We start from the raw sequence: 57175 nt of genomic DNA on the forward strand, positions 1-57175 counted from the left end.
ATTGAGGCCGCGCGTATAGATCGGCCGCACCTTTTCGCCGCGATAGCAGGAGATCATCTCGTCGTAGCTGGAAAAGGTGAAAAGCGATGTCTGGAAAATCGGCGGCACGACGGCTTCGGCAAAATTGCCTTCGTCATGGGCCGTAATCAGAGAAGCGAGTTCGAACGGCTCTTGCCCGTCAGTCATTTGGACATTTCCTTGATGTCTTCCTCGACGACGTCGAGAATTTTCAGTGTTTCGGCGCGTGCCGCCTCGGGATCCTGGGCGACGATCGCGTTGAACAGGGTGCGGTGAAAGGGGAAGGACCGGCGGGCAAAATCCTGCCGGTCGAATGGGTGCGTCCAGAACCTCTCGAAGGTTCCGCGCATCTGCTCGAGAAGCTGCTTGAACAGCGGGTTGTGGGTGGCGTCATAGACGGCCAGATGAAACGCAAGATCCTCCGGACCGGAGGTGCCCTTGGCGATATGGACGCGCTCCATCTCGTTGAGCTTCTCTTCGATGATCGCGATGTCGCTTGTTGTTCGCTTCCTGGCGGCGACCATTCCGGCCTCGCATTCGATACCGCGGCGAACCTCAAGGGTCTGTAGCAGCACGTCGCGCAGATGCGTCGTGTCGAGCGACAAGGGCATATGGATTGTCGCCTTGGAAACCGGTTTTAGTAGATAGGTGCCGCTGCCCTTGCGGGTTTCTACCACGCCCAGGGCCTGGAAATGGGTGAGCACCTCCCGGATCGTCGAACGTCCCACCGACAGGGCGGCCATCAATTCGCGCTCGGTCGGTAGCTGCTGGCCCGCCTGGAGCTCCGACGACTCGATGAAATCGGACAGCGCGTCGATCACTTGCTGCATCCGATCGATCGAGGGGAGTGGGGTGAGCATCGCCTTGGTCATCATGAAGGGCAAATTGGTCTGACATCTGCTATCAGGTCAATCTTTATTTCCGCCCATCACCCCATTTTTTAGGGGGGCGTCGATCAACGCTATGGTGCCAGCGGTCTTCAAGAGCGAGAAAAGCCCTGATAGAAGGAGCCTGATTGAGTCCCGGATTGGAAAAGAATGGCTGCGCGCGATCGATATTCACGAAAGCTGGAATGCTCGAAGTGCGGCCATGCCGGCTTCGCGGAAGTCTCCGAAAGCGACGATCGTTCAGGATCTAGCCGGGATTTCAAAATCGACGAGATGCCGCGGGGCTTTTCCACGGAACGGCCATCGGTCGATCCGCGCAAGCATATGATTCGCTGCAGCTGCGGAACCGTCTTCCGTTTCGAGCAGAAAACCGTCTATGCGCCTGGCGGCGAACCCCGGCGATAAGCACGGAATGAGCCGTGTCTCGGCCACGTAATCTTCACTAAAGAAAAAAAGGCCCCGCGAAAGCGAGGCCAAGCTTATGCTGCTCCGGGGAAATCGGAAGCAGCGCGGCGTGGTTTAGCTCCGGTGTTTCGTCGCGACTAGGTCATATTACGTCATATCGGTACGGTTGGCAGAAAAAGCGTGCCGAGGAGGCGGTTTTCTCCAAACCGATACCTCTGCTTCTCGGCGACGATCCTCTTCAGCAGATAAAGAAAGCTGATCGCCTTGCCCTTTCCGACAAGGTTTAAGTGTGGCGGGTAGTATGTTATCTCTCTTATAAAGTGTATTCGTGTTCAGCTAGCGTTCATTTAGCGGAAGGCAAATAGGTAATTGCCGCAACGCCTTGCGGTTGGTTGAGGCTCGATTACTGATAAAGCTCACGAGGCCGGTGGTCGGGCCTCTCACGTTCCAAAAGAACATGGATGCTCGCATGCGACTGTTTCAAGCGCTGATTGACTGGGTACTGGGGCGACGCCGGGAGCGGTTGGATCACGAGGCAATTCAGTATTCTGCCGATGACCCCTGGGTTATCCAGCAGATCGAGGAATTCGAGCGGGAACTGAAAAAGTAAGGCGCCCCTCCACCGATCGCTTATGCGTCGAAAAGTCGATTCGCTTCCCAGGCTGAAGACAAGCTACTATGAAGCCGGGCCATTTCCATGGCGAAGAATCCGACCGAGGACGGTTCATGCTGACACGCCGATCGATGCTGGCCACTATGGGTGCCGTGGTGTTTTCTCGCAACGTGCTGGCCGCTCCTGCCGCTGCGTCGATTCCGCTTTGGCCGGCAGAGCCGCCCGGCGGCGGTGGCCCATCCGATCCGATGACGATCAATGCCTGGGGTGCGATCACCAACATCGCGATACCGTCGATTACCGCCTATACGCCGGCACATCCCAACGGGGATGCCGTGCTCGTAGCGGCGGGTGGCGGCTACAAACGGATCGAAGAGGGCCAGGAAGCGCTTCCCGCCGTTTCATGGCTGAATGATCGAAATATCACGGCTTTCGTCTTGCGCTATCGGCTTCCCGGCGAGGGATGGACCGATGGCCCGCTTGCTCCGCTGCAGGATGCCCAGCGTGCGATCCGCCTCATTCGAGGCAACGCGAAGAGCTTTCGCATTGATCCGAAACGGTTGGGTGTGCTCGGTTTCTCGGCAGGCGGTCACCTGTTCGGTCTTGCCTCGGCGCGATCGACCTTCGCCTCCTACCCTGCCACCGATAAGATCGATGCGCTTTCGGCACGCCCGGATTTCGCGGCACTGATCTATCCGGTGATCACGCTGGAGCCGCCTTACGATCACACCTCGACCCGGCGCATCTTTGTCGGCGACCATCCGAGCCCCGAGATGAGCGCCACATGGTCGGTCCAAACGTACGTCGGCAGCGATTGCCCGCCTATGTTTCTCGTTCAGGCGGAGAATGATCCCGTTTCCAATCCGGTCAACACGCTGATCATGCAGGCCGCCTGCGAACGGGCCGGGGTTCCTGTGGAGCTGCATCGCCTGGTAAGCGGCGGGCATGGGTTCGCCATGGGTAAGAAAGGCATGCCTTCCGGCGAATGGCCCGACTTCTTTGCGACCTGGCTGCAAAAGACTGTCCGAACCTAACGGGCGAACAGTTACCCCTCAGCCTGGTGGAGGAAGCAGGCATGCTCTTGGGCGGCTGAATGTCTGTCGGCCGCTCTTCCATCCGGCGATTGGAAGGCGGACTTCGCGAATGGCGGAAAGCGGATCGGCGGCATCGAGTATGACGACATCCGCCGGCGCTCCCAATTGGAGAGCGTATTCGCGCCGCATGAGCCGGGCGGCATTGCCGGTCACCATGTCGAATGCCGTGGCGATATCTTCATCGCGTGAAAGCTGCGCCGCATTGGCGAAGAGATTGGCGATACGGCCGAGCGAGGCATCGCCGTAAGGCGTAAACGGATTGAGCACGTTGTTGGTCGCGGCCGTCACCGTGACACCATGCGTGGCAAGGAGCAGTGCAGGGGCAATCCCGCGCGGTATGAGATGATCCCGATCACGGCCGAGCAGAAACATGTCGGTGGCCGGCAGCACCGTAACGGCGATACCGGCGTCGGCCAGGCGCATGGCGACCTCGACGACCTCTTGCTTCGGAATGGCGGAAAGCTTGGTGGCGTGACCAATGGAAACGCGACCGCCATAGCCACGCCGCTGCGTTTCAGCAATGACGGCGGGAATGGCCGAGTTCGCCGGGTTGAGATCGAAATCCAGATGGAAATCGACATCGACGCCATGGCGCTCGGCAAGATCGAAAATCCAGCGGATGTGAGCTTGCGGATCGGGATCGGTATAGGGGCAGCCGCCGATCAGATCGGCACCGTCGCCCAGCGCCTGATCGAGCATCGATGCCGTTTCCGGCTCGTTGGTCAGCCCCTCCTGCGCGAAGGCGCAGATCTGAATATCGATTGCCCAGCGATATTCATGCTTGATCTTCCGGATGGCCTCGAACGAGCGAAAGCCGGCGCGCGGGTCGATTTCCACGAATGTCCGCATCGCCGTCGTGCCATTGACGACGGCGCTCTCGATGACACGCGCGGCGCGCGCATAAACATCTTCAACCGTGAAGGCTGATTTCGCCTTGGCGGTCTCGCGCACAGCCTCTCCAAGCGTGCCTTCGCAGATAAGGCAACGGTCGAGAATGCATGCCTTGTCGAGATGGATATGGCTGTCGATGAAGCCGGCGAATGCAAAGCAACCGCACATATCCTGGCGCGGCGCGTCGGAAACAAGATTGGTTTCCAGCGCAGCGATCCTGCCATCCTTGATGCCGACGTCGAACGGCCCATCGCGATTGGCGATACGCACATTCGAAATCATCAGATCAAGCATTATGACACCTTTTCAATAGACTGTGAGCAAGTCTGAATGCCAAGTTTAAGGCATGTCACGCCCGAATGACGGCTCCGTTCCTGGCGACGAGCCGGCCGGATTTATAGACCGAGCGCTCCTTCGGAATGGCGACCACCGCTTCGGGCACATGCTCCGCCTTCAGCGTCACGAAATCCGCCTTGGCGCCGATCTTCAACCCGTAACCCTCGAGACGCAACGCCTTGGCGCCGCTATCGGTGACGACATCGAAGGCGGCTTTCAATTCATCGTCGGTATAGAAGCCCGAGCGATAGCCGATCATCATTGCGCGCCCGAGCATGTCGCCATCGCCATAAGGCCACCAGGAATCGCGGATATTGTCGCTGCCGCTGAAGACGGTAACGCCCGCTGCGCGAAGCAGCGCCACCGGCGGAAAGGCATGGTTGCCGGGCGCGTTGGTCATGATGGACACGCCGCTGGCCGCGATCATCTCGGCGGCGCGCTTGGCGGCATCACCCGCGAGATCACCGAGCCCATAGGCATGGCTGATGGCGACATGTCCGTTCATCGAAAGCGCGCGTGTGCGGGCACAGATCTGCTCGATAGTGAAGAGGCCAAGCGTGCCGCCGTCGTGAAGATGGATATCGACATCGACGCCGTGCTTCTCGGCAATGCCGAAGACAACGTTTAGATGTCCCTCTACATCGCGGTCGAAGCTGGCCGGGTCCAGTCCGCCGACGAGATCGGCGCCCATGGAAATGGCTTCATCCATTAATTGCGGCGTGCCGGCGCTTTTCAGGATGCCGCTCTGGGGGAAGGCGACGAGCTGGATATCGATATAGTCTCGATATTCCTCGCGAACGGCGAGAACGGTTTCCAGCGATTTCAGCCCGACCGATCCGTCCACCATGACATGGCTGCGCATCTGCGTGCTGCCATTGGCGATGCAGAGATCCAGCTGATTGCGCGCGCGCACGTCCATGGGAGCGGCCTGCGCCATGTTTTGCGCCTGGAACGCGACGCGTTCATGCACGTCGAAGCCGTTGGTGCAAGGCTTGTGCGATATCCAGGCATCGCCGAAAAAGCTGGTGTCGAGATGGATGTGACCTTCGACGAAGCCGGGCACGACGAGCGCGCCGCCGAGGTCGACGCTTTCGGCAAGCGGGGCTTCCGCACTTGACGGCTCGATCGACGTGATCCGTCCGCCGGATACGCCGATGTCCTTGAGGGAGCCATCGGTGAGCTTTGCTCGGGTGAAAAGGGTTTCAATCGGGCTCAAGTCTATCTCCATGGCATGTGGTGAGGAGGTGATCCCCGAGACGTATACCGTTTGGTCGGCTACTGCTCGAAGGCTTCCCTCAGGCCGACGCTCTTGCGCTCACGCAAATCGAGATCGGCTTCGATATGTGAAATATGGTGAAGCATAAGATGGCAGGCCGTCTCGATGTCCTTGCGCTCAATGGCGGCGATGACATCGCCGTGCTCCGCATGACCGCAACTCGACACGCTCGACTGGCCATAAAGCGCGATCACCAGGGATGAGCGCGCAACGAGTTCTTCCATGAAGCGCTGCATGATCAGATTGCCGGAGATCGAGGCGAGCATCAGATGAAAGTCGCCGGATGCCTTGATCTCGGCGCGCCGCGCGGTCTGACCGCGCTCCGCCATGAGCCGGCCTTCTTCCAGCAGAAGCTGCTTCAGGTGCTGAACTTGCGAGGGCGTAATCCTCGCCGCAGCTTCCTTGAGAATACCCGGCTCCACCAGACGACGGGCGGCGAAGATCTGCCGGGCCTCTTCCGGTGAAGGATAAGCAACGAATGCGCCGCGGTTCTTCTCGACGCTGACAAGCCCTTCATAGGACAGGGCCTGCAGGGCAGCGCGCGCCAGCGTGCGGCTGACATTGAACAGATTGCCGACATCGCTCTCGGAGAGCTTCGTGCCCGGGGAAAGCCTGCGCTCGACGATCGCCTCGCGAATGGCGTCGCGGATTTGCTGCGCGCCGGTTTCTGTGGAATCGCTGGTCGTCTGGAGCGCGTCGGCTGTGGAGTTCATGGGGCGGATACCTGATAATCGACGGAATGATATCCGCGTTCGCCGCAGAAGTTAAACGGAATTTGTCGCAAAAGGAAAGCATAATTGTATACGATCTAGTGCACATATTGCGGACGAAAGCCTATTTCATGTGCAAACACGCGTTTGCCTTATATAAGGCATTTCGTCGAATCTTCACCGAAACTCCATGATTCACAAAAGGTTAGTGCCACGCAACGGACTTGGCACGCCAGATGCATCGTCATTCCCAAACAGAGGGAGATACGATGTCGAAAGCGGCAGAGATCGATATAGCATCCGTTTCGAAGGTCTATGGCACCACGACTGCTGTCCATGCCATAAGCCTGAAGATACCGGCCGGCTCCTATTGCTGCTTTCTGGGGCCATCAGGCTGCGGCAAGACCTCAACGCTCCGCATGATCGCGGGTCACGAGAGCATTTCGTCGGGCGATATCCGGCTCGGGAACGTCGTCGTGACCGATTTTCCGCCGGCCAAGCGCGGCACGGCGATGATGTTCCAATCCTATGCGCTCTTTCCGCACCTCGACCTCATCGATAATGTCGCCTTCAGCCTGAAGATGAAGGGCGTGGACAAGGACGAGCGCCGCGCCAAGGCGCTCGAGATGCTGAAGCTCATGCAGATGGAGGCCTATGCCACGCGGCGTCCGGCACAGCTTTCAGGCGGCCAGCAGCAGCGCGTGGCGCTGGCCCGCGCCCTGATCACCGATCCCGAGGCCCTGTTGCTGGACGAGCCGCTGTCGGCGCTCGATCCGTTCCTGAAGATCCGCATGCGCGCTGAGCTGAAGAAGCTGCAAAAAACGCTCGGGATCACCTTCGTGCATGTCACGCACAGTCAGGAAGAGGCGATGGCTCTCGCCGATATCATGGTGATCATGAACGACGGCAAGATCGAGCAGGCGGCGTCACCACGCGAAGTCTTCGAGCGTCCGGCGACTGCCTTCGTCGCCCGCTTCATGGGCGATCATAACGTGCTCTCGGGCCGGGTCACATCCAGCGAGGACGGTGTGCTGACATTGACCGCGCCGGAAGGCCAGAGTTTTTCCGTGCGCGGCGCGGGCAGGGACGTGGGCGAAGCCATCGATATCGGCATCCGCACCGACCGCGTCCGGCTGGCTTCCGTCTCCGACAAGGGCGTTGGCCTGAACGGCGTCGTTTCAAATATCGAATATCGTGGCGCCTCGGTGAAGATCACCGTCATTGGCGCGGGCAGCGACGACTTCACGGTCATCGCGAGCGACGGCGATTATTTCTCCAAACCCGTATCGGTCGGCGATGCGGTGTCTTTGAGTTGGGCCTTGGAGGACGCGGTCCTCCTCGGTCGTGTTTCCGCATGAATCTTAAGCATCAAAAGAAGGGGAACTGACATGACGACTGAGAAGAAGACAACCAAGGCAGCAAAGGGCATCTCCCGCCGCTCGCTGCTGAAGACCGGCGCTGCCGCCGCCGGCGCCATCGCCGGCTCTGGCCTGATCACCGGCTTTCCGACCGTCTGGGCACAAACGAAAATCACGCTTCGCCAGTTCGGCACCGGCGTATCGAACATCAATGCGATCGCCGAGAAGTGCAAGGCTGATCTCGGCATTACGCTGGAGATGACGGCAACCGATTCCGACGCCGCCGCCCAGCGCGCCGTCACTCAGCCGAACAGCTACGACATCGCCGACATCGAATACTGGATTGCCAAGAAGGTGTTCCCGTCCGGCGTGCTTCAGCCGATGGACGTCAAGAAGCTGAAATATTACGACAAGATCGTGCCGCTGTTCATCAACGGCAAGCTGAAGCCGGAGAGCGTCATCGCCCAGGGCACGGCGCCGCACACCGTCGGCTTCGTCGAAGCGCAGGGTTCGAAGAAATTCGCCAAGGAGCCGACGCAGTGGATGACGATGGTTCCGACCATCTATAACGCCGACACGCTGGGCATCCGTCCCGATCTCACCGGTCGCCCGATCACCAGCTGGGCCGACATTCTCGATCCTGCCTTCAAGGGCAAGACCGCGATCCTCAACATCCCGTCGATCGGCATCATGGATGCTGCGATGATCATGGAAGCCTCCGGCAAGATCAAATATGCCGACAAGGGCAACATGACGAAGGCGGAAATCGACAAGACGATCGACTTCCTGATCAAGACCAAGGGCGAGGGCCAGTTCCGCGCCTTCTGGAAGTCCTTCGACGAAAGCGTCAACTTGATGGCGTCGGGCGAAGTCGTCATCCAGTCGATGTGGTCGCCGGCCGTTGCCGCCGTCCGCTCGAAGGGCATCGCCTGCACCTTCCAGCCGCTGAAGGAAGGCTATCGCGCCTGGGGCGGTGGCCTCGGCCTCGCCGCGCATCTCAAGGGCGCAGAGCTCGACGCTGCCTATGAGTACATCAACTGGTACACGTCCGGCTGGGTTGGCGGTTACCTCAACCGTCAGGGCTACTATTCCGCCTGCATGGAAACCGCCAAGGGCTTCATGTCGGCCGACGAATGGGGCTACTGGATCGAAGGCAAGCCGGCGCAGGGCGATATCCTGTCTCCGGAAGGCAAGGTCATGGAGAAGGCTGGCGCCGTTCGCGACGGTGGCTCCTTCGAAGCCCGCATGGGCGCCGTTGCTTGCTGGAACTCGGTGATGGACGAAGACCGCTACATGGTCCGCCGCTGGAACGAGTTCATCGCTGCCTAATCGGTATCGCCTCTGCCCATTATATCCTCTCCCCGCGCAGGTGGGGGGAGGAAGCCGCTAACGGAGAAACCGGACCATGGCGACGATCGCTTCATCAGAAACGGACCAGGCAACAGCAAAACCAAGGCGCAGCTTTCGCGTGCCCCTGGGGCTCGTTTCCTATCTTCAGGCGGCGCCGCTGTTTCTGATCCTCGGCTTCTTCTTCCTGCTGCCGATCGCGATGATCGGTATCGTCAGCTTCTGGGACTATGATTTCGCCAATCTCTATCCCGCTTTCCTGACCACGAACTATACCGATACGCTCGGTTCATGGGTTACTTGGAAAACCTATCTCAACACATTGAAATTCACGGCTATTGTCTGGTCGTTGACATTGTTCATCGGCTTCTGGGTCGCCTATTTCCTCGCTTTCCACATCCGCCGCACGTCGATGCAGATGATCCTTTTCCTCGTCTGCACCGTGCCGTTTATGACGTCGAACATCATCCGCATGATCTCCTGGATCCCGGTGCTCGGGCGCAACGGTCTCGTCAATTCGACGCTGATCGAGATGGGTCTCATTCCAAAGCCGATCGAATGGCTGCTCTATTCCGATTTCGCCGTCGTTCTGGCGATGGTGCATCTCTATACGCTGTTCATGGTAACGCCGATCTTCAACACGCTGATGCGCATCGACCGCTCGCTGTTTGAAGCTGCGCGCGATGCCGGCGCCAGCGGCTGGCAGGTACTCTGGAATGTGGTGATCCCGCTTGCCAAACCCGGCATCGCGATCGGCTCGATCTTCGTCGTCACCCTGGTCATGGCGGATTTTTCCACCGTGCAGGTCATGTCCGGCGGCCAGAGCGCCTCCATCGCATTGCTGATGAAAAACCAGATGTCGTTGCTGCAATATCCGGCGGCGGCCGCGAATGCCGTCGTGCTGCTGATTGTCGTCCTCATGATGGTCGCAGCCATCCTGCGGGTCGTCGATATCCGCAAGGAGCTTTGAGATGAACCACGAAAAGCGCGGCCTGGAATTCTACGTTCTGGCGATATTTTTCATTGTCTTCGTGCTGTTTCTCTACGGCCCACTTTCGGCAATCGTCATCCTTTCCTTCCAGGGGCCGGATGGCGGCCTGACCTTCCCGTTGAACGGCGTCTCGCTGCATTGGTTTGCCAACCTGTTCGAGAAGCAGGCGGTCGGCGACTTTGGTGCCTCGTTCCAGCGGTCCTTCATCCTTGGCCTGATGGTCATGATCGTCACGGTCGTCGTCTCGCTGCTGGCGGGCCTGGCCTTCCGCCGCCGCTTCCGCGGATCGTCGCTGCTGTTCTACGCGACCGTCGCCAGTCTCGTGGTGCCGTCGATTATCATCTCCCTCGGCATTGGCGTCGTCTTCCAGCAGGGCGGTCTTCCGCCGGCGTGGTATTCCTCGGCCTTCGGTGCGCATCTGACCTGGACGCTGCCTTTCGGCGTGCTGATCATGTTCGCTGTCTTCAACCGTTTTTCGCCGGCCTATGAGGAAGCCGCACGTGACCTGGGCGCGAGCTCGTGGCAGACCTTCCGCCATGTCGTGCTGCCGATGATCGCGCCGAGCCTGATCGGTGTCGGCCTGTTCGGCTTCACGCTGTCCTATGACGAATTCGCACGCACCCTGATGACATCGGGCACCTACAACACGCTTCCCTTGGAAATCTACGGGATGACCACAAACGTCACCACGCCAGTACTCTATGCGCTGGGAACGGTGACGACACTCTTCTCCTTCACCATCATTCTCTTGGCGCTCGGCATCATGACCATGCTCGGTCGCCGGCAGGCCAAGAAAAGCTGAGACCATGCGCTTATTGCTGATTAATCCAAACACCACCACGTCGATGACGGAAAAGGCGGCGGTTGCCGCACGCGCTGTGGCGGCCACCGGCACGGAGATCATCGCCGCGACATCGCGGATGGGGCCGCCTTCGATCGAGGGATATTATGACGGCGCCCTTGCAGTCCCCGGTCTGCTGAGTGAACTTAAGGAGCAGCGAGCGGCGGGCTATGATGCGGCAATCATCGCCTGTTTCGACGATACGGGTCTGGAGGCAGCACGGGCCTTTTCGGATGTCCCTGTTCTCGGACTTTGCGAATCCGCAGTCGTGACGGCCGGCTTCCTCGCCCAGTGCTTCACAGTCGTGACGACACTGGAACGCTCCCGCGTCCTGATCGACAATCTTGTCCAGCGCTACGGCATGGGCGGACGGGCGAAGGTGCGGGCTTCTGATATCGCCGTGCTGGAGCTTGAGAACGCCGCATCGGGCGCTATCGGCAAGCTGCGGGCGGAAATCGAGCGGGCGTTGGATGAAGACGGCGCAGAGGCGATCGTGCTCGGTTGCGCCGGCATGACCGACCTGGCGCGCGAGTTGCAGCAGATCTACGGTGTACCGGTGATCGACGGTGTCGCGGCGGCCGTCAAGCAGGCCGAGGCGTTGGTGTCGCTGGGTCTCACCACCAGCAAGCGCGGCTCCTATGCCGCACCGCTGCCCAAGTCCTTTATCGGCGCGATGAGTGATTTCTCACCAGCTTGAGCCTCAGCTGACCCGCCGCGTCCCGTAGTCTCGACAGGCAATCGCATGGGCCGCGTCACCGGCGGACAACACCGACTTTTGCAAGCACCTCGCTGGGTATCCCATAGCGTTGAATGACATCGCGACCATTTTTCATGCCGCAGATCTCACGCTGGATGAAGAAGGCCCAGACCATGTCAGAGGCCTTATGCACAAGGCTTTCGCGCTGTGGCGATCCGCATTCCATGCCTGTAGCTCCGCCAGCGCAGTTTCCACCTTCAACCCGTGATGTCCGAGAGAGCTCGCGCGCTCGGCCATGAGTTCGTATTCGAGGACGTTGAAGCCATTATCATTCGAGTGAAACTGTCTGAGGGATTGCGGCGGGCGAACGCTCATCGGATTTATCCTCAGCGTTAGCGGGCCGGCGAACCAACGATCTGAAAATATCCCCAGGCGGCGGCGAACACTGCCAGCACGACCATGACCACAAGCAGTTTACGTAGTCCGGGACGAGGTGCCTTGGGCGCCGGCTTCGGCTTTCGAAATTTGATGACGTTGTCGTTCATGGGTCCTCGGCTGTCGAATATCTTCCACTGTCTAGTTCACCCGAATCCTTTTGAGGATCAAGAGAGTTTCCCGCCAATCCAACATGTATCAAACATGCCGCTGAATGGCGACTTTTGATCAGGAATCTCACGCTCAGCGTGCATGCATGCTTTGCAACTTATTTCCTCACTTTGGCACACGAAGAGAAAGTCGTTTCTTATAATATAAGCAATCTACGTATTTTATAGACTATTGAAGCGGTGCTGCGGTACCGACGCAATAATCGGATGACCCCACATGTCCTATCTCTTGAGCCTTCTCGACAAAAGCCCCATCGAAGCCGGTAAGAATGCAACGGATGCGCTGCGGGCAACCGCCAAGCTGGCCATCCGCGCCGAGGAGCTTGGCTATCACCGTTTCTGGGTGGCCGAGCATCATAATATGGCGAACCTGGCGAGTTCCGCGCCCGAAGCACTGATCGCCTATCTGCTTGCCAAGACATCGAAAATCCGCGTCGGCTCCGGCGGAGTGATGCTGCAGCATTACAGCGCCTACAAGGTGGCGGAGACATTCAATCTCCTCTCGTCGCTGGCGCCCGGCCGTGTCGATCTCGGCGTCGGTAAGGCACCGGGCGGCTTTCCGCTGTCAACGCGGGCTTTGCAGATAGCGGTCGACCCGGCGCGCAAGCCAAGCTTTGCCGACCAGCTTGCCGACATCAACAGCTATCTTTCGACCGAACCCCAGGCGGATGCGGCTATCGCGACGCCGCTCCCCTCGATTGCGCCCGATCGCTTTCTGCTGGGCGCTTCCGTCGATAGCGCCGAGCTGGCGGCAGAGAAGGGCTGGGAGCTGGTCTTCGCCGGCCATCTGAACGGCGACCCTGAAAATCTACGCAAGACCTTCGAGGCCTATGAGAAGGCAAGCGGCGGCAAGAGCCCGATCCTGGCGCTAGCGGCCTTTGCCGCTGAGAGCGAGGAGCAGGCGCGCGAGCGTGTCGGCGATCTGCGCATCGTCAAGGTTTTCCTTCCAAACGGCCAGACCGTCAATGTCGGCAGCGAAGAACAGGCAGCCGAATTCGCCCGCCAGGCCGGCGTCAGCGACTACCGGACCGAAGAGAAGGTGCCGAGCGTGCTGCATGGCACGGCACAACAGATCCGCAAGGAACTTGACGAGCTGCACCGCCGCTACGGCGTCAAGGAATTCATTCTCGACACACCGGCGCTGCCGGCCGCCGAGCGTCTCGCCTCCATCGAGCTGCTTGCCAAAGAGCGGCTCTCGCTTGTCGCCTGACATTTGCTTTGAAAAGGACTGATCCCATGGCTCAGAAACACGTCAAGTTCGGCATCATGCTACAAGGCCCTGGCGGCCACATGAACGCCTGGAAACATCCGAGCGGCCCGGCCGACGCCAGCGTCAATTTCGGCTTTTTCGTAGATACGGCCCGCAAGGCGGAAGAGGCGGGCATTGCTTTCGCCTTCGTCGCTGACGGGCTCTATATCAACGCGCAGTCGATTCCGCATTTCCTCAATCGCTTCGAACCAATCACGATCCTGTCGGCGCTTGCCGCCTCGACCTCGAAGATCGGGCTGGTCGGCACGCTCTCGACCTCCTACAGCGATCCCTTCACCGTCGCCCGGCAATTCGCCTCGATCGACCTGATCAGCGGCGGCAGGGCCGGCTGGAATGCGGTGACGTCGCCGCTCGAAGGCTCCGGCCGCAACTATAGCCGCGAGCATCCCGAACACGAACTGCGCTATGAGATCGCGGAGGAATACATCGACGCGATCAAGGGGCTTTGGGACTCCTGGGATGACGATGCCTTTGTCCGCGACCGTGAGACCGGCGTCTATGCCGATAAGACCAAGATGCATCGCCTCGATCACAAGGGCAGCTTCTTCCGCATCGAAGGGCCGCTCAATATCGGCCGATCCAAGCAGGGCCAGCCGGTTGTCTTTCAGGCGGGGGCCTCGGATTCGGGCATCCGTCTTGCCGGCAAGCATGCCGATGCTGTCTTCACCAATGGCGGTCCGATCGAGGATGCACAGGTCTTCTACCGCCAGCTGAAGGACAGCGTGATCGCGCAGGGTCGCAGCGCTTCGGAAGTGGGCATCTATCCGGGTATCGGCCCCATCGTTGGCGCAACGAAGGAAGAGGCAGAAGAGAAGTATCAGGCGATCCGCAACCTCGTTACCATCGAGGAGGCGCTGCTCTATCTTGGCCGCTTCTTCGATCATCATGATTTTAGCGTCTATCCGCTGGACGAACCGTTCCCCGATCTTGGCGATGTCGGCCGCAACAATTTCCGCGCCACCACCGATCGCATCAAGAAGACCGCGCTGGAGAAGGGGCTGACGCTGCGCCAGGTCGCGCTCGATTCCGCAACACCACGCACCGCCTTCATCGGCACGGCGGAGCATATCGCCGACGAGATCATCCGTTGGGTGGATCAGGATGCCGCCGATGGCTTCATCCTCGGCTTCCCGGTGATCGCCGAAGGCTTCGATGACTTCGCCAAGTACGTCCTGCCGATCCTCACCGAACGCGGCTATTTCGACCCTGTGCTGAAGGGCTCGACGCTGCGTGACCACTTGGGGCTGCCCTATCGCGAAAGCCGCTATGCGGGCGCGAAGGACGAAGCCGAACAGGGAAGGGCGATCCGCGCCTGAGGCGCGGACGATCAAGCCATGAATGTCATTTCCCAACACCATCGACCGGCGGACGACATCGAAAAGGGCATCGCTTCCTTCATCGATGAAATCATCGAGCTTCGCCATGATCTGCATCGCTATCCAGAGCTCGCTTTCCAGGAACTGCGGACCAGCAAGATCGTCGCCTCTCTCCTTTCCTCCTGGGGTTACGAGGTGACGACAGGTGTCGGCGGCACCGGCGTCGTCGCTACCCTTCGGGGTGGCGACGGCGAAAAACGCATCGGTATCCGGGCGGATATGGACGCCCTGCCGATCGAGGAGGCGACGGATCTTCCCTATGCCAGCGACAATCCGGGTGTCATGCATGCCTGCGGCCATGATGGGCATACCTCGATCCTGCTGGCCGCGGCACGCTATCTCGCTGAGACCCGCCGTTTTTCGGGCGTACTCACCCTGATCTTCCAGCCGGCCGAAGAGATCGGCGCCGGTGCGCGCAAGATGATCGCCGACGGGCTTTTCGAACGCTTTCCGGTCGACGCCGTCTTCGGCCTGCACAATTGGCCGGGCGTGCCAACAGGCCAGTTCGGCTTCGTCGCCGGTGCTGCCATGGCCTCGGTCGATCAGGCCGTGATCCGCATTGTCGGCAAGGGCGGTCATGGGGCTGAGCCGCACAAATCCGTCGATCCGATCCTGGCGTCTGCTTCCTTCATCACAGCGTTGCAGAGCGTCGTGTCCCGCAATGTCGATCCCCAGGACATGGCGGTCGCCACCGTCGGTTCGATCCACGCCGGCTCGGCATCAAATGTGATCCCGGAAAGCGTCGAGCTGAAGCTGACCATGCGCGCCTTCAGCGAGGCGGTTCGCCAGCAATTGCAGGAGCGTATTCCAGCCCTTGCCCGCGCCCAGGCCGAAAGCTTCGGCGCTCAGGCAGATGTAAACTATCGCCTCGGCTTTCCGGCGCTGATCAACCATCGTGAGGAGACGGATTTTGGTCGCTCGGTCGCGCTGGAGACCTTCGGTGAGGCGCAGGTCGCCAAGGATTTCCGGCCGCGCACGGCGAGCGAAGATTTCGCCTTCATGCTGCTGGAGCAACCGGGCAGCTACCTCTTCGTCGGCAATGGCGACAGCGCCCCTCTGCACAGCGCTCACTACAATTTCGACGACACGATCATAGCGCCCGCCGCCCGTTACTGGGTGCGGCTGGTCGAGACCTTCCTTTCATAGTGACCACAACAGGACGGCTGATGAGATGAGTGACAGCTTTCTCTACACAACCCCTCTCGACCCACGCGCCAAGCCGCTGATCGATGAGCTGATCCATGAATATGACAGCCGCTACGGCAACTATTTCAGCGCCGAAGGCGCGGCAGCGGAGCTCAATCGCTATCCGCCGGAGTATTTTGCGCCGCCGAATGGTAATTTCCTGCTTCTGATCCGCGACGGCGAAACCATCGGCGGCGGCGCTTTCAAGCGCTACGATGAACGTACGGCCGAGTTCAAGCGCATCTGGACCCGTAACGATCTGCGCCGGCAGGGACTGGCGCGCAAGCTTCTGGTCGAGCTGGAATCGCAGGCGGCCCGCCAGGGCTATTCCCGGATCTATCTCACCACCGGCTTCCGGCAGCCGGAGGCCGTCGGTCTCTATCTCGGCTACGGCTATACCGCGTTGTTCGATCAGACAGTCGATCCGGAAATCCACAAGACGCTGCCCTTCGAGAAGGATGTCACCCATCTGGCCGAACCGGAACTGCGCGTGGCTGGCAGCAACAGGTGAAAGCGGCAACAGACCGATAATCCATTAAAGGGAAATATCATGGCACTGACGACAGATTTCGCCGGGATTGATTCTGGCAGCAGGGTCACCGATCAAAAGCAGGATCATTCCCGCTACCGGATCGTGCCGGCGCGCCATCCCGCCCGGCTGGCGGGCACCATTTTCGCCGCTGTCGTTATCGCCGCCGTGCTCTATTCCACCTTCACCAATCCGCGTTGGGGTTGGGGCGTCTTTGGCGAATGGTTCTTCGCCGAGCCCGTTCTCGTCGGCCTCGGCAGGACGCTGCTCTTGACGGTGCTGGCCGCGATTTCCGGCTCCATACTCGGCACGGCGCTGGCGCTGGCGCGCGTTTCCAAGTCGCCGCTGCTATCAGGCCTTTCCTGGGGCTATATCTGGCTGCTGCGCTCGATCCCGATGATCGTGCTACTGCTGGTGCTGAACAATCTCGGCTACCTCTACGAGACGATCAAGATCGGCGTTCCCTTCACCGATGTGGTCTTTCTCGACTATCCGACGGTGCAGTTGCTGACGCCATTTGCCGCCGCCTTCCTGGGGCTGACGCTCAACCAGTCAGCCTTTTTCGCCGAGATCGTGCGCGGTGGCATCCTTTCCGTCGATCAGGGGCAATTGGAGGCGGCCTCCGCCCTTGGCTTGTCGCGACGACGCCAAGCCTTTCGTATCGTTCTGCCGCAGGCCATGCGCTCCATTCTCCCGACCGGCTTCAACGAGCTCATCGGATTGGCGAAGAGCACTTCCATGGTCTACGTACTCGCGCTGCCGGAACTCTTTTACACTGTCCAGGTCATCTATCGCCGCAACCTCGAAGTCATCCCGCTGCTGATGGTTGCGACCGTCTGGTATCTGATCATCATGACGGTACTGTCGATCGCGCAGTATTATATCGAACGCTATTTCTCCAGGGGCGCGCTGCGCAATCCGACGCCGCTCCCCTTCCAGGCCTTCTTCGCCGGCTTTCGGCGTCCGCTGCCGGTGCTTGAGGCAACGACGGATGTTCTACGCAAAACCGGTTTCAGCGATGTGGCAAGCCTCCGGGCGTCTGGCGGCGCTGTGCGCATTCATGGCATTTCGAAGAGCTTCGGCGCCTTGAAGGTGCTCGACAATGTCGAACTCAATCTTCCGCCCGGCAGCGTCACCGCCATCCTCGGCCCCTCCGGCTCCGGCAAGTCGACGCTGCTGCGCGCCATCAACCATCTGGAGCGCGTCGATAGCGGCTTCATCTCCATCGACGGCGATTTTATCGGCTATAGCCGGAAGGGCGACACGCTCTATGAGCTGAAGGAGAAGGACATTCTCAAGAGCCGCGCCGATATCGGCATGGTCTTCCAGAGCTTCAATCTCTTCCCCCATTTGACCGTGCTGGAAAACCTCATCGAGGCACCGATCCAGGTGCGTGGCGTCAGCCGCGAGGAAGCCGTGCAGCTGGCGCAGGAGCTGCTCGCACGCGTCGGCCTCAGCGACAAGATCAACGCCTATCCGCGTCAGCTTTCCGGCGGTCAGCAGCAGCGTGTCGCGATCGCCCGCGCACTGGCGCTGCGCCCCAAGGTCCTGCTCTTCGACGAACCAACCTCGGCGCTCGATCCGGAACTGGTCGGCGAAGTGCTCGACGTCATCAAGGAACTTGCCCGCACCGGCACGACGCTCGTCATCGTCACCCACGAGGTCGGCTTTGCCCGCGAGGTCGCCGACACGGTGGTCTTCATCGAAGGTGGCCACATTCTTGAGGTCGGCCCACCGTCCAGAATCTTCAATGACGCCGAACATCCGCGCACCCGCGAGTTCCTGGCAAAAGTTCTTTAGCGAAAACCGGCCCCACTTCGCGAAAGGAAGAAAGTATGCGCAACCACAACCATAGAGTGAAAAGAAGGTAAGCTACATGACTGTCTTCAAGAAAACGACATCCCTGGTGGCCGGCGTGATTGCCGTGGCCGTTCTCGGGCTCGGCTCCGCCTATGCGGCGGAAAAATTCAATCTCAGCCCTGATACGTCAAATCGGATTCGTTCCGAAAAAGACGAGGCTGCGATCAAGGCGATCGCGCCGGGATTCAAATTCGTCAATCCGGGTAAGTTCACGGTGGCGATCAACCCCTGGGATCCGCCAGTCGCGACCTATGCCACCGACGCCAAGACCGTGGTTGGTACTGATCCAGAGATCGCGCAGCTGCTCGCGGATTCGCTTGGGCTTCAGCTGGACCTCGTATCGGTTGCCTGGGAGGATTGGCCGCTCGGCGTCTCCTCCGGTAAGTACGATGCTGTCATCAGCAATGTGACGGTCACCGAGCAACGCAAGGAGAAGTTCGATTTCTCCACTTATCGCAAGGACGTGCTCGGCTTCTACGTCAAGTCCGACAGCAAGATCACCGCGATCAAGGAGCCGAAGGATGTCGCCGGCCTGAAGGTCATCACCGGTGCCGGTACTAACCAGGAGAAGATCATCCTGGAGTGGGACCGCGAGAATGTCGCCGCCGGACTGAAGCCGGTCGAGGTGCAATATTACGACGATCGCGCCGCCGCCGACTTGGCGATCCAGTCCGGTCGGGCCGATGTCGAGTTCAACCCGAACGCCACGCTCGCATACAGCGCTTCCATCAAGGGCAGTACCAAGCTGGTCGGTATCGTCAGTGGCGGCTGGCCGCTGACTGCGGAGATCGCGGTGACGACGCGCAAGGGCGCAGGTCTTGCCGATGCGGTGACGATCGCGCTCAACGACCGGATCAAGGACGGCAAATACGGCGAGGTGCTGAAGCGCTGGAGCCTCACCTCCGAAGCCGTCGATAAGTCTCAGACCAATCCGCCCGGCTTGCCGAAGAGCGGGTCATAATCGGCTGCGATGCAACAGACCGCCGGTTCGGCGAAAGTGTGAGCCGGCGATTCACAAAGACGGGATATGGAGACTATCATGACAGGCATACCGGCCCTCCGGGCATGTTCGTTCCTACTGATGATGACGGCACTGACGTCTTTCAGCGCGGCTCGCGCCGATGATCTGAGTTTCGATCTGAGCCCGGAACAACCGGGCCGCATTCATATCGAGCGGGATGAAAAGGCGGTGGCTGCCATCCCCAAGGCTTTCAAGTTCGTCACACCGGGCACGCTCACGGTTGCCGTCGCGCCCGGCGGCCCGCCGCTTGCCACCTATGCGACGGACGCCAGGACCGTGGTTGGTGCCGATCCGGATATCGCCACCGCCATCGCTGACAGCCTCGGGCTGAAGCTGGAACTGGTGCCGGTCGCCTGGATCGATTGGCCGTTGGGCCTTACCTCAGGCAAATATGATGCTGTCATCTCCAATGTCGGCGTTACCGAGCAGCGCAAGGAGAAATTCGATTTCTCCACCTACCGCCAGGGTCTGCACGGCATCTACGTCAAGTTGGACAGCAAGGTCGGCTCGATCAAGGAACCGAAGGATGCGGCCGGTCTCCGCTTCATCGTCGGCGCCGGCACCAATCAGGAGCGCATCCTGCTCGAATGGAGCAAGGAGAATGTCGCTGCCGGTCTGAAGCCGCTGGAGCTGCAATATTATGACGACGATGCCGCAAGCCTGTTGGCGCTGGCGTCTGGCCGCGCCGATGTGATCGTCCAGCCGCATGCGCAACTCGTCTACATCGCCGCGCGCGACAAGAACATCAAGGGTGTCGGGACGCTGAGTGCCGGCTGGCCGGATCGCTCGGATGTTGCGGTGACCACGCGCAAGGGGAGTGGTCTTGCCGACGCCCTGACCGTCGCCACCAACGATCTGATTGCCAGTGGTACCTACGGCAAGATCCTCAACCAATGGCATCTGGCGGAGGAAGCCCTCCCGAAGTCGGAAACCAATCCACCCGGCCTGCCGAGATATTGATCGCAGAATGCGTAAACGGGAGTGATGACATGAGCGGCCGCAAGATCTCAATCAACCATATCGGCTTCCTGACGCCCGGCAATTACCCGGACGACGATCCGCTAGCGGGATTGGAGCAGACGCTGCAACAGCTGCGATATGGCGAGGAACTGGGCTTTGACAGTGCTTGGGTCCGTCAGCGGCATCTGGAGCCGGGTATTTCGTCGGGCAGCGCCTTCCTGGCGGCGGCAACCCAGCGCACCAGCCGTATCCAACTGGGAACGGCGGTGATCCCGATCGGCTACGAGAGCCCTTATCGATTGGCCGAGGATCTTGCCACCGTCGATGTCCTGTCGCGTGGGCGGCTGAACATCGGCGTCAGCGCCGGCCGGCCGCTGCATGCCGACCTGATCGCGCCGCTGGTCTTCGACGGCGATTGGGAGAGCAATGATTTCTCCCATGACCGCGTATTGCGCTTTGCCGACAATCTGCGCGGCACGCCTCTCGGCGACGAGCAGACCTTCATCAAGACGCCGTTCGGCCCGATCCGGCCGCGCCTGCAGCCCTATGCCAAGGGGCTAATCGATCGGATCTGGTATGGCGGCGGGTCGCAGCGTTCCGCCGAATGGGCCGGCCGCAACGGCTTTAACCTGCTGACCGGCAATGTGATAACCGGCGAGGGAACCGACGACTTCCTCGTCGCCCAGTCGCGGCTGATCGATACATATCGTGCCGCCGCCGGAACCCGAGGTCGTATCGCCCTTGGACGCGTTATCGTGCCGTTCGACAGTGCCGATGCCGCCACGCGTCGCCGGTATAAGGACTATGTCGCCGGCCGCCATGAGCGGACGCTAACGCCACAAGGCGAGCGGCGAACCCTATTTGCTCGTGATATCATCGGAACCTCGGAGGAAATCTTGGAGCAGCTTTTCGCCGATCCGGTCCTGCCCAAGGTCAGCGAGCTGCGGCTGGAACTGCCTTACGAGTTCGAGCACGAGCAATATCGCCAGATCCTCCATGACTTCGTCACGCGGATTGCGCCGGAGTTAGGCTGGCGAGGATCGGTCGATATCCGGGTCGCTTCCTGAAATGCCAGCGAAGCGACGACTGACGCCAATCCAACGACCGGAGTGCCGCAATGGCAAGAATATACGATAGCTTCTCGGATCTCATCGGGAATACGCCGCTGCTGGAGCTTCACAATTACCGTAGAAACCGGAACCTCCATGCCCGCATCCTCGCGAAGATTGAATATTTCAATCCCGCCGGAAGCGTGAAGGACCGTATCGCCTGGGGCATCATCAAGGAAGCCGAAGAGGCCGGAAAAATCCGTCGGGGCGACCTGCTGGTCGATGTGACAAGTGGCAATACGGGCATCGGCCTGGCGGCAGTTGCGGCAGCAAGAGGCTATCGCACGAAATTCTACCTCAGCGACAACATCAGCCAGGACAAGATCGAACTACTTCGTCTCTACGGAGCGGAGATCGTCAAGGTGAAGAATGAGTTCTTCCTCGATCCGGATGCGCTGGAAAAGATAACGGCCCGCGTCCAGCAGGAAAATCCTACGGCCTTCTTCACGGATCAGCTCGCCAATCCGGCTAATCCACGGACCCATTTCGAAACAACCGGGCCAGAAATCTGGCGCGACACGGATGGTGCGGTCGACATATTCGTCGGCGCGGTCGGAACGGGTGGAACCATATCGGGCGCCGGCAGGTTTTTGAAATCGCAGAAGCCAGGTTTGAAGGTGGTGATCGCCGAGCCATCCGCAGAATCCCTACCGACCGAGGAAAATCCCTATCCGAATCAGATTGACGGGGTTCATAAGGTGACCGAGGTCGCCGCCGAACAACTGCCGGGAAACTTTGATACGACAATTGCCGATCAGGTTATCGCCCTCAGTACCGCCGAGGCACGGAAGACGGCAGCGGCGCTGGTGGCGGAGGAGGGAATATTTGCCGGAACATCGTCGGGCGCGGTGCTCTGGGCTGCCACCCAGCTTGCCGCCCTATCGGAGAACGCCGGCAAAGTCATTGTCGCCGTTCTGCCGGACACCGGGGAGCGTTATCTAACGGCGTCAGCGGCCGCAGAGCCATCAACATGGCAACCGTCTCGGGGGGAAGGTCAGGCTCGAAAGAATACGGCGGCCGAGGCTTAATCTTGGCAATTCGGGGCCAGAGCCATTCAATAGCCACAAAGCTGCCGAGGCTAGCAACAGTACAGACGAAGTTCAGACTTCGTCTTCGCCACCCTTCGGGCAGCACGTCTGTGACAGCAGCTTCTCCACATCGAGGAGCTGTGCTTCCCGAGACGGGTTTTCCCAGGACCTGAATGAGAAGGTTCGCCGCGACCAAAGCAGAATTGCGAGGTTCAATGCGATGCACTCCATCCCAGACCGTGCTTCAGTTTCCATCATCATCTCGAACTATAATTACGCACGCTTCCTCCGCCGCGCTGTCGGCAGCGCGTTGGAGCAAGACTACGACAATGTGGAAGTCATCGTCGTCGACGATGCGTCCACCGATGACTCCGCCGATGTCATCGCCTCCTACGGATCACGCATCAAGGCGTGCCTGAAAGAAGCCAATGGCGGGCACGGTGCGGCGTTCAACACGGGTTTTGCCGCAAGCCGCGGCGAAATCATCCTCTTTCTCGACGCTGACGATTATCTCTATCCGAATGCGGTGTCCGAAATCGTCAATGGTTGGGAGGACGACACTGTCCAGGTGCAATTCCGATTGCACCTCGTCGACGAGGATCAGCAGGTAAAGGATGTCTTTCCGCCTTCGGAGTTGCCGTTCGATTCCGGCGACGTCACCTCGAAACTACTGCAGAGGGGGCGCTATCAGACCACCGTCACCAGCGGGCTGGCCTTCAGGCGCACCGTTTTGGAAACGGTGATGCCGGTCCCGGAAACGGATTTCCGGCAGGGTGCCGATGGTTATCTCGTCACCGTGGCGCCTCTCCATGGACAAGTAACCTCAATCGAGACTTGTCTCGGCGCCTATCGCATTCACGGCGCCAATCATTCCGTCTTCGCGGAGAAGCTCGGTCAACGCGCGCGCTGGCGCATGGAACATGATTTTCACCGAATGGATGCCTTGTCGGATCAGGCCGCCGAAGTCGGCCTGACCGTGCCGCAGGACGTCAATCTCCATGATCCCGTCCATCTGGAAGAGCGCCTGGCATCGCTCTGCATGGATAGTTCCAAGCATCCCATGACCAGCGATTCCAGATTTACCCTCGGCACCGCCGGTGCCGTGGCCAGTATGGAAATGAATGCATCCCTACGCCGCCGCGCGATGCTGGCGGCGTGGTTTCTATCCGTCGGCGTTCTGCCTCAACGCATGGCGAAAGCAGTCCTGTCGTGGAAGCTCGTCGCCTCGTCGAGGCCCGCCTTCCTGCTACGCATTTCGAAAACCATCCGCCACGCGGTTGGGTAGGCCAAGGGATAGCGGCGCGAGTGCGCCGCTATCCCGCCACGGCCCTGGCGATCCGCTCTTCATGCAAGTTCCGATAGCTGGCGCCCGGGTGCGGTGCCTGTAGTCGCGGGCCGTTGCCGCCGAGCTTTTCCCGTAAGGTTCCCTGGCGATACTCGGTCTTGTAGACGCCACGCTTCTGCAACTCCGGCACAAGCAGGTCGACGGCATCTTCGAAGCTTTCCGGCGTCACCGCATAGGCGAGATTGAAGCCGTCCACATCCGTATCCTCGACCCATTCCTGCAGGAGATCCGCGACCGTTTGCGGCGAGCCGACGAAGACTGGGCCGAAACCGCCGATGCCGACCCAATCCGCCATCTCGCGCACGGTCCAGACCTTGTCTGGATCGATGGTGGTGAAGGTTTCGACGGCCGATTGCACGGCGTTGGTATAGCGATGCCTGAGCGGTTCGTCGGGTGCAAACTGACCGAAATCGATGCCGGTCCAGCCGGAAATCAGCGCCTGCGCGCCTTCGTAGGAGACGTATTTACGGTATTCGTCGAACTTCTTTTTCGCCTCAGCATCGGTTTCGCCGAGGATCACGGTCTGCAGGTTGAAGGCGAGGATTTCGCGCGGATTGCGTCCGGCCCGCTCCGCTGCCTCGCGGACATTGGCGACGTAACGCTTTAGCACCGGCTTCGATGGTGCGGCGACAAAGATGCATTCGGCATGCGCGCCAGCGAAATCCTTGCCACGGCTTGAGGCGCCGGCCTGATAGAGCACCGGCGTGCGCTGCGGCGACGGTTCGCTCAGATGAATGCCCGGCACGGTGAATTGCTTGCCGGAATGATGGATCGGATGGACTTTTTCCGGATGGGTGAAGATGCCGGCCTCGCGGTCGCGCACCACTGCATCATCCTCCCAGCTGCCTTCCCAGAGCTTATAGCAGACCTCGAGATATTCCTCAGCGAGATCATAGCGATCGTCATGCTTCGTCTGTGCAGTCTGGCCGACATTCAGCGCGCCGCTGTTCAGATAGGAGGTGACGATATTCCAGCCGACGCGGCCTTTGGTCAGATGGTCGAGCGTCGAGATGCGGCGGGCGAAGGTATATGGGTGCTCGAAAGAGAGCGACGCGGTCAACCCGAAGCCGAGATGCTCTGTCACATAGGCCATGGTCGGAATGAGCTGCAGGGGATCGTTGACCGGCACCTGCGCCGAATGGCGAAGTGCTGCATCGACATTGCCGTTCAGCACGTCGTAGACCCCGAGCACATCGGCGATGAACAGACCATCGAACTTGCCGCGCTCCAGCGTCTTGGCGAGGTGGACCCAGTAGTCGAGATCCTTGTACTTCCATGATTGGTCGCGCGGATGCCGCCAGAGTCCGGGCGACTGGTGTCCGACGCAGTTCATGTCAAAGGCGTTCAGCCTGATTTCGCGGCTCATTTTTAGCTCCTTGTGGGATCGGAGGTAGGGGCGGGATGTCAGGAGTTGGTGCGGCCGAGGCCGTAGGTCAGGGCGAGCGCTCCGACGAGCACAGCACCCTTGACGAAATCCTGGGTGTAGTAGGGGGCGTTCAGCATGGTCAGCCCGTTGAGCAGCACGCCAACGAAGACGGCGCCGACAAGGGTGCCGAGCACGTTCGGGCGGCGCAGACCAAGCACCGCGAAGCCGATCAGTGAGGCGGCAACCGCATCCATCAGCAGCGAACCACCGGAGGAGACATCACCGCGTCCGACGCGCGCGGCAATGACGATACCGCCGAGCGAGGCGAGCGTGCCGGATATGACATAGGCCAGCGTCTTCAGCCGCGTCGTGGAGGCGCCGGCCAGCCGCGTCGCCACCTCGTTGCCGCCGGTGGCGAAAAGCAGCCGGCCGATGCGGGTCCGCTCGGTCAGCACGAAGAGCGCCAATGCGACCAGGATCATCAGAACGACGGAAACCGGCACAACGCCGAACAGGCTGTAGCGGCCGATCAGGAGGAATTGCGGATCGTAGCTGCCGGCGGCCTTGGAACCGTTGGGCAGGATCAACCCGGAAGAGATCGAGCGACCTGCGGTCGGGATCAACTGCAGGCCGGAGAGCAGGAACATCATCGAGAGTGTCGCCAGCAGGTCCGGCACTCTCAGTCGGACGATGATGAAGGCGTTGATCAGGCCGATCGCGGCGCCGAAGGCCAGCACCAGCGGTACGGTGGCATAGACATCAAGCTGCCAGACGATCATCGCGTAGCTCGCCGCCATGACGCTCGAGGCGGCGACCGCGCCGATCGACAGATCGAACCCGCCGACGGCCAGCGTCACGGTAACACCGGCGCCGAGGATGGCGACGACGGAGACCGCCTGCAGGATGCTCATGAGGTTGTTGATGTTGATGAATGCTGGCTGGGCGGCTGTGAAGCCGATGATGAGCGCAGCGAGCAGGATGAAGACCGCGCCGGAGCGCAGGACGGTACTGACCGCGGTGAGCCAGCCGACTATCGGATTGACGGCGGCAGCCGTCTCTGTCCGTTCCGCCGGCTGTGGGAAGCTTTCATTGTCAACGGATGTCATGCGGTGGTGTCCTCAAGGGCGTCTGGGGTCGTCGCGCTGGCGACGGGGCTCAGGCTATGCCGGTCGATCACGAGAATGCGGTCGGCTACTTCGTAGGCCTCCTCCGGGTCGGAGGTGGCAATTAGCGTGGCGCGATCGCTACGGCTGCGTATGGCCTGGATGATGTCATGCCGGGCGCCGACATCGACGCCCTGAAAGGGCTCGTCGAGCAGCAGCAACCGGCTTTGCTCCGCTTCCCAGCGCGCCAGCACCACCTTTTGCTGATTGCCGCCAGAGAGCGTCCAGACGGAGGCGAGGGGACCCGGAGCCTTGATCCGCAAGCGATCAATCGCCTTCTCCGCCTCCTGCCGTTCGCGGTTACCGAAGAGGAATCCGTTCGGATACCAGCGGCTGAGATGCGGCAGGCTGATAGTGGCGGCGACTGAGTTACCGGGCCAGGCGGCAGGCATCAGCGAAGAGCGGTGACGGTCCTCCGCTGCCATGGCGACACCAGCGGCGATCGCCTGCGCCGGAGTTCGTGGCCGATAGGCTTTGCCATCGAGAAGCATGTCGCCTTCGGCGAATGGGTTGAGGCCAAAGATCGCCGAAAGCAGGCGGCTCTTGCCCGCGCCGAGCACGCCGGTAATAGCGACGACCTCGCCTTCCCGAAGCGAGAGATCGAACGGGGTGGCGTTCGGCACCAGGCGCGCGTTGCGTATTTCGAAGACCGGCTTGCCGCCGATGTCGCGCGCACCCGGTCGCGCCGATTCCAGTTTGCGGCCGATCATGGTCTCGATGGCGGCCGGGAAATCGATCGGGCGCGTGAAGGATCCGACGACCCGCCCGCCGCGCATGACCAGCGCGCGATCCGCGATCGCATCCAGATCCGCCGTGCGATGGGAGATATAGAGGATCGCCAGCCCCTGGCTCTTCAACCGCAGAAGAATATCGAACAGCCGGCGGCTTTCCTGCCCTGAAAGGCTTGCCGTGGGTTCATCAAGGATCAGCAGGTCGGCCTGATCGGCCAATGCGCGTGCAACAGCCACCAATTGCCGGTCCGCCGCTGGCAGATCGCCGAAATCCCGGTCGAGTGGCAAGGAAAAGCCTGCGACGTCCAAAATGGCTTGCGCCCGGGCGCGGATGCCGGCGCGTGAGATGAAGAACGGCATCCGGCGATCGGCAAAACGCGGCAAGAGCAATGCATCCGCAACGGTCAGCCCGGGCGCGCCGACAAGGTCTGTCGACTGATGGACGGTGACAATGCCGGCTTTGGTCGCTTCAGCGGGGGTTGCCGGTGCGAAGCCATGTCCCTTGAATCGGATATTGCCGCCGTCAGCGGCCAGCGAGCCGGACAGGATTTTAACCAGTGTCGATTTTCCGGCGCCATTCGCACCCATCAAGGCGACGATCTCACCGCGCTCGACGGACAATGTCGCATCGGCAAGCGCACGCGTCGAACCGAAGTTGCGCGTCAGATTTTCGACTTGGAGCAGGGGCATGCAGTCTTTTCCAGTTTCGCCCGATAATGCCCTGGGCCACCGCCGAACTTCCAGGCACGCCATTTCCGGAACGAAGCCGAAGTTGGAACAAAGAATCTCCGGAAGCGGCAAAATTCAGATCATTTACTCTACTAAAAAGATAGAGATTATTTCTAATAGATTGACGCGTCGCCGGGAACCAGTTGCCCGTCAGACGACGCTCTCGATTGACTATAAGGAACACGACGATGAAATCTCTCGCACGGCTCGCTCTGTCTGCTGCCGTCATTCCATTCGTCTTCTTGCAGCCGGCCCACGCCGATGGCATTGCTGGCGCACCGGCTCCTTTCGACAAGGGCGGCGTCAAGCTGGCGCTGATCAGCTACATCTCCGCTGGCGATTTCTTCCAGGCCTATCAGGCAGGAGCGGAAGCGCAGGCCAAGGCGCTTGGCATCGATCTCCGCGTGTTCCCCGGTCGCCAGGACGCCGCCGAGCAGCGTGAGCAGATCCTCCAGGCCGTCAATCTCGGCGTCAGCGGCATCGTCATCGATCACGGCTTGCCGGAATCGCTGGGTGACGTCGTGCAACAGGCGCTCGACAAGGGCATCAAGGTCGTCGCCTTCGACGTCAATCTCAACAATCCGAAGATCCCGCAGGTCGAGCAGAGCGACCACGAACTGGCGCAGCAGGCGCTCGACCAGGTGGTGAAGGACAACGGCAAAAGCTTTGCCGCCGGTTATGTCTATGTCGCGGGCTTCGCGCCGCTCGACCGCCGCAACGAGGTCTGGGACAAGTTCAAGGCCGCCAATCCCGGCGTTGTTGAAAAGGCGCGCTTTGGCAATGTCAGCGATACGACCGCCACCAGCACCGCCGATCAGGCCAAGGCAGTCTTGACCGCCAATCCGGATATCAAGGTCGTGTTCGCGCCCTATGATGAGTTCGCTCGTGGCGTGAAACTCGCAGCCGGCGATCTTGGCATCTCCGACAAAATCAAGATCTATTCCGCCGACGTTTCGACGGCTGATATCCAGGAAATCGTCGAGCCGGGGAGCCCGTGGGTTGCGACGGCCGCCACCAATCCGGCCGTCGTCGGCGCTGTTTCCGTCCGTGCGGCTGCCCTGCAGATCGCCGGACAGGATGTTCCGCACCAGATCACCGTCAAGCCGACGCTTCTGACCCAGGAGAGCCTGCGCGCGGCTGGCGTCAAGACCATCGAGGATCTGGCCGCGAAGATCCCCGCCTTCAGCACCAGCGATGCGGTGACGGCGAGCTGGATTCCAGCCAAGCTGTTCTAAGCACGGCAACAGGACTTATGCGGCGGGCTATTTTCGGTCCCGCCGCATCATCACTTCAAGCGATCGATGGATCGGGAGTTCCCACATGAGCAAATCCAATGTCGTCTTCGCCGCCAGCCATGGCACCGGACGGGACGCACTATTTTCAGCCGCGACGGAGATTTCCGCCGATTTCGCGAAGCGAGCGGCCGAACTCGATCGAGAAGGGCTGCCGCCACTGAAGGAGATCATCCGGCTTAAGAACTCCGGTCTCTTCAATGCGCTTCATGCACCGCAGATCGGCGGCGGCGGGCTCAATTGGGTCGACGCATTGAAGCTGGTGCGCATCATCTCGCGCGGCGAGAGCTCGCTCGGCCAGCTTCTCGGCTATCACTTCGTCAATAGCCAATATATTTATTGGGCGCTCGATGATGCCGCTCGCGCCCATGCGCTCGGCGCCGAGACGGTGGCAAAGAACCACTATTGGGGTGCCGCCGTCAATCCGCGCGATCCGGGCCTTGAGCTTACCCGGCGTGGCAACGCCTACGTGCTCAACGGTCGGAAATCCTTCTCAACGGCCGCCCATATTTCCGATTACATCAACGCCAACGCCGCGTTAGACGGCCAAGTCGCCAGTTTCGCCGTGCCGACCAACCGGCCAGGCTATATCGCCAATGACGACTGGGACAATATCGGCCAGCGGCTCTCCGACAGCGGCACCGTCGAGTTCCGCGATTTTCCGGTCTACGAGGAAGATTTCATCGCGCCGCCCTCCGAACCGGATGCGCCTGCGCCGGTGCTTCCAACCTTCAATACCCCGCTGATCCAGCTCGTCTTCGTCAATTTCTACCTCGGCACAGCCGAAGGAGCACTAGAAGCCGCGCTCGACTATGTGCGCACGACAACACGGCCCTGGATTACGTCCGGTGTCGAGAAGGCATCGGATGATCCTTATATCCTTGAACGGGTAGGAGAGTTCACCGCAGCGCTGAAAGCCTCGGCAGCGCTCGCAGACAGCGCCGCCGAAGCCGTTCAGGCCGCCCTTTCGCGGGGCAGGGATGTCACCGCTCAGGAGCGTGGGGAAGCGGCGGCGGAAGCCTATGCGGCAAAGGTGCACGCCACCAATGTTTCGCTGGACATCACCTCGCGCGTCTTCGAACTGACCGGCGCTCGCTCCACTGCGTCGAGCTATCGGTTCGACCGCTTCTGGCGCAACGTTCGCACCCACACGCTGCACGATCCGGTGTTCTACAAGGCCAAGGAAGTCGGTGAATTCGTCTTGAACGGCAAGATACCAACCGTCAGCCTCTACAGCTAATCAGCATCCTCCCAAGATGCATGAAGAAAGGCCCGCTCCGGTTTCCGGAGTGGGCCTTTTCGTTGGGAGCTTAGAAGAAATTCCAGGAAAAGTGCGTAGCGGTTTTCCGTCCGGAATTGCGTAAAAACAAAGGCTAGAGCGCGCCGTTTTTCGGCGGCGTCACATCGTTCAGGTAATAATTGCCGACGACATGATACTTCCAGCGCACGGGATCGTGCAGCGTGTGGGTGCGCGCATTGCGCCAATGGCGGTCGAGATTGAGACCGACACGCACAGATGACGTGCCGGCGAGTTCGAACAGCGTGTTCGATGCCTCCAGCGCAATCTCCGTCGTCAACACCTTGGCGGTAGCAACGGCAAGTGTCGCCGCCACCACATTCGCTTCGCTCGGGTCGATCTGGGCGATATCAACCTTCCGGCCGGCGCGTTCGACGACAGCCGTGGCCGCTTCGAGACGAATGGCGATCTGCCCGACCTTCGCGATGGTCAATGGATCTTCGGAGGCGCGCTCGACGCCGCTATTCATCCACGGGCGGGCATTTGTCTTCACGAATTCGACCGTCTCCGCAAAGGCGGCACGGGCGATGCCGAGATCGACACCGGCATGGATGATCTGCCCGACGGAACCGATCGTTGTGGGGCGTTCGAAACCCTTTTGGTGGGAAACGACCGCATCCGCCCGTACGTAGACATTGCTAAGAACAGTTGTGCCGCTACCGGTGGTGCGCTGACCGAAGCCGTCCCAATCGTCGACGATCTCGATGCCTTCGGTGCCGCGCGGCACGAAGGACATGGTTAGCCGCTCCTCGTCGTCGAGCGCGAATACGGTGATCCAGTCGGCGAAGATGACGCCGGTCGAATAGTATTTACGGCCGTTGATCCGGTAGCCGAGCCCCTCGCGGACAATACGGGTATTGTAATGACCGACAGTCTTGGTGCCCTTTTCTGACAGTGCATTGCCGAACCGGTCTCCCGCCAATGCCCGCCCGAAGAAGAACCGCTTCTGCTCCTCGCTGCCGTCCACTCGCAACGCTTCGAGAATGTAGAAATGGTTCTGCGGTATCTGCCCGATCGAACCGTCGGCCTCGGCGAGAATGGCAGTCACCTCGGCCAGGACCGCGTTGGAGACATCCAGTCCACCATATTCGGAGGGAACGGTGATCGAGAGCAGGCCTGACTGCGAGAGTGCGTCCAGCTCGGCATGCGGGAGCAGCCGGTCGGTGTCGCGGCTGGAGGCGGATTCGGCGAATTGTTTCGCCAGCACCCGAGCCGTCGCGATTGCCTCTTCCTCGCTCGCCAGTCGGACTGCCACCGGCCGAATTCGATCCGTCTGTTGCACCGCTAGATCCATCTGAGCTCTCCTAGTTTCAGCGGCCTATGGGTGCAGGATGTCAGCGCCGAAGATAAGGGCGTAAATTCTATAGATATACTGCATTATGAAAAGTTTTTCGGCCGGCAGGGCCGGGAGTCGTCTGCACGCATTGACCGCGATGGATTGCTGAAAAATGGCTGGTAGCCGTGGCAGCTGGAGAGCAAACGACGTTTACTCTCCAGCTTCGATTCAAGGCAGCCGATAGGCGATGACATAGTCGCCGGGCTTGGTGCCGACCGAACCATGGCCGCCGGCTACCATCAGGACATATTGCTTGTCGCCAGCGGTATAGGTCATTGGCGTAGACTGGCCGCCAGCCGGCAGACGAGCTTCCCAGAGCTGACGCCCGCTCGTGACGTCATAGGCGCGCAGATAGTTGTCGACCGCGGCCCCCAGGAAGGCGACGCCGCCCTTGGTGACGATCGGCCCGCCGATGCCGGGCACGCCGACCTTGAAGGGCAGTGGCAGCGGCGTCATGTCATGCACCGTGCCGTTCTTGTGCTTGTATGCGATCTTGCCGGTCTTGAGATCGGCGCCGGCAACATAGCCCCATGGCGGTGCCTGGCAGGGAATGCCGAGCGGTCCGAGGAACGGACCCATAAACACCCCATATGGCGCGCCATCGTTCCGGTTCAGGCCCTGTTCGCTGCCTTTATCGTCCTGACCTCTCGGCGGGATATCCGCGCGGGGGACAAGCTTCGAGGTGAAGGCGAGGTAGGTCGGCATGCCGAACATGATCTGGCGCTCCGGATCGACGGCGACGCTGCCCCAGTTGAAGGTGCCGAAATTGCCGGGATAGATGATCGAACCCTCAAGCGACGGCGGCGTGTAGCGGCCCTCATATTTGTAGCGGTGGAAGGCGATGCGGCAGGCAAGCTGATCGAACAGCGAGACGCCCCACATGTCCTTTTCCTGCAGCGGCGGCGGCGAGAAGGTAAGGTCAGAGATCGGCTGCGTCGGTGACGCGTGGTCCTCGGGAATGGTGCCGCCCGGAGCCGGTATCTCCTTGAATGGAATGAGCGGCTCGCCGGTGCGCCTATCAAGCACATAGATATCGCCCTGCTTGGTCGAGGCGACGAGCGCGGGCGCCACGGAGCCATCAGCCTTGGTCATATCGAACAGCACGGGCTGGGCCGGCACGTCCATGTCCCAGAGATCGTGGTGCACGAATTGCTGTACCCATTTGAGCTGGCCGGTGTTGATATCCAGCGCCACCACGGAGGAGGAGAAGCGCTCGACATTTGCGCTGCGGCCCATGCCCAACTGATCGGGAACCTGATTGCCAAGCGGGATATAGATCAGACCCAGCGCCTCATCGACGCTCGATACCGACCAGCTGTTCGGCGAATTGGTGGTGTAGGTCTGCCCTGCCGGCAGGGGCGTGGTCTGATCCGGATTGCCGGAGTCCCAGTTCCACAGAAGCGCGCCGGTGTTGATATCGAAAGCGCGGATAACACCGGATTGCTCCTGGGTGGAGTAGTTATCGTTGACGGCCCCGCCGACGATGATCTTGCCCGCCACGGCGACAGGCGGCGAGGTCGAGTAGTAATAGCCGGCCGGATTGTACTTCATGCCGGTTTCGAGATGGAGCACACCTTGGTCGGCGAAGCTCGTGCAGACCTTGCCATCGGCCGCGTCCAGCGCGATCAGCCGCGCATCGGAGGTCGGCAGGTAGACGCGATCGGCGCAAGGCGCACCGGCTACTGCTGCCTGATCGTGATAATAGGTGACGCCGCGGCATGTCTGGTGCTGACGATCCGGGTTCATCCCGGGTTTGGAGTCGAAGCGCCATTTCTCCTTGCCGCTGACCGCATCGAGCGCGATCGCCAGATTATGCGGCGTGCACAGATAGAGCGTATCGCCCACCTTCAGCGGTGTTACCTGATAGGTCGTCTCGCCGATATCGTCGGGACGTTTCACGTCGCCGGTCTGATATCGCCAGACCTCCTGCAAATTGGCGACATTCTGGACGTTAATCTGGTCAAGCGGCGAATAGCGCTGGCCGTAAGGCGTGCGGCCATATTGATGCCACTCGCCATTCGGCACATCGCCGCCCATCGGCGCGCTGGCCGCAACAGTGTTCGGAAGATCGCCGGAAAGATCGTGCGGATCGGTGGTCATAGAGTAGCCGGCAACGATGATTGCCGCGAGCAACGGCAGGGCGAGCGGCCAGGGACTGGAAGCATATTGCACGCTGTCGAGGCTGCGGAAGCCGAGCGGACGCCGGATCCATGGAGTCAGCAGCCAAAGACCGATCAGAATGACAAGACCGCCGCGCGGGCCGAGCTGCCACCAATCGAAACCGACTTCCCATATCGCCCAGCCAAGCGCCGCCAGCACAAAGATCGCGTAGAGCCAAAGGGCCGCCGCCTTGCGTAGGAACAGCAATATCGCGGTCACAAAAAATGCGAGGCCAGCAAAGAGATAAAAGAAACTGCCGCCAAGCATGACGAGCCACAGGCCGCCGCCGCCGAGCGCCAGCCCGATAATCGCCAGAACGAACGATGTGATTCCGATGGCCATGATCTACTCCAGTCTATCCGCCGAATTGACAGTGATTGATCGAGGATAAGCGGCAACGATTGGCCATGATCCCTGCCGGGATCAGACGTCCAGCGAAGCCGAAGGTCGACAAAGGAATGAAAGTGACGATTCGAGTGTGAAGGCTCCCAGCGATTTCGAATCGATCCATCGAGTCCCCCCAAAAAACGAAATCGGAGTTTGAACGCCAAGATTGCGGAAATGTTCCGTTTCACCGGAGGTTTTAAGCTCGATCGCGAATGTTCCAATTCATTAATAGACGTAGTTAATTTTTTAACAATTTTCATAAATACTAATGCAAGTGCAGGCGGGATCAAGGGGTTCTGCGTCACCGCTGGAGGAAACATGATGAATTTCAAGGTCGTCACCGCTCAGTCGGAAGTGGAAACCGATGATACCGGAACCTATCCAGACGGTTTGGTGGAGCATAATCGAGTAGACTTGCCCGTGAGCCGTGAAAGACTGCATCGCAGATCCCGCGAGCGCGACTACGGCGCTAGCAAACGAATCGCACCACTTCTGGTCGGATTGGTATAAAGGCCACGTAAGGGACACCCGCGCAGATGAGCGCAGGCGAAGCGTCCTCGTCATAGATACAGTGGCATCATCCTGCGCCATGCGCCCGCTCGATGGGCCCGCCCGCCCCAGACATGCAGGCGATGATCAATTCGTTTGTCGGCCAGAAGCCGACTCAAAAGGCGATTGCTGTCGAGGAAAGGATCGGCGTCGCCGATGACCAGCACAATGTCGATCTGGCGTAGCTTTTGCAGTTGTGATTCGCAGGTCAGCCCTGGCAGAAAATGTGTCGGGGTGTGAAAATAGACGGTGTCGTCGTAATAGCCGTCGAACAGGTCGCCAAAGGATTCGACCTTCATCGTTAAATCGTAGCGGCCGGAAAAGGCGACGAGCTTGCGGAAGAGGTGAGGGTGGCGGAAGACCAGGCTTGCGGCCTGGAATGCGCCGAGACTGCAGCCGTGTACGATGGTGCAGTCATGGGGATTTTTCTCTGCCATCAGAGGCAGGACTTCGTTCAGGATATAATCCTCGAAGGCGACATGGCGGCGGATGCGCTCGGACGGATGGCGTTGCAACCCATAGAAGGTCTCGGTTGCCAGGCCTTCGATACAGTAGAGTTGCAGATCTCCGGCTTCCAATTTGTCGGCCAGGCTGGCGACGATGCCGAGCTGTTCATATTCCCAGAACCGTCCGTCACGCGTCGGAAACATCAGCACCTTGGCGCCGGCATGGCCGAACACCAGCAACTCCATGTCTCGATGCAGTCGCTGGCTGTACCAACGCAGATATTCGCGGTTCATGGCACCTCGAAAAATCGTCTGACCCTGTCGTTGAGTAGTATATTTTGTTCCATGCAACCAGGATAGTCGAAATGGCCGGCGTCGAGGATGAATATTTCATTAAATTTCGGCGACGCATTTGCCACGGCGAACTGGCACGGTGGCGCAACAGCCGGGTCGAAGAGGGCGGGAGCGACGAGCATCGGCACCTTGATGCGGGCAGCAGCGCTCGCCGCATCGAACAGGCGCAGGTTATCGAGCATGCTTCCATGTTCTTTTTGGTAAGTCTGGACAGAGTCGGCGCTGCCGATGGTCGGCAAAGTCAGCCATAACGACCGCTGCCCGAAGGTCGGCACGACCAGATGTCCACGATCGATCCGGTCGTCGAACGGGATCGCCAGCGCCCCGATCCCGCCGCCAAAGCTGATGCCGCTATAGCCAATATGCCCTTCGAGCCATGGATAAAGATCGATAAGCGTCGAGACGCCGATCCACAGATCATCAACACAGCCCCCAATGATGTAGCGATCGGGTTTGCCGATATCATAGAGGACATGCCCGGCCGCATCCGACGGTATAGGCGGGCGCGCACTGCGAGACAGGCCGCGAAAACATGGGAACAGCACCGCCGTCTCTTTCACCGGCAGATCAAAGTCGGGCAACTCCCTCCCGCCATAACCATGTCCAACGACGAGACCGCGCCGCACCTGTCCTTCACGAGGAAGGAGCAGCCAGCCGCCAATCTGAAATGAACTGGTCGACGAATAGGTGATGTCGAAGACATGCCAGTCGGGATGGTGCGTCTTGCTGCGGCGAAGCCTCGGCTGCGGGTCGACGGCGATCGCGCGATGATACCGCTCTTTCCAGAAGTCGTCGAAGCCCGGTGGCGCTTCGGGCGGCTTAATGGCGAGTAGCTGCTCTAGCTGCATGCCGTAGGTGGGATCAAAGGCGAAAGGGTGGGTGGTCGGAATGCTCATGTGGCGGTTGTCTCGCGAAAGGGCAGACGACGCAAGACCGCAGCAGCACCTGTCCAGCCCCTACGCAGCCGACGTCTTGGCCAGGGCATCAGCATTTCCCGTCGTACCGCCTGACGTCTCAAAGTCGAAGAACTTCTGCGTGACAAGGGCCGCCGCCCCCCGTGCCCAAGAGTTGTCCTCCCAGTCCGGAAGCAGAGGCGGTGACGCGCGAAAGGTGTGGGCGGCCAGGGTCGCCCTCAGTGGTTCCAAAAATGCCTCACCAAACGACACCGCTTCGCCGCCGACGACGATCACTTCGGGATCGGTGACATTGACGAGGTTTGCCAAGGCCTTGCCAATCCCGATACCCGCTTCTCTAAGAATGCCGCCAACGGCCACTTCACCCGCCTCAATTGCTTTAAGCATTTCCGGTAAGCCATCGCTATTGTTTCGATTTGTCGTTTCTCGCCATGTCCTCAGCATCGACGTTTGAGAATGATAGGCCATGAGACAGCCACGCTTGCCGCATTCGCAAAGGCGGCCATTTTCCTCATGCACCGTATGCCCGAATTTGCCGGCGGCGCCATTGGCCCCGCGATAGAGCTTGCCCTCAATGATCAGCGCACAGCTGATGCCGACGCCGATCGCAAGCACCGCCATATTGCGATGCTGCCGCCCGACGCCGAAGAGCTGCTGGGCAATGGCATAGGCGTTCGTGTCGTCTTCAAGCCAGACGGGCACCTTGACCTTCTGCGCCAATATCGAGGCGAGGGGAACGTTATCCCAGTTGAGGCGATGGCTTCGCACACAGGTGGCCTGGTCATTGCCGATGACGCCGGGCATTGAAATTCCGATGCCGGCAAGCTGCGCACTCGGCCGGGCAGCATATTGCACGAGCAAGGGAACCGCTGCGGCAAGCGTTCTGGCGACGTTTTCCGGATCGTGGTCCGCGAGCGTCAGCCGCATGGATGCCAGCGGGCTGGTCGCGAGGTCGGTAACAACGCACTCCACCGAGCCGACCATCAGTTTAAAGCCGATCGCTAACCCATTGGTATAGTTGATTTCAACGGGGATAGGGCGGCGACCCGAGAACCCGGCCACGGCCTTACCCTCGGTGACATGTCCTTCCTCGATCAAGTCCGCAATCACGAAGGTGACGGCTGCCGGGCTAAGGCCGGTAATCGTCGCGATCTCGGCGCGGCTCTTTGGCCCCTCCTGCCGCAGAAGGTTGAGAATGAGCCGCCGATTCATGGCGCGCGAGGTGCTCTGGTCGCCTTTCAGCTTCACGATTTCTCTTTCTTAATTTTGTAAATTAATTATTGCGTCTGTTTCAGACTTATGCATAACTTCACCCGTCGATCAACATCCGGCCGTGTGCAAGCACGAAGAAGTCAGAATAAACGGACTCATAGCTTCACGAACCCAGATATCCGGGCAGCGCATTCGCTGCCTCGGCGGGTTTGTTGCGGCCATGTGTTCAGACACAAACGGAAACGCTCGGAGGGCGTCCCGCTGGCTCATCGGTCGAGGGTGGAGACAGGCGTTAAACGGGAGGAGTTCAAATGACTTTCAATTTGTTTGGAAGGCCGTCGAGCAGGCGTACCTTTTTGATGGGGGCAGGAGCGGTTTCCGCCACCGCGCTCGCGGGCTTCCCTATGCCGGCGATTGCACAGGCACAGGACATCAATATCATTTCAGACGAGAACAACGCCGATGCGCTGGCGATCCTGCGTAAGATCGGTGACGACTTCGGCAAGCAGGCCGGCGTCAAGGTCGTGATCAACAATATGGACCACGAGGCCCATAAGACCGCGATCCGCAACTATCTGGTCGCCGGCGCACCGGATATCTGCTTCTGGTTTTCCGGAAACCGCATGCGCGCTTTCGTCAAGCGTGGCCTTTTCGACGACATCTCCGATCTCTTCGAGAAAGAGAAATACAAGGACGTGCTCGGCGCTTCGGCAGGCTCCGTCACCGTCGACGGCAAGCAATACGGCCTGCCGACCGGTGGAACGCTCTGGGGCATGTTCTATCGCAAGGATGTTTTCGCCCAACTCGGCGCAACGGCGCCGGCAAACTGGGATGATTTCCTGGCATACGGCGCCAAGTGCAAAAGCGCCAACCTGACGCCAATCGCCATAGGCACCAAGGAATTGTGGCCGGCAGCCGGCTGGTTCGACCAGATGAACCTGCGCATCAATGGCCTCGACAAGCATATGGCGCTGATGAACGGCGAGATGAGCTATCTCGATCCGTCTTTGAAGCCGGTCTTCGACCAGTGGGAAACACTGATCAAGCAGGGCTACTTCACGCCGGATAACACATCCTTCGGCTGGCAGGAGGCGGGCGCGCTCTTGGCGCAGAAGAAGGCGGGGATGATGAATCTTGGCGCTTTCGTCCGGTTTGCCTTCCCGAAAGAAGAGCTCGATCAGCTCGCTTTCGCACCATTCCCGACAATCGACCCGAAGGTCGGCCGTTTCGAGGAGTTTTCGCTGAATTCGGTTCATATTCCGGCGAACGCCAAGAACAAGCAGGGCGCCCGCGAGTTCCTGTCCTATTTCTACCGCCCGGAAAATATCGGCCCCTATCTGGAGCCCGGTGGCAACGTTCCGCCGCGCAACGATCTACCGCCGAGCAAGGATCCGCTGGTCAACGCCGCCGTCGACCTGTTGAAAACGGTACAGGGCACGTCGCAATATTACGACCGCGACAGTGATCCCGACATGGCGCAGGCCGGCCTTGTTGGCTTCCAGGAGTTTATGGCGAAGCCTGAACGGCGCGACGCGATCCTGCAGCGGCTCGAAGGTACGCGCAAGCGTATCTACAAGCTCTAGCTTTCCTCCCAGCGACCGAGAGGCGGGGCTGCGGCTCCGCCTCCCCATATCGATAGAGGATAAAATGATGACATTTTGGCGCCACCATCGCTGGTGGCTCACCCCAACTTTGCTGATTTTACCGGCCGCCATTCTCTTTTCCGTCGTGATCCTATTGTCGGCTCTCGAGAGCATCTGGATCAGCCTGCACGAATGGGACGGCTTCAGTCCGATGGTCTGGATCGGCCTCGGCAATTACGTCGAGCTGTTCAACGATCCGCAATTCTACGTCTCGCTGAAGAACAACGTCATCTGGCTTGTCATGTTCATGGCCGCGCCGCCGCTTGGGCTGGCGATCGCCTTGCTGGTCAACCAGAAGATCCGCGGTATGCGGCTGATGAAATCTCTGTTCTTCATCCCGCTGGTGCTGGCCTCTGTCGCCGTCGGCGTTGTCTTCACCTGGGTCTATACCCCGCAATTGGGGCTGCTCGCCCTGATCTTCGGCTTTTTCGGCGCGACGGCTCCAGCGCTGCTGTCCAATGAGCATCTCGTGACCTTTGCGATTGTCATCGCCGCCCTCTGGCCGCAGATCGCCTTCTGCATGGTTCTCTACCTCGCGGGGCTCAACAACCTCAGCGAAGAGCTGATCGGAGCGGGCAGGGTGGACGGAGCCCGAGGCTGGAACATGTTGCGCCATATCGTTCTGCCGCAGCTGACGCAGGTCACTTTCATCGCCATCGCGGTCACCGTCGTCGGCGCGCTCCGATCCTTCGACATGGTTTCGGTCATGACCCAGGGCGGGCCGTTCGGCTCCTCCGAAGTGCTTGCCTATCAGATGTTCGAGCAGTCGATCTTCTCCTACCGCTTCGGCTATGGCGCGGCGATCGCTTCGGTTTTGTTCGTGATCATGGCGGTGTTCATCGTCTGGTACCTCACGCGGATCATCCGCATTGAAGAAAGAGGGGCCTGATGTATCCGCGCCCGATTCCCGAAGATGCCATCTGGCAGCGCCGTTTCTATTTCACCGCCGTACTCGCCATCCTGATCCTCTGGCTATGCCCGCTCTTTGCCGTTATTCTCACCTCGTTCAGGTCTACGCAGGATGTGATGGGCGGCAACCTCTGGGGCTGGCCGACGCAGTTCGGCCTGATCGACAACTACACCTCCGTCTTCACCCAGACGCCGATGGCGCGGTATTTCCTCAACAGCTTGGTGATCACCATACCGTCGGTCATCGGCGTGCTGATCATGAGCACGCTCGCCGGCTTCGTGCTGGCGCGCTACCGCTTTCGCGGCAACATGCTGGTTTTCGCGCTTTTCGTCGGCGGTAATTTCCTGCCCTACCAGATCATGATGATACCGGTGCGCGACCTGATGGTGCGGATTGGCCTCTATGACACGCCGGCAGCGCTGATCATCTTCCACATCGCCTTCCAGACGGGCTTTGCGACACTGTTCATGCGCAACTTCATTGCGGCCCTGCCGGATGAGCTGTTCCAGGCGGCGAGGGCGGAGGGCGCATCACCGTTCCAGACGCTGGTCCATGTGGTGATCCCGCTGGTGCGCCCAGCACTGGCCGCGCTCGCGATCCTGATCTTCACCTTCGTCTGGAACGACTACTTCTGGGCCGTGGTGCTGACAATAAGCGATACGGTCAAGCCGGTGACCGCTGGGCTTGCCAATCTGCGTGGCGAATGGGTTTCGGCCTGGAACCTGATTTCCGCCGGCACGATCATCGTCGCCGTGCCGCCCGTCATCATGTTCTTCCTGATGCAGCGGCACTTCATCGCCGGGCTCACCATGGGGGCGGTGAAGGGATGATGACCTTATCCGACGCGATCGCCCATCCCGCCCTTTGTGCCAATCCTTCTTTTGTGAGCCTAGAAGCATGACCAGTCTCGAACTTCGACACGTCAACAAGAATTACGGCGCCTATCATGCACTGCGCGGTATCGATCTTTCCGTCGAGCAGGGCGAGTTCATCGTCATGGTCGGCCCGTCCGGCTGCGGCAAGTCCACACTGCTGAAATCAATCGCCGGCCTTGAAACGATCTCCTCCGGCCAGATCATGATCAACGGCCGCGATGTCACCACGGCCGAGCCGGGGGATCGCGGCATCGCCATGGTGTTCCAGTCCTACGCGCTCTATCCGCATATGACAGTCGGCGAAAACATGGGTTTCGGCCTGCGCATGGCCAAGCGGCCGAAGGCAGAGATCGACGCGGCCGTGGCGCGCGCCGCCAAGATTCTCAGGATCACCGACCAGCTCGACAAGCGACCGAAGCAGCTTTCCGGCGGCCAGCGCCAGCGCGTCGCCATCGGCCGTGCGATTACCCGCTCGCCTGAGGTCTTTCTGTTCGACGAGCCGCTGTCGAACCTTGATGCCGCGCTGCGCACACAGATGCGCGTCGAGTTAAGTGGCTTGCATGCCAAACTCGGCGCGACGATGGTCTATGTCACGCACGATCAGGTCGAGGCGATGACGATGGCGAGCCGCATCGTGGTGCTCAATCGCGGCATCATCGAACAGGTGGGCTCGCCGCTGGAGCTCTACCGCAACCCGGATAATCTCTTCGTGGCCGGCTTTCTCGGTGCACCGCGAATGAACTTCTTTCCGGTGACCGTCGATCAGGTCTCTGGAAACAGCGTCACCGTCTCCGCTCCGGGGCTTGCGCCCATCGCGGTGGAGCTGGCAACCGGTTCCTCCGTCCAAAAAGGGACGACGCTCACCCTCGGAATCCGGCCGGAAAGCATCGCTGTCTCGGACGGCGCATCCGCAGGTGCTGCGATCTCCGGCCAGGTCCGTCTCGTCGAGCATCTCGGACGAGAGACCATCCTCTATGTCGATGCCGGAGAGCTGCAATGCGTCAGCTCCGAAAGCGGCACCGGCAACATCACCATACAGGTCGGCCATGTCGCCGGTGTCGCCGCCGACGCGCCGATCAGCCTCCGCATCGATCCGCGCGAGGTCTACCTGTTTTCCGCCAATGACGAGCGGACCATCACCGTCCGCAAGCCAATTCTCGACAAATGATCCTTCAGGAGCCTGATACCGTGTCAGTCAATACCAGTACCAAAGACCTTTCCGTATGGCGCACCATCAAGACCGACAGGTTTCTCGTCGGCACGCCGCATTATCCGGAACATGTCGATGAAAGCTATTGGGAGCGTGATGCCAAGCGCATGGCCGAAGCCGGCTTCAATGTCGCCCGCCTCGGCGAGTTCGCCTGGCATATCTTCGAGCCGAAGCTCGGCACGTTCGATTTTGATCTCTTCGATCGCGCCATCGCGGTCCTTGCTCGCCACGGCATCAGCACCATCATGTGCACGCCGACCGCGACGCCGCCGCGCTGGCTGACGGCAGCCCATCCGGAAATCCTCCGTGTCGATGGCAATGGCCGGACGATGAGCCACGGCTCGCGCCAGCATGCCGATACGGCAAGCCCTGTTTTCCGCGAACACAGCAAGCGCATTACCAAGGCGATGGCTGAGCACTATCGCGGCAATCCCGCAGTGATCGGCTGGCAGACGGACAACGAGCTCAACACCAGCATGCCGGAATCCTTCTCGCCTTCGACGCTGAAGGAATTCCAGTCCTATCTCGCGAATAAATATGGCACGATCGACAAGCTCAATTTTACCTGGGGCGGAGATTTCTGGGCGACCGCCTATGACGATTTCAGCCAGGTCGTGTTGCCCCTGGACTTCGCACCGACCTTCCCAAGCCCGGGGCATCTTCAGGATTACCACCGCTTCCTGGCTTTCGCGACAGCGCGTTTCCAGCACGATCAGGTGGAAATCCTGCGCGCAACCAAAGCCGACTGGTTCATCTTCCACAATCTCGGCGGCCTGCGCGATATCGATTTTCGCGGTCAGTTCTCCACCGATCTCGATTTCGTCGGCTACGATATCTATCCAATGCTCTACGACGAGTTCCAGCGTATCGGCAACCACGCCAAGGTGCAGGCGCTGCATCTGGACATTTGCCGTGGCTTCTCGGGCAATTACATCATCCCCGAACAGCAATCCGGCTTCGGCAGCCAGCCCGGCTTCTGCACGCTGACGCCGGAACCCGGCGAGATGCGCCGCATGGCGATGTCCTCGGTTGCGCGCGGCGCCGATGGGCTGATGTTCTTCCGCTGGCGGCCGGCGCATTTCGGTGCTGAAATCTACTGGATGGGCATCATCGATCATGACGACGTGCCGCGTCATCGGTATGACGAGGCAAAGCAGTTTGCCACCGAGATGACGGCGCTGAAGGACAAGATCCTTGGCACCCATGTGCGTATGGATGTCGGCATCGCCGGCTCCGATTTCGACAATCAGGAAGCACACAAGACCTATTCGATCGGCCTGCCGAGCCCGCAGGACGACGCCGTGCTGCTGCATCAATATTGCTACGATCGCGGCATCGCCTGCGGCTTCATTCACCCCGAAGACGATCTTTCACGGCTAAAGCTGCTTTATGTGCCGCATTGGGTGATGTGGAAGGATGGCTGGACCGAACGGCTGGAGGCCTTTGCGCGCGGCGGCGGCACCGTGATTATCGGCGCGCGCACCGGGACGCGCGATGAAAACAACCACGTCATCCGCGAGGCGGCACCGGGTTCGTCGTTGACGCGACTGACGGGTGTCACGGTCGAGGATTTCGGCCGTTTGGCGGCACCGGGTGCCAATGGTCTTTTCGATGTCATGTCACGCTCCGGCGGATTGGTGATGCCACCCAACCGCCCTGCCGAATCCCATAACCGCGTTCGCCGTTTCACCATTGGCAACCGCGAGCTGGAAGGTGCTCACTTCTATGAGAACCTGGCGGTCGCCGACGATGTCGAGATAGTGGCGACCTGGTCGAACCGCTATGCCGAAGGCACGCCGATGGCAACGTCGCGCCGCGTTGGCAAGGGCAGGGTGCTCTATCTCGGTACTTATCTGACAGCCGACCTGACGGCAGCGCTGGCCGACCGCACCTTCACGGATGCAGGCGTCGAACCGTTGATCGCCGATCTGCCGGATGGCGTCGAAATAACAATGCGCCAGAACGATGAAAGGCATCTTCTGTTCATCCAGAACTACGCCGACCAGCACGCGGAACTGACCAGCGTCCCGCGCGGCGTCAATCTCCTTGACGGCGGCAAATCGGTGTCCGGTGCGCTGTCGCTCGAAGCCTATGGCTGCGCGATCGTCGAGTTGGGCTGACGATCAACCGGAACGAGGCGATCGGCTATACTATGGAGCCGGCCGATCGCCTCGTATCAACACATGCAACTTAGCTATCGGCAAAGGCCTTCAGCGTGTCGCCCGCCAGCCGGTAACGTATCCATTCGTCCTGCGGCTCAGCGCCGATGGAACGATAGACGCGGATGGCCGGTTCGTTCCAGTCGAGCACACTCCATTCGAACCGGCCGCAGCCTTTCTCGACCGCGAGTTTCGCCAGATATTTCAGCAGCGCCTTGCCCGCGCCCGATCCGCGTTTTTGCGGAGTGACGTAAAGATCCTCGAGATATAGGCCGTTGCGGGCAAGCCAGGTGGAATAGGTGTAGAACCACACCGCGAAACCCACCGGTTCGCCATCGACCTCGCAAATGACCGCATGGGTCACGGATTGAGGACCGAACAAGGATTGCTCGATGGAGGCCGTCGTCGCCTCGACCTCATGAGCCGCCTTTTCATATTCCGCCAGTTCGCGAATAAATCGCAGGATGAGTTCTGAATCGGATAGCTGCGCCGGGCGTATTGTTATCGTCATTTTCGTTCATCTATCGCTTCGCGCATGACGCATTCGGCAATTGCGCAGTTCATGAATATAGCGAATTGCGTGTAAGGGTTACGCTCGACGAAGGCAAGACGAGCCGGCGGAGCAGGAACTGCCGCTCAGCGGGCTCATGTGCGATGGTTCCGGGTGTGGATTGTCAGCGGTGATGCCGGTAGCGGCGCGCCGAGATTTCGGCGGAGAGTTCGTCGCATCTCGATTGCAGTTCCCTGTCGATACCGTCGTCGAGATGGTCGTCCAGGAGCGGGAAACGATACTCTTGCGCAAGCAGCCTCGTTTTTATCGCTCTGATTGACTGGAATAAAAATCGAGTTGCAACGAAAATAAAGGGGATGCGATATGGCGTGGCCAAAGCTCTCAAACCTGTCGACGGAAAACAGTAGGAAGCCCGAATGAATTCTTTGCGTCGTGGCGTTCTCGCATTTTTGGGCGGTCTTATCCTGGGAAAGCCATCTCTTGGTCGCGCGTCGAGCCAACAGCCGGCCTTTGCCGCATCCCGTTCCAGCTACACACCGCGTCATGTGCTTTGTTTTCTCGGCAAGGAAAATGGTCTTGCGGCGCTCCGGCAAAATGCCCGCACGGCTATCGACCTGTTTGCGGATGGCTTTGCCACTGACGAAGATTTTTCACAGGACAAACCGGATGATCGGATGGAACGATCATTCAACATCTGCTGGGATCGCGTCGATCCCAACGCCTATCAGGAAACGGATGAAGACGCGGTCGCCGGGCACGGGTCGGTCCTCTACGTGCTTGGTCCGTCTATGACGGCGGACATAGCCGTAACCACATCCGCAAAAGCCTTGATGTTTGTACAATATATGCTCGATCACGGCGCGATCGCCGCTAAGGGCGAGAGCGCGGGCGTCGCCCACGGAGTGCGGCGATGGAAGGAACTTTTCGAACAGGCGCGCGACGCGGCGGCGTCCCATGATTTGCTGATACTTGCGAAAACGTGCCGCCTCGCCTTTGCGCGCCGACCCATCGGCGATGATGCTGAGGGGATGGCCAGCGTGGGGTTCCATCTCGTCGGATTGCCCGATGTGCTCATCACCTTTGTCCGAAAAGATGATCAGCAGCCATCAACCAACGCCGAGCAGCTCAAGATCGCGGCCCTGATTGATGATATCGCCGAAGAAATGACGCGGGACGGCGTTGCGACCGCCTTGGCGGATCATCATGCCGCTCTATCGGATGACACCCGCTACGATGAAGATGAGTACAAATTCAATCCGTTCGGAGTCGCGAGCATTCCAGAGAAAAAGCTTTGATGAAGAGATTTTTGAAGCTCGCTCTCATTCTGGTGGCGACGATCATCGGCGTTTCCTTTCTTGTTCCGACGTATCCTGATGTTCCCATGGAAACGAGCGAACCTGTCGTCGCGCTCAACGTCAGCAATTCGGGTGAACGTCTGCTCCTGCGAACGCTTGCTTACGACTACGATTTCTTACTGCCGCCAAACCGTCTGAACGAGCTGTCATCGCCACGCTTTGATCGACTTAACGCGCTCGGTGGCACGAGGGTCTATCTCGACGCGACAAGGGTGCAGTCGACAGGCATGGCGACAACCAAGATCAGCATTATGCTCGGCGGCTATGATTCCAATCTGATCGAAACAAAAAGGGGCATATTGCCTGACGATCTCAGAGCTGACCTGGCAGCTCTTGGCTTTGTGCCCTCCAACGGAAATTTCGTCGGTGATTTCGACGCGCCGCTTTACATGGTCTGGAGCACCGAGTTGTCAGGCCGGCAGTACCCCGCAAGCAGTCGCGAGGCGTACACCGGAAAAGATCTGATGACACCAATGCTATCTGAAACATTGGTCATCACCGACGATGAGCCGACACAGGAACGAAACCGACGGCTCAATGCCATGTTGCGGCCATTGACGGCTCTGAGAGAGGGTGTCGAGACCTCAGCCATCGTGCTTTTCCTGATCATCATCGGAGCGAACCCGGCTCCGGGCGGATAAATTTGCAGGGGAGTTATTGCAGGGATCATGTTGGGGTGGGTGAATCTGCATTTTGCCGTTAGGATGTTGTCTACGCCTTACAAATTTGATGCCGTGCAAAGTGTACGAAGGCGACACCTATAACCGACCAGATTCGCCCGACGTAGCGTCCGCTTTCACCAGGCATGTCTGGAGACGGCAGTCTACGGACTCTCAAGCCGATCAATTGTCGGCGACGCGGCCGAGCCGGCTTGGGCAATCAAGCTGCCGTGTGTGCAATGAGCTGGAATCTGATCGCCCGGCCCGATAAAGCGGACCTCCAGATAGAGATGTAGCCGCGTCTGCAGCCGCTCCAGCAGCCGTTTGCAGACGGAAGCATTGATATCCTCCTCGCCGGTCAGTTTGCCGACCAGACGCATGAACCAGCTGTCATAGGCTTGCACATAGAGGAACCACCGCGGCTGGCTTGCCGTACCCGGTGGCGTGTCGCGGCAAAGCCAGATGGCGCGCGCATGCTGGAAGAGCGGCTGAAGTGTGCCCTGCAGCAAGGTGAGTTCGGACGCATCCATTCCGTGAGGAAAAAGACCTTTGGATACGGATTGACCTACATCTTCGCCAGCCCACAATTGATCGGCGATCTGCCGATGGTGTTCCGCCGCTGGCTTGTCTCCCATCCACAAGTAGAGTTCGCAAAGATGACGATGAGCCTTATATTCGGACGAGGAAGGGGGCTGACCGATGCGATGCCATATGGAAATCGCGCCGTCGATATCGCCGTCTTGCTCCAGATCACCGGCCTTTAGCTGAAGAAGCGCTGGGTCTTCAGGGGAGTGCTGCAATCCTTGTGTAACTGCTTCGGCGCGAAGCGTGCCTGCTGGATCGAATGTCTCGGCCAGTCGAGCCAGCTCCAACCAGTCCTGCTCGTCAAACACCTGTTGTTCGCGACGCTGCAGAAGCTTTGAGAATTCGCGGTGTTGATATGCGCGCCATTCTTTTGCATCCCGCCAACCTTGCGCCGCGGTTTCGCGCCAATCGGCATCAAGCTGCGCGGCGATGCCGGGGGCTTCCGCTCTCAACCAATCCATGGCCGCCGATGTCTCTCCAAGGTGCCAGGGCAGTTGTTCGGGCAGGGGGCCTGCCGGATCAAATCCCGTTGCCGCGATGCGCTCGAAAAAGACGGGATGTGTGCTGTGACTATCCGGTTCCTGGCAGAGGCTTTCATGCAGCCAGACGGCTGCCTGCGCGCCGTCGCGCGGACGACTGCTCGCTGGTTCCGTCAAAAGCTGCGTAAATGGCCGCGTCTGAGCGATGTCATCATTGCCCGCTTGCGCAAATATATCCGGCCAGAACCGGCTGGACATGGCCCTTTGCCGCAACGCCAGAGCTGTTTCTGCCTCGAATGCAATGTCGCTGCCGCAAACCGCAATCGCCTGCGCATCGGCAACCATCTCGCAACGGCGTGAAAACTCCAGTGTTTCGCGCATCATACGGGGCACGTACCATGAGAGAAACAATCTGAGCGGCGCGGTGATCAGCCGATGATTGCGCTCATGCAATTCGCCAAGCGCCGACCAGCGTTGACGCGCCACATAGGCCCAACGCGCAAAATGGCCATGCTGCCGGGAGATATGTGCGTATTCGTGTGCAATGACGACCGCGGCCTGCTTTCCTGTCAACAGGGCTAGAAGCGGCAAGCCAAGCACCAGAATATGCTTTGGCTGACCGGCACGGGACCCTGTCTGGTAGATGGAGGCGTTAAGCTCGGCGTTAATATAGACAGCCGTGAAGGCGGGCGCGTCGCAGGCAAGCCGCAATCGTTCAAGCTCCCCCGCAAGAGCGGGAACCTTGCCGGGGTTCAGCAATATGCCATTCGAAACCGGTGGCGTGGGCACTGCCGCATAGGCACGCAGGACCATCAGCCCGTAAAAGACCCATGATAGCGACGGCAAGGCTAGAAGCACCAGCAGAAGCCGCGAAGGCAGCAACAATGCAAGCAGGAGAGGGGACAGGACCAGCACGGCTCCGCAGACGAGCAAAGACACATCGCCAAAGGCGAGCCAGATCAAGGCTCGCCATCTGCCTTCACGCGGGGACTGTGGGGGCGTGGCCATTGTGATGCTTATTTCGGTGGGAGATGCTCTTGTGAGAGCTTCTTGCCGAGGAAGAACGCCTTCAACGCCCGCCCGGCCATTTGCATTCCCGTCGATCCATAGACCTGCGTTTCCATCCATTCCATTGTCGAATGGTCCGGGAAAAGCTCCTTGTATCGGTCGAACCACTGCATGGCGACAAACTCGCTTTTGGGAACGCCCTGGCCATATTTATAGGCCAGGACAACCTCGCCATAGGCTTCACCGGCAATGTGGTCGTCATGGTAGGTGACAAGGGATTTCATCTCGGTGACGGCCTGCTGTTTTTCCTCTGCATTTCCGTGCCGCCGGTCGACGCTCGCAACCCTGATCATTGCCATTTCCACGCCGCCATGCATCGCTCCGACATAAAGATTGCGGACGCGTTCGAAATTTTGCCGGACCGTCAAATCAATATCGTCAACATTTTCAAGGCGCCATGCATAATTGTGCAAAGCAACTGCCTCACCGTCTTCGACAGCCAGTTCGAGCCAGTGATCGGCTTCCTCGCCGTCAAGCAACTCCGGATCGGTATCGGGCCGGATTCCTCGCGTGATGTCATACATGCTTGCCGCAGCGGAATAGACGCGTCGCTCGGCAAAGGCGCGGGTAAGATAGGTTGCCTCCTTTTGAAACCCTCCGTCCCACATCATCCGGCAGGCATGCATCGGCGTAAATTCATCAGGTTCATAAAACGGCTCGAGCTGCGCCGCCCGGTCGATCAACCGCGTGGCAATCGCCGGATCGGCCGTGATCCCCCACATGCCGAACTGCCACGCAAATGCTGCGACAGTGAGCATCGTTGGTTCATCGAAACGGCGAACGGCGGTTTGCAGGACGCTGGCATAGGCTCCCTCATGGTCCTCCAAACGCTTGATCAGCATCACATTGGTGAAGTCCCGAAACGGGCCATCTATGGCGGGATAGGTTCCCGGCGGCTTGCAATAGCGGACGGATTCGACATGGCGCTGATGCGCCAGTTCCGCGTCGGCAAGCGAGTAATTGGTAAAATTCGCGTATTTCCCGAGAGAAATGAAACGCAGGCGATCAGGGAGATCCCGGGCCAGCCAGCTCTTGAAAATCTTCTGTCTGGCTGCGATCTCGCGAGTGTCGCCCGGCTGCGGATATTCGGGGAGCGTCAATGCATCCTGAATTCCCGGCCATCGGACGGAATTGCGTTCCCGCTCGCTCAGTGAAGAACACAAAGGGCCCGCCGCGAATTTTTCGACCTCTCCATCACTGCCGCCCCATCGAGGGCTCAAATACTGCGCGTAATCTGCCAGGATATCCGGCCATCGTGGCCGCAGAGAAAGGCAGTATCGCAGCCAGTAAAAGCCTGGATTCCCGACATCACCGTCCTTCAAGGGCGGAAGAGAGGCAGGAAGCGTTGCCGTTACAATGCCGGGCGGCTTTAATCCATGTCTGGCAAGCCGGGCAGATGCCGCATCATAAAGATCCGGCTCAAACTCCTCCCGCTGCATGGTCTTTTCAACGGGCTCACCACGAAACAGTGCATCGACGAAATCTGGCTGACCAAGGTACTGGCTGATCTGCATCATGGTTTCAGCGGCAAGCGCCGGTCGCTCCGAGAGCGCCATCGCCTTGAGCAGATATTCGGCTGCTGTTACGCAAGCCATGTGCGCGGCGACCCATTGGTCCTCACCGACCTCGGATGCCCAGGCTGCCGTTCGGATGTCACAGGCCCTGCGAAAATAATAGTGACCGAGGATTTGTCTTGCATGGTAGGAGCCTGGATAGGCTTGGATCCAGCCATTCAGCAATTCAAGCCTGAGGGCGGTGTCGACGCTGGCATTGTCAAACAGGCCAGAGCTGGTTGCAAGGAACGTGTAGCGGTCATCGGGCAAATCAGCAGGCTGCCACCACGCCGCTTCGAGCGCCGCCATGATGCGCTCGAGCTCGTCGAAGCGCCGCTCAAGCATCGCCTTTCGCAGTTCTTCCTGCTGGCGCAGCCGAGCCCATTGCGGACCATCCAGCGGCAAGGGAGGCGAGCTTGTGATTGTCTGCATGCGTGGCTCCTCAACACGTACAACAAGCGACGATTGTCAGGTAGATTCCTCCCAGGAACGAATCCCGGATCGACGCGCGCCCGATGTGTAACGTGAATGCGTCAGCAATTTCAACCACCGGCCGTCTGGGTGGCCGAGGCAAGGTGAATAGCCTAGACACATCGATAAAATCGGATGGAATGAGAGCGGGAGTATGGAAATATATAGTCGAATTATCATCCTGATCGCAGCGACCTTGCTTGGCAGTTCCGCCGTGGCGCAGGACCAACTGGTCACTGACCTGAAGATCGCCGCCTTTCATTCCGAAGCACCCGATCGGTGCCGCAAGTCCGATGTCGCCTTAACCGCCGCGAAGGCCCGGGCGTTCTTCAAACGCGCGAAACAGATCGACGCCAGAATCCTGCACGACGATTATGACCTAGCGCCCTGCTACATGGAAGGAACGCTAAAATGGGATGGGAAAGTGTGTGACTGGAAGATCCGGGCAGGTGCCACAGGCCATGTTCAATGCAACAAGCAGGAAATCTACTTCGCTTGCGAGGCCTGCGGCGATCTGTTCGACCAAAAATAACGGTTGTTGTTCCACGCGGTTTAGCATCCGGGAGCAAGTTCAGCTCCGCGGGAACCCTTCAGTGGGGCGCCCCGAAATCGGGGAAGGGCCTAAGCATAATTGCGCTATAACATCGAGACCATGAAAGAGGCGAATCCGCGGATGCGTTCTTCGCTCTACTTGTTCTTCAGAAGCCAGATCTTGCCGGCCATAGTTATGGCGTACGCGTCCTTTCCAGCATCGTCGTCGACGTGGAGACGTTCAAGAAAGCCGGGCTCCCTCAATTCTTCCAATGTTTTGTCGCTTATGAATTTGATTTTCTGCGGTCGCTCTTTCCAGCGGTCAGTTTTTGCATAAGTCACGGTTGCGTTCTGGTGCGTCCACTTCTTCGCCGACTGCGGATAAAGGTCTCCCAGCTGCGCAAGTTTCAGTCCTGCGATCTGTGACGGTGTTAGTTCAATCATTGGCGCGAAAAATCTCCATCGCTGTTACTATCGAGCGCACTTAACACAAAAGAAGGTCGAGTGTTTCGCAAAAACACTTGTCTTAGGCGAATCTCTGCCAAGTGTGGCATGGCCGTTTCAAGATAGCGGATCAACCTCCGTCCTGTTTGCAGAAACAGGGCGCTTTAATTTGGGGGTGTTAAGTCGTGTTTATGATGCATAAGGTTTATTATGGAACAACTAGCTTCAGCGCTTGAAGGCCGTCCTTGTTGCTTCGGCTGGAAAAACCCGCTTCGCTTGTCGGGGTTCACCTCTCCGCTCCTGGAATCTCTCAGGCGATGCGAAGTGATAAACATCGCCCTCCGCTGACAACAGGACGAAATAAGACTGAGACGGATTGTGATCGGTAAAATAGGTAACGTCCTGAACACTGAGGCGGAAAGCTTCATAGCGCCAATCTTCGCCAGGACCGACTTGATAGCGGTACTGATAAGCGCGTGCATTGGTCTGGTAGATCTCGGAATTTTCCACCACCGTCCGCCAGGAACTGCCGGTCGTGGATTTGCGCCGCTGGGCCTGGCCGGCAATCAAGGGCGAGTATTTCACGACCCACCTGCTCAGCGTCGCGTGGTCAACGGCAACGCCGCGATCGGCCATAATCTCTTCCAGATCGTGATAGGAAACCGCATATCTCACGTAGAAAAATACCGCGTATAAAATGACGTCTTTCGGGGTAGTGACTGCCTTTGAAATCGACCATGATCGGGAACTCAACAATGCCTGCTTATCTGCAACCGGATCTATGGTATGACCATACAGGATTGCAACTCCGGTGAAACGTTTGCGACAGAACCTCTACAAAGGATCGGGCGCGGAACTTTAACCCCGCTATTCTGTTATTGGTGGCCATCGCCAAATCATCCGCATCGCAACACCTATGGAGACCGGCATGCAATCCGCTTCCCGTTCTCGCCTGACCAACCGTTCGCTGGTGGCCCTTGCCGTCCTCAACTTCTTTCTTGCCGATGCACGCGACGGCCTGGGGCCTTTCTTGGACGGCTTTCTGGCAACCCATGGGTGGTCGCCGATGACGCTCGGTTTGATCGCGACGCTCGGTGGTATATTGGGTATGATTGCAACGCCGCTGTTCGGTGCGTGGGTGGATGCCTCCCTCCGTAAACGCATGCTGATCGTTATCCCAGTCGTGCTTGTCACCGCCGCCGCACTCTGGACGCTTGCAAGCCCTGACAATGCGTCGGTCTTCGGCGGACAGTCAGCGACGGCTATCGTCGGCGCAGTCATCGGCCCGGCACTGATGGGGCTTACGCTTGGTCTCGTCGGTGAGCGACATTTCTCGAGGCAGGTTTCCACGAACGAATTCTGGAACCACGCCGGTAATGTCGTATCGCTCGCCGGCATCTATTTCGCGACCATAGCATTTGGTCTGAACGGCATCATCGGGCTGATGGTCTTGACGGCCGCTGCCACCGTGCTTGCGGTGTTCGCGATCGATCCCGCCCAGATAGATCATCAAGTGGCACGCGGTCTTGCCCATGACGACGGCGCGCCAGGTCCCTCAGGCTATTCCGTGCTGGTCGGCAGCAAAGGCCTGATCCTGCTTGCGGTCACACTGATGATCTTCCATTTCGGCAATGCGCCGATGAGCAGGCTCATCGCACAGGATTTCTCGATCCAGCTCGGCACGCCGTTCCGCACTACCGCCATAACAACGGGTGTCTCCCAGCTTTCTATGATCGTGATGGCGCTGGCCGCACCGTTTCTCATTCGCCGCTTCGGGCTCGCATCGGTCTTTGTCATCGCTTTGCTGGCCTTGCCGATCCGCGGCGCCATCGCCGGTTCTTTCAGCAGTTTTGCGGTCATCTTTCCCGTGCAGATTCTGGACGGCGTCGGGGCAGGACTGATCGGTATCGCCACGCCGATCGCGGCGGAAAGGATACTGTCGGGCACGGGACGCTTCAATGTCGGGCTGGCTGCGGTCATGACCGTTCAGGGGATTGGCGCCTCGCTGAGCAACGTCGTTGCGGGCTGGCTTACCAATATCGGTGGATATGGGCTTGCCTATTGGGTCCATGGCGGCGTAGCCGTTTTCGCGGTCGTCGCTTTTTTCGCCGGATACAAGAGCATTGCGCCAGCACAAAAGAACGATATTGGTGAGGTCGACGCCCTTGCCGTCGCCACACCCTGATCGCCCTTCCGTCCTCTTCCAATCTGTGAATTAAGAACAACATGAACGCACTGACCATGACTTGGGGAATAGCCGGGCTGACTGCACTCGGCCTAATCACACGGCCTTTCGCGCTGCCGGAAGCCATATGGGCGGTCATGGGCGCGCTGCTGCTTCTAGTCTTCGGGCTGATCGGTATCACGGATGCCTGGGTTGGCATCACGAAGGGCCTCGACGTCTATCTCTTTCTCATCGGTATGATGCTGCTCTCCGAACTGGCTCGCCGCGAGGGTCTCTTCGATTGGCTGGCCTTGGTCGCGACTGCCCATGCCAAGGGATCGCCAAGGCGGCTTTTCGTGCTGATCTATGGCGTCGGTATCGTCGTCACCGTCTTTCTCTCGAATGACGCAACGGCCGTCGTGCTGACGCCGGCGGTCTATGCGGCATGCAGGGCGGCGAAGGTGAAGGATCCGATGCCCTATCTCCTCATCTGCGCCTTCATCGCCAATGCCGCGAGCTTCGTGTTGCCGATCTCCAACCCGGCCAATCTGGTGATTTTCGGTGGCGGTACGATGCCGCCGCTGTCACGCTGGTTTGCCGCCTTCGCCTTGCCTTCCCTCGTCTCCATCGTCGTAACGTTCCTTGCGCTCTTCTGGACGCAACGTTCCATCATCAATGCCGATAGCGTCGCGCCGGATGTGGAGGAAATGCCGCTGTCGTCGAGCGCGAAGCTTGCGGGTATCGGTTTGTGTGCCACGGCTGTGGTGCTGCTTGGCGCATCCACGCTCGATTTCGATCTCGGCCTGCCGACATTTTTGGCCGGATGCCTTACCACTGCGGCAATTTTGCTGATGGAGCGCAAAAGTCCGGTTGAGACGTTCAAGGGCGTTTCCTGGAGCGTGCTACCGCTCGTCGCCGGATTGTTCGTCGTCGTCGAGGCGCTGAACCGGACGGGATTGATCGGCAGTCTGGCACAGTATCTTTCGCACGGTGCCGCGGCCTATCCATCACAGACGGTCGCAGCTGCAGGCGCAGTCACCGCTTTGGTTTCCAATCTTGTCAACAATCTGCCGGCGGGTCTTGTGGCAGGCAATGCTGTTCAGGCGGCGGATGTTTCCGACAAGATCGCCGGTGCCGTGCTGATCGGCGTAGATCTCGGGCCTAATCTTTCCGTGACCGGCTCACTCGCAACGATATTGTGGCTGACGGCACTGCGTCGCGAGGGGCTGCATATGGGAGCGTGGCCATTCCTGAAGCTTGGCGTCATCGTGATGATACCAGCGCTCGCCTGTTCCATCATTGCCCTGATAATCCAATAGGATATTTGGTCATTGGCCCTGGGCCAGTTGTTTGAATAGCCCCGTGATTTGTAGACACCTTCTTTCCTAAATTTGATGCAAGAAGATCATCATGAGCAAATCGAATTTCAGCGAAGAGTTTATGCCCTTACATCTCTAGCCGATGCGCTTCCTCCAGCGCATCGGTGTTTTTAATCATGAAGTCCCGCGCCTTTGCCAAAAGCTGCGGATTACATGCCTTTGAAATTATTTGCCCAGGTTAGTCTTGAGTTCTTGCGATGCCTGCGCGATCGCGCTGCGGGGCGCCGGCAGATGGCTGAACGCGTTGGACAGCCCAAAGTCGTGAATCATGCCGTTGTAGCGCACCGACTTCACATGCACACCCGCAGCGTCGAGCTTGCGGGCATAAGCCTCGGCTTCATCGCGCAGGACGTCGAATTCGGCGGTCTGGATCAGCGTCGGCGGCAAGCCCTTGAGCTGCTCGGTCGTCGCCTGCAGCGGCGAAGCGTAGATCTGCTTGCGTGCCTCGACATCGCTCGTGTAATGGTCCCAGAACCACACCATCAAGTCCTTCGTCAGGAAGTAGCCGTTGGCAAACTCCTTGTACGACGGCGTGTCGAAGTTTGCATCCGTCACCGGACACAGCAACACTTGCGAACGTAGTACAGGTTCACCCTTTTCGCTCGCCATCAAGGCAACCACGGCGGCCAGGTTGCCGCCTGCGCTGTTCCCAGCTACGGCGAGGCGCTTGCCATCGACGTTGATCTCCTTGCCATGCTCCGCCACCCATTTTGTCGCGGCATAGCCTTGTTCGACCGCAACGCCATATCCTGCCTCAGGCGACAGGGTGTAGTTGACGAAGACCGCCACCGCACCCGAGCCGGTCACCAGGTCACGCACCAGCCGTTCGTGGGTCGGGAAGTCGCCCAACACCCAGCCGCCTCCGTGGAAGTACATGAAGGCAGGCAAGGTCTGCTGTTTGCTGCCGGCTGGACGAACGATCGTCAGCTTCAGGTCGCTGCCATTGACGCGGATGGTCTTCTCGCTGACGTCAGCCGCCGGCAAGGCCACTTCGGGAGCAGCCTGGGCACCCGCCAGCGCCGCGCGGGCCTCGACAGGCGTCATGGTGTCGAGCGTCTTGCCGCCTTCAAGGGATTGCAAGAATTTTGCTACGTGGTGTTCAACGCCCGGCCGATCGGCTGCAGACGCGTTACCAACCGCCAGGCTCAGGGCGGAAAGGGCGACTGCGGTGGTGATGGTTTTCATGATATTTCCTTTTTGCGAGTGAGTGAATGTGAAGCAGAAGCCTGAGACGTCGTCGGTATCGATGCGGGCGCTTGCGGCGGTGCGGATGAACTCGGCGCGGAGAATGGCACCTTGATCTTCAGGCGTCGGACGAAAATCAGTGCCTGTACCGTCGAACAGATTGCGAGTGGCTTGGTCTAAAAGCGTGCCGTCGGCATCAACGCCCAACACGAAGTGCCTTCTTGCTGAAAGCGGCTCCATGCGGCTTATTCTCCGGCCAGATCCCACGCAGATCGTTAGCGATCTCTAGCGGCAGACGTTTGCGAT

General features: G+C 59.6%; 50 protein-coding genes and 2 pseudogenes (1 of these 52 cut by a window edge). 31 read left to right on the top strand and 21 right to left on the bottom strand.

What is annotated here, in order from left to right:
• Both HB780_RS07245 and HB780_RS07250 read right to left on the bottom strand, forming a co-directional pair.
• Positions 1 to 186, bottom strand: the 5' end (the start) of a protein-coding gene (locus HB780_RS07245) for a PLP-dependent transferase (protein WP_183689349.1). The gene continues 981 nt to the left of window position 1, outside the view; only the first 186 of its 1167 coding nucleotides appear in the window; the start codon lies at positions 184 to 186; its stop codon lies off the left edge, out of view.
• Positions 183 to 878 (bottom strand): FadR/GntR family transcriptional regulator, encoded by a 696-nt coding sequence (locus HB780_RS07250; protein WP_435693874.1) that lies wholly within the window; start codon positions 876 to 878, stop codon positions 183 to 185. The genes HB780_RS07245 and HB780_RS07250 overlap by 4 nt, the downstream gene beginning before the upstream one ends.
• A gap of 177 nt (positions 879 to 1055) precedes the next feature.
• Here HB780_RS07250 and HB780_RS32945 point away from each other — a divergent pair, with 177 nt between their 5' ends.
• The 3 genes from HB780_RS32945 (at position 1056) to HB780_RS07260 (ending at position 2957) form a co-directional block, all read left to right on the top strand.
• Positions 1056 to 1310 (top strand): hypothetical protein, encoded by a 255-nt coding sequence (locus tag HB780_RS32945; protein ID WP_286203000.1) that lies wholly within the window; start codon positions 1056 to 1058, stop codon positions 1308 to 1310.
• A gap of 469 nt (positions 1311 to 1779) precedes the next feature.
• Entirely contained in the window at positions 1780 to 1920 is a 141-nt protein-coding gene (locus HB780_RS07255; protein WP_183689351.1) for a hypothetical protein, read from the top strand.
• Positions 1921 to 2036: 116 nt separating this feature from the next.
• A complete protein-coding gene (locus tag HB780_RS07260) occupies positions 2037 to 2957 on the top strand; it encodes an alpha/beta hydrolase (protein ID WP_183689352.1) in 921 nt (306 codons plus the stop codon).
• Positions 2958 to 2975: 18 nt separating this feature from the next.
• Here the strand turns inward: HB780_RS07260 and HB780_RS07265 are convergent, their stop codons facing one another.
• From HB780_RS07265 to HB780_RS07275, 3 genes are read right to left on the bottom strand one after another with little or no spacing between them, the layout of a single operon-like run.
• Positions 2976 to 4202 (bottom strand): amidohydrolase family protein, encoded by a 1227-nt coding sequence (locus HB780_RS07265; RefSeq protein ID WP_183689353.1) that lies wholly within the window; start codon positions 4200 to 4202, stop codon positions 2976 to 2978.
• 55 nt (positions 4203 to 4257) lie between these two features.
• A complete protein-coding gene (locus HB780_RS07270; RefSeq protein ID WP_286203001.1) occupies positions 4258 to 5460 on the bottom strand; it encodes an amidohydrolase family protein in 1203 nt (400 codons plus the stop codon).
• 59 nt (positions 5461 to 5519) lie between these two features.
• Complete coding sequence (locus HB780_RS07275; RefSeq protein ID WP_286203002.1) at positions 5520 to 6233, bottom strand: GntR family transcriptional regulator; 714 nt, start codon at positions 6231 to 6233, stop codon at positions 5520 to 5522.
• 266 nt (positions 6234 to 6499) lie between these two features.
• Here HB780_RS07275 and HB780_RS07280 point away from each other — a divergent pair, with 266 nt between their 5' ends.
• The 5 genes from HB780_RS07280 to HB780_RS07300 all read left to right on the top strand — a co-directional run bounded on the left by HB780_RS07280 (position 6500) and on the right by HB780_RS07300 (position 11464).
• The gene (locus HB780_RS07280) at positions 6500 to 7588 is read left to right on the top strand and encodes an ABC transporter ATP-binding protein (RefSeq protein WP_183689355.1); all 1089 of its coding nucleotides are present in this window, start codon (positions 6500 to 6502) and stop codon (positions 7586 to 7588) included.
• A gap of 30 nt (positions 7589 to 7618) precedes the next feature.
• Complete coding sequence (locus HB780_RS07285) at positions 7619 to 8917, top strand: ABC transporter substrate-binding protein (protein WP_183689356.1); 1299 nt, start codon at positions 7619 to 7621, stop codon at positions 8915 to 8917.
• Between the two features lie 76 nt (positions 8918 to 8993).
• Entirely contained in the window at positions 8994 to 9905 is a 912-nt protein-coding gene (locus HB780_RS07290; RefSeq protein ID WP_183689357.1) for an ABC transporter permease, read from the top strand.
• A 1-nt stretch (position 9906) separates the two neighbouring features.
• Positions 9907 to 10728, top strand: a complete 822-nt coding sequence (locus HB780_RS07295; RefSeq protein ID WP_183689358.1) for an ABC transporter permease — start codon at positions 9907 to 9909, stop codon at positions 10726 to 10728.
• Between the two features lie 4 nt (positions 10729 to 10732).
• Positions 10733 to 11464, top strand: coding sequence for an aspartate/glutamate racemase family protein (locus HB780_RS07300; protein ID WP_183689359.1), 732 nt, complete (start codon positions 10733 to 10735; stop codon positions 11462 to 11464).
• Between the two features lie 55 nt (positions 11465 to 11519).
• On the opposite strand, the pseudogene HB780_RS07305 reads toward HB780_RS07300, so the two are convergent.
• Positions 11520 to 11839: pseudogene (locus tag HB780_RS07305) on the bottom strand (DUF6665 family protein).
• 17 nt (positions 11840 to 11856) lie between these two features.
• Complete coding sequence (locus HB780_RS07310) at positions 11857 to 12009, bottom strand: hypothetical protein (protein ID WP_183689360.1); 153 nt, start codon at positions 12007 to 12009, stop codon at positions 11857 to 11859.
• 277 nt (positions 12010 to 12286) lie between these two features.
• Between HB780_RS07310 and HB780_RS07315 the strand changes: the two genes are divergently transcribed.
• The 10 genes from HB780_RS07315 to HB780_RS07360 all read left to right on the top strand — a co-directional run bounded on the left by HB780_RS07315 (position 12287) and on the right by HB780_RS07360 (position 23692).
• Entirely contained in the window at positions 12287 to 13279 is a 993-nt protein-coding gene (locus HB780_RS07315; RefSeq protein ID WP_183689361.1) for an LLM class flavin-dependent oxidoreductase, read from the top strand.
• 26 nt (positions 13280 to 13305) lie between these two features.
• Complete coding sequence (locus HB780_RS07320; RefSeq protein ID WP_183689362.1) at positions 13306 to 14655, top strand: LLM class flavin-dependent oxidoreductase; 1350 nt, start codon at positions 13306 to 13308, stop codon at positions 14653 to 14655.
• 18 nt (positions 14656 to 14673) lie between these two features.
• Positions 14674 to 15861, top strand: coding sequence for a M20 aminoacylase family protein (locus HB780_RS07325; protein WP_183689363.1), 1188 nt, complete (start codon positions 14674 to 14676; stop codon positions 15859 to 15861).
• Positions 15862 to 15886: 25 nt separating this feature from the next.
• Positions 15887 to 16411, top strand: a complete 525-nt coding sequence (locus tag HB780_RS07330) for a GNAT family N-acetyltransferase (protein ID WP_183689364.1) — start codon at positions 15887 to 15889, stop codon at positions 16409 to 16411.
• A 39-nt stretch (positions 16412 to 16450) separates the two neighbouring features.
• Positions 16451 to 18229, top strand: a complete 1779-nt coding sequence (locus HB780_RS07335; RefSeq protein ID WP_183689365.1) for an amino acid ABC transporter permease/ATP-binding protein — start codon at positions 16451 to 16453, stop codon at positions 18227 to 18229.
• Positions 18230 to 18305: 76 nt separating this feature from the next.
• A complete protein-coding gene (locus tag HB780_RS07340) occupies positions 18306 to 19250 on the top strand; it encodes an ABC transporter substrate-binding protein (RefSeq protein ID WP_183689366.1) in 945 nt (314 codons plus the stop codon).
• Positions 19251 to 19328: 78 nt separating this feature from the next.
• Positions 19329 to 20270 (top strand): ABC transporter substrate-binding protein, encoded by a 942-nt coding sequence (locus tag HB780_RS07345; RefSeq protein ID WP_183689367.1) that lies wholly within the window; start codon positions 19329 to 19331, stop codon positions 20268 to 20270.
• Between the two features lie 29 nt (positions 20271 to 20299).
• The gene (locus tag HB780_RS07350) at positions 20300 to 21337 is read left to right on the top strand and encodes an LLM class flavin-dependent oxidoreductase (protein WP_183689368.1); all 1038 of its coding nucleotides are present in this window, start codon (positions 20300 to 20302) and stop codon (positions 21335 to 21337) included.
• A 50-nt stretch (positions 21338 to 21387) separates the two neighbouring features.
• On the top strand, positions 21388 to 22407 hold the full coding sequence (locus tag HB780_RS07355; protein WP_183689369.1) for a PLP-dependent cysteine synthase family protein: 1020 nt from the start codon (positions 21388 to 21390) through the stop codon (positions 22405 to 22407).
• Between the two features lie 220 nt (positions 22408 to 22627).
• Positions 22628 to 23692, top strand: a complete 1065-nt coding sequence (locus HB780_RS07360) for a glycosyltransferase family 2 protein (protein WP_183689370.1) — start codon at positions 22628 to 22630, stop codon at positions 23690 to 23692.
• 28 nt (positions 23693 to 23720) lie between these two features.
• On the opposite strand, the gene HB780_RS07365 is transcribed toward HB780_RS07360, so the two are convergent.
• The 3 genes from HB780_RS07365 to HB780_RS07375 are packed head-to-tail and all read right to left on the bottom strand — an operon-like array spanning position 23721 to position 27702.
• A complete protein-coding gene (locus HB780_RS07365) occupies positions 23721 to 25118 on the bottom strand; it encodes an LLM class flavin-dependent oxidoreductase (protein ID WP_183689371.1) in 1398 nt (465 codons plus the stop codon).
• A gap of 38 nt (positions 25119 to 25156) precedes the next feature.
• On the bottom strand, positions 25157 to 26224 hold the full coding sequence (locus HB780_RS07370; RefSeq protein ID WP_183689372.1) for an ABC transporter permease: 1068 nt from the start codon (positions 26222 to 26224) through the stop codon (positions 25157 to 25159).
• Complete coding sequence (locus HB780_RS07375; RefSeq protein WP_183689373.1) at positions 26221 to 27702, bottom strand: sugar ABC transporter ATP-binding protein; 1482 nt, start codon at positions 27700 to 27702, stop codon at positions 26221 to 26223. The genes HB780_RS07370 and HB780_RS07375 overlap by 4 nt, the downstream gene beginning before the upstream one ends.
• A 227-nt stretch (positions 27703 to 27929) precedes the next feature.
• Between HB780_RS07375 and HB780_RS07380 the strand changes: the two genes are divergently transcribed.
• On the top strand, positions 27930 to 28976 hold the full coding sequence (locus HB780_RS07380; protein ID WP_183689374.1) for a substrate-binding domain-containing protein: 1047 nt from the start codon (positions 27930 to 27932) through the stop codon (positions 28974 to 28976).
• Positions 28977 to 29061: 85 nt separating this feature from the next.
• Positions 29062 to 30273: an acyl-CoA dehydrogenase family protein gene (locus HB780_RS07385; RefSeq protein WP_183689375.1), complete on the top strand. Its 1212-nt coding sequence runs from the start codon at positions 29062 to 29064 to the stop codon at positions 30271 to 30273.
• Between the two features lie 133 nt (positions 30274 to 30406).
• On the opposite strand, the gene HB780_RS07390 is transcribed toward HB780_RS07385, so the two are convergent.
• The gene (locus HB780_RS07390; RefSeq protein ID WP_183689376.1) at positions 30407 to 31624 is read right to left on the bottom strand and encodes an SfnB family sulfur acquisition oxidoreductase; all 1218 of its coding nucleotides are present in this window, start codon (positions 31622 to 31624) and stop codon (positions 30407 to 30409) included.
• Positions 31625 to 31834: 210 nt separating this feature from the next.
• Complete coding sequence (locus HB780_RS07395) at positions 31835 to 34168, bottom strand: glucose/quinate/shikimate family membrane-bound PQQ-dependent dehydrogenase (protein ID WP_183689377.1); 2334 nt, start codon at positions 34166 to 34168, stop codon at positions 31835 to 31837.
• A gap of 198 nt (positions 34169 to 34366) precedes the next feature.
• Here HB780_RS07395 and HB780_RS32950 point away from each other — a divergent pair, with 198 nt between their 5' ends.
• Positions 34367 to 34723 carry a hypothetical protein gene (locus tag HB780_RS32950; protein WP_286203003.1) on the top strand — a complete coding sequence of 119 codons (357 nt, stop codon included), beginning with the start codon at positions 34367 to 34369 and terminating at the stop codon, positions 34721 to 34723.
• A 50-nt stretch (positions 34724 to 34773) separates the two neighbouring features.
• Here the strand turns inward: HB780_RS32950 and HB780_RS07405 are convergent, their stop codons facing one another.
• From HB780_RS07405 to HB780_RS07415, 3 genes are read right to left on the bottom strand one after another with little or no spacing between them, the layout of a single operon-like run.
• On the bottom strand, positions 34774 to 35502 hold the full coding sequence (locus HB780_RS07405) for an esterase family protein (protein WP_183689378.1): 729 nt from the start codon (positions 35500 to 35502) through the stop codon (positions 34774 to 34776).
• Positions 35499 to 36458, bottom strand: coding sequence for an acetylxylan esterase (locus HB780_RS07410; RefSeq protein ID WP_183689379.1), 960 nt, complete (start codon positions 36456 to 36458; stop codon positions 35499 to 35501). Before HB780_RS07410 ends, HB780_RS07405 begins: the two co-directional genes overlap by 4 nt.
• 60 nt (positions 36459 to 36518) lie before the next feature.
• Positions 36519 to 37724: an ROK family transcriptional regulator gene (locus tag HB780_RS07415; RefSeq protein ID WP_183689380.1), complete on the bottom strand. Its 1206-nt coding sequence runs from the start codon at positions 37722 to 37724 to the stop codon at positions 36519 to 36521.
• Between the two features lie 275 nt (positions 37725 to 37999).
• On the opposite strand from HB780_RS07415, the gene HB780_RS07420 reads away from it, so the two are divergent.
• The 5 genes from HB780_RS07420 (at position 38000) to HB780_RS07440 (ending at position 44446) form a co-directional block, all read left to right on the top strand.
• Complete coding sequence (locus tag HB780_RS07420; RefSeq protein ID WP_183689381.1) at positions 38000 to 39271, top strand: ABC transporter substrate-binding protein; 1272 nt, start codon at positions 38000 to 38002, stop codon at positions 39269 to 39271.
• A gap of 64 nt (positions 39272 to 39335) precedes the next feature.
• Positions 39336 to 40220 carry a carbohydrate ABC transporter permease gene (locus tag HB780_RS07425; protein WP_183689382.1) on the top strand — a complete coding sequence of 295 codons (885 nt, stop codon included), beginning with the start codon at positions 39336 to 39338 and terminating at the stop codon, positions 40218 to 40220.
• Positions 40220 to 41071, top strand: coding sequence for a carbohydrate ABC transporter permease (locus HB780_RS07430; protein WP_183689383.1), 852 nt, complete (start codon positions 40220 to 40222; stop codon positions 41069 to 41071). Before HB780_RS07425 ends, HB780_RS07430 begins: the two co-directional genes overlap by 1 nt.
• 67 nt (positions 41072 to 41138) lie before the next feature.
• The gene (locus HB780_RS07435; protein ID WP_183689384.1) at positions 41139 to 42284 is read left to right on the top strand and encodes an ABC transporter ATP-binding protein; all 1146 of its coding nucleotides are present in this window, start codon (positions 41139 to 41141) and stop codon (positions 42282 to 42284) included.
• Entirely contained in the window at positions 42281 to 44446 is a 2166-nt protein-coding gene (locus HB780_RS07440) for a beta-galactosidase (RefSeq protein WP_183689385.1), read from the top strand. Before HB780_RS07435 ends, HB780_RS07440 begins: the two co-directional genes overlap by 4 nt.
• A 70-nt stretch (positions 44447 to 44516) precedes the next feature.
• Here the strand turns inward: HB780_RS07440 and HB780_RS07445 are convergent, their stop codons facing one another.
• Complete coding sequence (locus HB780_RS07445) at positions 44517 to 44996, bottom strand: GNAT family N-acetyltransferase (RefSeq protein ID WP_183689386.1); 480 nt, start codon at positions 44994 to 44996, stop codon at positions 44517 to 44519.
• 416 nt (positions 44997 to 45412) lie between these two features.
• On the opposite strand from HB780_RS07445, the gene HB780_RS07450 reads away from it, so the two are divergent.
• The gene (locus HB780_RS07450; protein WP_183689387.1) at positions 45413 to 46291 is read left to right on the top strand and encodes a hypothetical protein; all 879 of its coding nucleotides are present in this window, start codon (positions 45413 to 45415) and stop codon (positions 46289 to 46291) included.
• A gap of 32 nt (positions 46292 to 46323) precedes the next feature.
• Complete coding sequence (locus tag HB780_RS07455; RefSeq protein WP_286203004.1) at positions 46324 to 46992, top strand: hypothetical protein; 669 nt, start codon at positions 46324 to 46326, stop codon at positions 46990 to 46992.
• 182 nt (positions 46993 to 47174) lie between these two features.
• On the opposite strand, the gene HB780_RS07460 is transcribed toward HB780_RS07455, so the two are convergent.
• Together HB780_RS07460 and HB780_RS07465 are read right to left on the bottom strand one after the other, a co-directional pair.
• The gene (locus HB780_RS07460; RefSeq protein WP_353622954.1) at positions 47175 to 49202 is read right to left on the bottom strand and encodes a M48 family metallopeptidase; all 2028 of its coding nucleotides are present in this window, start codon (positions 49200 to 49202) and stop codon (positions 47175 to 47177) included.
• Positions 49091 to 51127, bottom strand: coding sequence for a DUF4034 domain-containing protein (locus HB780_RS07465; protein WP_183689390.1), 2037 nt, complete (start codon positions 51125 to 51127; stop codon positions 49091 to 49093). Before HB780_RS07465 ends, HB780_RS07460 begins: the two co-directional genes overlap by 112 nt.
• A 253-nt stretch (positions 51128 to 51380) precedes the next feature.
• Here HB780_RS07465 and HB780_RS07470 point away from each other — a divergent pair, with 253 nt between their 5' ends.
• Positions 51381 to 51698 (top strand): hypothetical protein, encoded by a 318-nt coding sequence (locus HB780_RS07470; protein ID WP_286203005.1) that lies wholly within the window; start codon positions 51381 to 51383, stop codon positions 51696 to 51698.
• Between the two features lie 155 nt (positions 51699 to 51853).
• Here HB780_RS07470 and HB780_RS07475 read toward each other — a convergent pair whose 3' ends face one another.
• A complete protein-coding gene (locus HB780_RS07475; RefSeq protein WP_183689392.1) occupies positions 51854 to 52141 on the bottom strand; it encodes a hypothetical protein in 288 nt (95 codons plus the stop codon).
• A 459-nt stretch (positions 52142 to 52600) separates the two neighbouring features.
• Positions 52601 to 52880 (bottom strand): annotated as a pseudogene (locus HB780_RS07480) (IS6 family transposase); the annotation flags it as partial.
• Positions 52881 to 53069: 189 nt separating this feature from the next.
• Here HB780_RS07480 and HB780_RS07485 point away from each other — a divergent pair.
• Positions 53070 to 54326, top strand: a complete 1257-nt coding sequence (locus tag HB780_RS07485) for an MFS transporter (protein ID WP_183689393.1) — start codon at positions 53070 to 53072, stop codon at positions 54324 to 54326.
• Between the two features lie 41 nt (positions 54327 to 54367).
• Positions 54368 to 55624 (top strand): arsenic transporter, encoded by a 1257-nt coding sequence (locus tag HB780_RS07490; RefSeq protein ID WP_183689394.1) that lies wholly within the window; start codon positions 54368 to 54370, stop codon positions 55622 to 55624.
• Between the two features lie 225 nt (positions 55625 to 55849).
• Here HB780_RS07490 and HB780_RS07495 read toward each other — a convergent pair whose 3' ends face one another.
• Positions 55850 to 56869, bottom strand: a complete 1020-nt coding sequence (locus HB780_RS07495) for an alpha/beta hydrolase (RefSeq protein WP_183689641.1) — start codon at positions 56867 to 56869, stop codon at positions 55850 to 55852.
• Positions 56870 to 57175: the final 306 nt, after the last annotated feature.

It is taken from the genome of Rhizobium lusitanum (assembly GCF_014189535.1).
Lineage (GTDB): Bacteria > Pseudomonadota > Alphaproteobacteria > Rhizobiales > Rhizobiaceae > Rhizobium > Rhizobium lusitanum_C.

Bases quoted from the DNA above. Each gene is read 5' to 3' on its own strand.
- HB780_RS07460 (WP_353622954.1), bottom strand. From the start codon at position 49,202: ATGGATGGAAACGCAGGTCTATGGATCGACGGGAATGCAAATGGCCGG.
- HB780_RS07365 (WP_183689371.1), bottom strand. From the start codon at position 25,118: ATGAGCCGCGAAATCAGGCTGAACGCCTTTGACATGAACTGCGTCGGA.
- HB780_RS07250 (WP_435693874.1), bottom strand. From the start codon at position 878: ATGCTCACCCCACTCCCCTCGATCGATCGGATGCAGCAAGTGATCGAC.
- HB780_RS07370 (WP_183689372.1), bottom strand. From the start codon at position 26,224: ATGACATCCGTTGACAATGAAAGCTTCCCACAGCCGGCGGAACGGACA.
- HB780_RS07465 (WP_183689390.1), bottom strand. From the start codon at position 51,127: ATGCAGACAATCACAAGCTCGCCTCCCTTGCCGCTGGATGGTCCGCAA.
- HB780_RS07375 (WP_183689373.1), bottom strand. From the start codon at position 27,702: ATGCCCCTGCTCCAAGTCGAAAATCTGACGCGCAACTTCGGTTCGACG.
- HB780_RS07385 (WP_183689375.1), top strand. From the start codon at position 29,062: ATGAGCAAATCCAATGTCGTCTTCGCCGCCAGCCATGGCACCGGACGG.
- HB780_RS07345 (WP_183689367.1), top strand. From the start codon at position 19,329: ATGACAGGCATACCGGCCCTCCGGGCATGTTCGTTCCTACTGATGATG.
- HB780_RS07420 (WP_183689381.1), top strand. From the start codon at position 38,000: ATGACTTTCAATTTGTTTGGAAGGCCGTCGAGCAGGCGTACCTTTTTG.
- HB780_RS07325 (WP_183689363.1), top strand. From the start codon at position 14,674: ATGAATGTCATTTCCCAACACCATCGACCGGCGGACGACATCGAAAAG.
- HB780_RS07360 (WP_183689370.1), top strand. From the start codon at position 22,628: ATGCACTCCATCCCAGACCGTGCTTCAGTTTCCATCATCATCTCGAAC.
- HB780_RS07320 (WP_183689362.1), top strand. From the start codon at position 13,306: ATGGCTCAGAAACACGTCAAGTTCGGCATCATGCTACAAGGCCCTGGC.
- HB780_RS32945 (WP_286203000.1), top strand. From the start codon at position 1,056: ATGGCTGCGCGCGATCGATATTCACGAAAGCTGGAATGCTCGAAGTGC.
- HB780_RS07485 (WP_183689393.1), top strand. From the start codon at position 53,070: ATGCAATCCGCTTCCCGTTCTCGCCTGACCAACCGTTCGCTGGTGGCC.
- HB780_RS07260 (WP_183689352.1), top strand. From the start codon at position 2,037: ATGCTGACACGCCGATCGATGCTGGCCACTATGGGTGCCGTGGTGTTT.
- HB780_RS07410 (WP_183689379.1), bottom strand. From the start codon at position 36,458: ATGAGCATTCCGACCACCCACCCTTTCGCCTTTGATCCCACCTACGGC.
- HB780_RS07475 (WP_183689392.1), bottom strand. From the start codon at position 52,141: ATGATTGAACTAACACCGTCACAGATCGCAGGACTGAAACTTGCGCAG.
- HB780_RS07350 (WP_183689368.1), top strand. From the start codon at position 20,300: ATGAGCGGCCGCAAGATCTCAATCAACCATATCGGCTTCCTGACGCCC.
- HB780_RS07275 (WP_286203002.1), bottom strand. From the start codon at position 6,233: ATGAACTCCACAGCCGACGCGCTCCAGACGACCAGCGATTCCACAGAA.
- HB780_RS07340 (WP_183689366.1), top strand. From the start codon at position 18,306: ATGACTGTCTTCAAGAAAACGACATCCCTGGTGGCCGGCGTGATTGCC.
- HB780_RS07440 (WP_183689385.1), top strand. From the start codon at position 42,281: ATGATCCTTCAGGAGCCTGATACCGTGTCAGTCAATACCAGTACCAAA.
- HB780_RS07450 (WP_183689387.1), top strand. From the start codon at position 45,413: ATGAATTCTTTGCGTCGTGGCGTTCTCGCATTTTTGGGCGGTCTTATC.
- HB780_RS07310 (WP_183689360.1), bottom strand. From the start codon at position 12,009: ATGAACGACAACGTCATCAAATTTCGAAAGCCGAAGCCGGCGCCCAAG.
- HB780_RS07265 (WP_183689353.1), bottom strand. From the start codon at position 4,202: ATGCTTGATCTGATGATTTCGAATGTGCGTATCGCCAATCGCGATGGG.
- HB780_RS07405 (WP_183689378.1), bottom strand. From the start codon at position 35,502: ATGAACCGCGAATATCTGCGTTGGTACAGCCAGCGACTGCATCGAGAC.
- HB780_RS07495 (WP_183689641.1), bottom strand. From the start codon at position 56,869: ATGAAAACCATCACCACCGCAGTCGCCCTTTCCGCCCTGAGCCTGGCG.
- HB780_RS07335 (WP_183689365.1), top strand. From the start codon at position 16,451: ATGGCACTGACGACAGATTTCGCCGGGATTGATTCTGGCAGCAGGGTC.
- HB780_RS07435 (WP_183689384.1), top strand. From the start codon at position 41,139: ATGACCAGTCTCGAACTTCGACACGTCAACAAGAATTACGGCGCCTAT.
- HB780_RS07390 (WP_183689376.1), bottom strand. From the start codon at position 31,624: ATGGATCTAGCGGTGCAACAGACGGATCGAATTCGGCCGGTGGCAGTC.
- HB780_RS07490 (WP_183689394.1), top strand. From the start codon at position 54,368: ATGAACGCACTGACCATGACTTGGGGAATAGCCGGGCTGACTGCACTC.
- HB780_RS07380 (WP_183689374.1), top strand. From the start codon at position 27,930: ATGAAATCTCTCGCACGGCTCGCTCTGTCTGCTGCCGTCATTCCATTC.
- HB780_RS07280 (WP_183689355.1), top strand. From the start codon at position 6,500: ATGTCGAAAGCGGCAGAGATCGATATAGCATCCGTTTCGAAGGTCTAT.
- HB780_RS07255 (WP_183689351.1), top strand. From the start codon at position 1,780: ATGCGACTGTTTCAAGCGCTGATTGACTGGGTACTGGGGCGACGCCGG.
- HB780_RS07395 (WP_183689377.1), bottom strand. From the start codon at position 34,168: ATGGCCATCGGAATCACATCGTTCGTTCTGGCGATTATCGGGCTGGCG.
- HB780_RS07285 (WP_183689356.1), top strand. From the start codon at position 7,619: ATGACGACTGAGAAGAAGACAACCAAGGCAGCAAAGGGCATCTCCCGC.
- HB780_RS07315 (WP_183689361.1), top strand. From the start codon at position 12,287: ATGTCCTATCTCTTGAGCCTTCTCGACAAAAGCCCCATCGAAGCCGGT.
- HB780_RS07425 (WP_183689382.1), top strand. From the start codon at position 39,336: ATGATGACATTTTGGCGCCACCATCGCTGGTGGCTCACCCCAACTTTG.
- HB780_RS07355 (WP_183689369.1), top strand. From the start codon at position 21,388: ATGGCAAGAATATACGATAGCTTCTCGGATCTCATCGGGAATACGCCG.
- HB780_RS07430 (WP_183689383.1), top strand. From the start codon at position 40,220: ATGTATCCGCGCCCGATTCCCGAAGATGCCATCTGGCAGCGCCGTTTC.
- HB780_RS07300 (WP_183689359.1), top strand. From the start codon at position 10,733: ATGCGCTTATTGCTGATTAATCCAAACACCACCACGTCGATGACGGAA.
- HB780_RS07290 (WP_183689357.1), top strand. From the start codon at position 8,994: ATGGCGACGATCGCTTCATCAGAAACGGACCAGGCAACAGCAAAACCA.
- HB780_RS07330 (WP_183689364.1), top strand. From the start codon at position 15,887: ATGAGTGACAGCTTTCTCTACACAACCCCTCTCGACCCACGCGCCAAG.
- HB780_RS07445 (WP_183689386.1), bottom strand. From the start codon at position 44,996: ATGACGATAACAATACGCCCGGCGCAGCTATCCGATTCAGAACTCATC.
- HB780_RS07295 (WP_183689358.1), top strand. From the start codon at position 9,907: ATGAACCACGAAAAGCGCGGCCTGGAATTCTACGTTCTGGCGATATTT.